This is a genomic window from Streptomyces sp. NPDC090798 (assembly GCF_044768965.1).
Classification (GTDB): domain Bacteria; phylum Actinomycetota; class Actinomycetes; order Streptomycetales; family Streptomycetaceae; genus Streptomyces.
This window is the reverse complement of record NZ_JBIVXA010000010.1, coordinates 286,184-342,521: the sequence shown is the minus strand read 5'-3', so window position 1 is coordinate 342,521 and position 56,338 is coordinate 286,184. Positions and strand designations below refer to the sequence as shown.

Genomic DNA, 56,338 nt, shown 5'->3' with positions numbered 1-56,338 from the left:
CTCCTCCGTCTTCGCCGACTTCGCCCCGGCGCTCGGCGAGTCCTTCGCACGCGCGCGTGCGGGCGGTCGGGAGCTGTACGGCTTCGCCAACCACGAGCTCGTCTCCAGCTACCTCGGTACGTCGACGGGGCTGCGCCTGCGCCACGACCAGCCGAACGGGACGCTGGAGCTCAACGCCAAGTCGCCCGACCGGACGCGCTCGGCGTGGGCGGGGCGGTCCACGCGGGACTTCAAGGACGTCGACCCGGCCGCCCTCGACGCCGAGCTGGCGACCCGTCTCGGGTGGGCCGAGCGGCGCGTCGACCTGCCCGCTGGCCGCTACGAGACGCTGCTGCCGCCGACCGCCGTCGCGGACCTGCTGATCTACCAGATGTGGTCGGCGGCGGCCCGGGACGCGGCCGAGGGCCGGACCGTCTTCAGCAAGCCCGGCGGCGGCACCCGCGTCGGCGAGAAGCTCACCGAGCTGCCGCTGACCCTGCGCAGCGACCCGAACGAGCCGGGGCTCGAGTCCGCGCCCTTCGTGCTCACGCACTCCTCGGGCGACGACGCCTCCGTGTTCGACAACGGGCTGCCGCTGTCGGCGACCGACTGGGTGCGCGAGGGCACGCTGAACCGTCTCTCCACCACCCGGCACAGCGCGGGCCTCACCGGGCTGCCCGTCGCCCCGATCATCGGCAACCTGATCCTGGACGGCGGCGAGGACCGCTCCCTGGAGGAGATGGTCGCCGCCACCGAGCGCGGTCTGCTGCTGACCTGCCTCTGGTACATCCGCGAGGTCGACCCGGCGACGCTGCTCCTCACCGGGCTGACCCGGGACGGCGTCTACCTCGTCGAGAACGGCCAGGTCGTCGGCGAGGTGAACAACTTCCGGTTCAACGAGTCGCCGGTGGACCTGCTGTCGCGGGCCACCGAGGCGGGGCGCACGGAAAAGACGCTGCCGCGTGAGTGGAGCGACTGGTTCACCAGGGCCGCGATGCCCGCGCTGAGGGTGCCCGACTTCAATATGAGCTCTGTCAGCCAGGGCGTATAACCTCGTACCTGATTCACGAGACCACCCAAGGAGATACGAGAACCGTGACGGACATCGTCGACGAGCTGAAGTGGCGCGGGCTGTTCGCCCTGTCCACCGACGAAGATGCATTGCGCAAGGCGCTCGCGGACGGTCCCGTCACGTTCTATTGCGGCTTCGACCCGACCGCGGCCAGCCTGCACGTGGGGCACCTGGTGCAGGTCCTCACCATGCGTCGCCTCCAGCAGGCGGGCCTGCGCCCGCTGGCCCTGGTCGGCGGCGCGACGGGCCAGATCGGCGACCCGCGCCCGACCGCCGAGCGCACGCTGAACGACCCGGAGACGGTCGCGAACTGGGTGACGCGCCTGCGCTCGCAGATCGAGCCGTTCCTGTCCTTCGAGGGCGAGAACGCCGCGGTCATGGTGAACAACCTGGACTGGACGGCCGGCCTGTCGGCCATCGAGTTCCTGCGGGACATCGGCAAGCACTTCCGCGTCAACAAGATGCTGACGAAGGACTCCGTGGCCCGGCGCCTGGAGTCCGAGGAAGGCATCAGCTACACGGAGTTCAGCTACCAGCTGTTGCAGGGCATGGACTTCCTGGAGCTGTACCGACGCCACGGCTGTACGTTGCAGCAGGGCGGCAGCGACCAGTGGGGCAACCTCACTGCGGGCCTGGACCTGATCCACCGCCTGGAGCCGCACGCCGACGTGCACGCGCTGGCGACACCGCTGATGACCAAGGCGGACGGCACCAAGTTCGGCAAGACCGAGGGCGGCGCCATCTGGCTCGACCCCGAGATGACGACGCCGTACGCGTTCTACCAGTTCTGGCTGAACGTGGACGACCGGGACGTCTCGACGTACCTGCGGATCCTGTCCTTCAAGTCCCGCGAGGAACTGGAAGAGCTGGAGAAGCAGACCGAGGAGCGCCCCCAGGCCCGCGCCGCACAGCGCGCGCTGGCCGAGGAGCTGACGACGCTGGTGCACGGCGCCGACCAGACGGCCGCGGTGATCGCCGCGTCCAAGGCTCTCTTCGGCCAGGGCGAGCTGACCGGGCTCGACGGGAGGACGCTGGCCGCGGCGCTCTCCGAGGTGCCGCACATCCAGGTCGCCGAGCTCGGCCCGGTGGTGGACCTCTTCGCGGAGGTCGGCCTGGTGGCCAGCAAGTCGGCCGCGCGCCGCACGGTCAAGGAGGGCGGTGCCTACGTGAACAACGTCAAGGTCACCGCCGAGGACGCGGTCCCCGCCAAGGAGGACCTGCTGCACGGGCGCTGGCTGGTGCTTCGCCGGGGCAAGAAGAACCTGGCGGCGGTGGAGGTCACGCAGGCCTAGGCACGATGAAGGGGCGGTTTCCCGTGCGGGAGACCGCCCCTTCGTCGTACCTGATCATCGGTGTTCGCGCTGGTTCGTCAGGCTCTTTGCTTGTTGCCCCGCAGCGCCATGTACGCCATGTCGCCGAGGAAGACGATGATGATCGCGGCCACGAGCTGGAAGGCGTGGCGGCTCCAGTCGATGCCCCGGGTCTCGGCGACGCCGACCGCCCGGGCGATCGCGTTGCCGACGATGGCTCCGAGGATGCCGAAGATGGTGGTCAGCCAGAGTGGGCTGTGCTGCTTGCCAGGAAGGATCGCCTTGGCCAGCAGGCCCAGCACGAAGCCCACGATGATCGCCCACAACCAGCCCATTTCTGCCTCCTAGTACGGCTCCGCGTGAGCATTACGCCCAGTCTCGGCGTGTGCGCCATACGGCGCATGTCGGGCGCGGCCGTACGCGGTACGGCGCATCAAGTCCGCCCAGGCCGGACCCGCCCCGGTCTCGAAGGCGACGGAGACGCGGCGTAACGTGGGACGTGTTCGGGCCTGCTTCCCAGACCGGGTTCGGACCGGGTACGGGCCGGGGAGAGTCCGACACAGGGCAGGTGGTGGAACGTGATGCGGAAGCAGAGCAAAAGCCAGGTCTTCCGGATCACCGGGGCCAGGCAGGGGCTCGACGAGGACGTACGCGGCAGGCAGCGCCGCTATGTCATCTCGATGTCCGTCCGCACGGTCTCCGTGATCCTCGCCGCGACCCTCTGGAACGTCGAGCGGCACGTCGCAATCGTCGCACTGGCACTCGGCATACTCCTCCCCTACATCGCGGTCGTGATCGCCAACGCCGGACGGGAGAACGCGCCGTCGCTGCCGTCGACGTTCGTCACCCTGCCCGGCCCTCCGATGATCGCGCCGCCGCGCCCGGACGCCGCCGCGGAATCCGGTCCGGAGGACGTCGTGACCGACCCCGGGGTGCGTCCGGGCGACGGACCGCACGAGCGGGTGGAGCCCGACTCGACCCTCACCTGACCACGGGGGATCCGCCGAAAACGGAATCCGATCGCGCACCAAGCTCAAGAAAAGCTCAGATCAATCATGTTGTTCCGGTGCCGGGCAGCGGGCTACCCGTGACATACTTCGTACGCGCTCCGCATCCCCCGTCGGAGCGACAGACCGACGCCGGGCAGCTCCCCCCGTGGCTGCTCGGCGTCGCCTTTTCGGGGCCGTTTAGGGTTGAGGCGTGACTTTCCCGCTCCCCGACATGTCCCCGGCCCCCAGCACTCCGCAGTGCTCCGCCAAGGGCTGCCGCACCGATGCCGTGTGGGTGCTCGCCTGGAACAACCCGAAGCTGCACACGCCCGAGCGGCGCAAGACGTGGCTCGCCTGCGAGGAGCACCGCGAGCACCTGTCCAAGTTCCTCGGCGTGCGGGGCTTCTTGAAGGACGTGGTGCGGCTGGAGGACTGGGAGGAGCCGGCGCTCTGAGCTCGCCGCGGAAAGGCGGTTCGCCGACTGCGGACCGGTTGTGGCTGGTCGCGCAGTTCCCCGCGCCCTTGACGGGGCGCCTGCCTCGACGGGAATGTGACGAGAGGACCTAGTGCCGCAACAGGCAACGGACGCCGCTCCTTGACGGGCAAACGTTGCCTGCCGCGGCACTAGCCGCCGATCGACGACATCGGTCGGGCCGGCTGGAGGAACGACGGGTCGTCCAGACCCGAGCCCGCCTTCTTGCCCCACATCGCGAGGCGCCAGATGCGGGCGATCTCCTCGTCGGGGGCGTCCGAGCGCAGCGCGGTGCGCAGGTCGGTCTCCTCGGTGGCGAACAAACAGTTGCGTATCTGGCCGTCGGCCGTGAGGCGCGTACGGTCGCAGGCCGCGCAGAACGGGCGGGTGACCGAGGCGATCACGCCGACGCGGTGCGGGCCGCCGTCCACGAGCCAGCGCTCGGCCGGGGCGGAACCGCGCTCGCCGGCGCCCTCCTCGGTGAGCGCGAAGCGCGTCCGAAGTGAGGCGAGGATGTCGCCCGCGGTGACCATGCCCTCGCGCTTCCAGCCGTGCTGGGCGTCCAGGGGCATCTGCTCGATGAAGCGCAGCTCGTAGTCGTGCTCCACCGCCCAGGCCAGGAGGTCGGGGGCCTCGTCGTCATTGAGGCCCGGCATCAGGACGCAGTTGACCTTGACGGGGGTCAGGCCGGCGTCGCGGGCGGCTTCGAGGCCCGCGATGACGTCCTGGTGGCGGTCACGGCGGGTGAGGGCCTTGAAGACATCGGGGCGCAGGGTGTCCAGCGAGACGTTCACCCGGTCCAGACCCGCGGCCTTCAGGGCGGCGGCGGTGCGCTTGAGGCCGATGCCGTTGGTCGTCAGGGACATCTGGGGGCGGGGTTCGAGCGCGGCGGCCCGCTCCACGATGCCGACGACGCCGGGGCGCAGCAGGGGTTCGCCGCCGGTGAAGCGGACCTCGGTGATGCCGAGGCGGGTGACCGCTATCCCGATGAGACGGACGATCTCGTCGTCCGTGAGCAGGTCGGGCTTGGTCAGCCACTGCAGGCCCTCTTCGGGCATGCAGTACGTACACCGGAGATTGCACCTGTCCGTCAGTGAGACGCGCAGGTCGGTGGCCACTCGGCCATAGGTGTCGATGAGCACGTGGGCCCCCTCCCTCGTTGCGGATCACTTCCACTCGACACGATCGAGCCTACGTGACGCCGCTGACATCAACCCCGGCCGGATCCCACGAGACGCGGCGCGGCCGCGTCGTAGAGATCTACGACGCGGCCGTCGGCGAGGGGGATCAGTGTGCTCCGGTGCCCGTCAGGGACCGCACCTCCAGCTCGGCGTACTTGCCGGTGTCCGGCTCCTCCTTGGACAGGAGCGTGCCGAGCCAGCCCAGCAGGAAGCCGACCGGGATCGAGATGAGGCCCGGGTTCTCCAGCGGGAACCAGTGGAAGTCGACGTCGGGGAACATCGAGGTGGGCTTGCCCGAGACCACCGGCGAGAACAGCACCAGGCCGACCGCCGTGATCAGGCCGCCGTAGATCGACCACAGCGCGCCCGGGGTGGTGAACCGCTTCCAGAAGAGGCTGTAGAGGATCGTGGGCAGGTTGGCGGAGGCGGCGACCGCGAAGGCGAGCGCGACCAGACCGGCGACGTTCAGGTCGCGGGCGAGGGCGCCCAGCAGGATGGACACGGCGCCGATGCCCACCGTCGCGTAGCGGGCGGCGGTCATCTCCTGTTTCTCCGTGGCCTGCCCCCTCTTGATGACGTTCGCGTAGATGTCGTGCGCGAACGAGGAGGACGAGGCCAGGGTCAGGCCGGCGACGACCGCGAGGATCGTGGCGAAGGCGACGGCGGAGATCGAGGCGAGCAGGATGGCGCCCCAGTTGGAGTCGACGCCTCCCAGGTGCAGTGCCAGGAGTGGCGCGGCGGTGTTGCCCGCCTTGTTGGAGGCGATGATCTCGTCGGGTTTGATCAGCGCGGCGGCGCCGAAGCCGAGGGCGAGGGTCATCAGGTAGAAGGCGCCGATGAGGCCGATCGCCCAGTTCACCGACTTCCGCGCGGTCTTCGCCGTGGGCACGGTGTAGAAGCGGATGAGGATGTGCGGCAGGCCCGCGGTGCCCAGGACCAGCGCCATGCCCAGGGAGATGAAGTCCAGCTTGGTGGTGGACGTGGCGCCGTACTTGAGGCCGGGCTCCAGGAAGGGCGCGCCCTTGCCGCTGTTGTCGGCCGCCTTGCCGAGCAGGTCGGAGATGTTGAAGTTGAACTTCAGCAGCACCAGGAAGGTGAGCAGCAGGGCGCCGATGATCAGCAGGACGGCCTTGACCATCTGGACCCAGGTGGTGCCCTTCATGCCGCCGATGGTGACGTACACGATCATCAGGACGCCGACGAGGGCGACGATGCCGATCTTGCCGCCGTCGCTGGTGATGCCGAGGAGCAGCGAGACCAGGACGCCCGCGCCGGCCATCTGCGCCAGCAGGTAGAAGATCGACACGACGATGGTGGAGGTGCCCGCGGCCGTACGGACCGGGCGCTGGCGCATCCGGTACGCCAGTACGTCGCCCATGGTGTAGCGGCCGGAGTTGCGCAGCGGCTCGGCGACAAGGAGGAGGGCCACCAGCCAGGCGACCAGGAAGCCGATGGAGTAGAGGAAACCGTCGTACCCGAAGAGGGCGATCGCGCCCGCGATGCCGAGGAACGAGGCCGCGGACATGTAGTCGCCGGAGACGGCCAGGCCGTTCTGGAAGGCGGTGAACTGTCGTCCGCCCGCGTAGAAGTCGGCGGCGTCCTTGGTCTGGCGGCCCGCCCAGACGGTGATGACGAGGGTCGCGGCGACGAACACCGCGAAGAGGGTGATGATCAGCGGCCGGTGCTGGCCGGCCTCACCGGCGGCGAGCACGGTCGTCTGTACGGGGCTCATGCGTCGCCCTCCAGCCGGGACTTGATCGCTTCACCCTTGGGGTCGAGCTTCGCGGCGGCGTACCGCGAGTACCACCAGGCGATGAGGAACGTGGTGAGGAACTGGGCGAGCCCGAGGACCAGGGCGACGTTGATGTTGCCGACCACCTGGGTGCCCATGAAGTCGCCCGCGTAGTTCGAGAGCAGGACGTACAGCAGGTACCAGGCGATGAAGGCGACGGTCAGCGGGAAGGCGAAGGAGCGGTGCGAGCGGCGCAGTTCGGCGAACTCGGCGCTCTCCTGCACCTCGAGGAACTGCTCGGTCGAGGGCAGCCGGGGATCGGCCTTCGAAGGGGGCGGTGCGTCGGTAGCCACGAAGTCTCCTCGCGTTGCGGGTGCGGTTACGACGGTGGACGGGGGCGAGTCGGGACTCGCGGACGGGGACGGCTGGGGTGCGGACATACGGTTGCGACCTCATAGTGACCTGGATCACGTGACCAGGAGTGACGGGTCTGCTCCTGTGTGTGATCCGACAGGGGGCTCGATCGTCCTCGGGCTCCCTGCTCAAGGTCACGGCGCCACGCGTGGACCGGTTCAACTCCCCCGACTTCTTTCGGAAGTCATCTCCGGAAGTCATTGCTGGCCAGCTGGGACGGGAGATAGCTTCGGCCTGCAGTACTCGTCATGCACCTGCCGAAGCGCCACCCGCACCAGCCTCAGCACCCTCACGCACCTGCCCGAGCACCACCTGTGTTCGGGCGGCTTTCGTTTCCGGATGATGTGGAGATCCCATGGCTCATCTGCGTTCCAGACGTCGCCTCGCCCTCGCGGTGCCGGTCGTCCTGTCCCTCACCGCCTCGCTCGGTTTCCTGCCGGGCGCCGCGTCGGCCGCCCCGCTGACCGCGTCCGCCACGCCGAGCGCGGACGGCCCCAGCCTCGCGTACGTGGTCAACACCGGGACGGACCACCGCACGATCGAGTCGGTGGAGAAGGCGATCACCGCGGCGGGCGGCACCGTCGTCATCGCCTACGAGAAGATCGGCGTGATCGTCGTCCATTCGGCCAACCCGGACTTCGGCAAGCGGATCCGCGCCGTGCGCGGGGTGCAGTCGGCGGGCGCGACCCGGACCGCGCCGCTGACGGCCGCGGGGACGACGGACGAGGGCGCGGCACAGATGCTGTCCGCCGCCGAGGCCGCCAAGGTCTCCAGGACCGCCGCCGCGGGCGAGGAGCCCCTGGAAGCCGACCAGTGGGACCTGCGCGCGATCGGCGCCGACAAGGCCGCGAAGACCAACCCGGGCAGCAAGAACGTGACGGTCGCCGTGATCGACGTCGGCGTCGACGACACCCACCCGGACATCGCCCCGAACTTCTCCCCCTCGCAGTCCGCGAACTGCGTGGGCGGCAAGCCGGACACCACGTACGGCGCGTGGCGCCCCGTGGACGCCGACCACTACCACGGCACCCATGTCGCGGGGGAGATCGCCGCCGCCCGCAACGGCATCGGTGTCGCGGGTGTCGCACCCGGTGTGAAGGTCTCGGGCATTACCGTGGCCGAGCCGGACGCGAGCCAGCTCTTCTACCCGGAGAGCGTCGTCTGCGCCTTCGTCTTCGCCGCCGACCACGGCGTGGAGATCACCAACAACAGCTACTACGTGGACCCGTGGCTCTACAACTGCCTCGACGACCCCGACCAGAGGGCCATCGTCGACGCCGTCAACCGAGCCCAGCTGTACGCCCAGAAGAAGGGCACCCTCAACGTCGCCGCGGCGGGCAACTCCAACGACGACCTCGACTCGAACGCCCTCGCCGACGCCTCCAGCCCCGACGACTCGACCCCCGCGACCCGCACGGTCGACCCGCACAAGTGCTTCGACGTACCGACCCAGCTGCCGGGCGTCGTCACGGTCGCCTCGACCGGCGTCACCGGCGCCAAGTCGTACTTCTCCAGCTACGGCAAGGGCGTCATCGACGTCGCCGCGCCGGGCGGCGACAAGTACCAGATCCCGGACACGCCGTCGAAGAACGGCCGCATCCTGTCGACGATGCCGAACAACCAGTACGGCTTCCTGCAGGGCACGTCGATGGCGACGCCGCACGTCGCGGGCGTGGCCGCGCTGCTGAAGTCCAAGTACCCCTGGGCCTCCCCGGCCCAGCTCCAGGCGCTCCTCAAGGCCGAGGCGGACAACCCCGGTTGCCCCACCGCCCCCTACGACGGGAACGGCGACGGCGTCGTGGACGCCACCTGCGTGGGCGGCAAGCACGTGAACGGCTTCTACGGAGCCGGGATCGTCAACGCGCTGCGCGCGGTCAAGTAAGTCCCGTCAAGCAAGTCCGGCCGAACGTCACATGAGCTTCCGCACGGCTCGTACCGCTCGTACCGCGAATGAACTGGAGACTCCATGACCGCGCCTCGCAAGCGCTCTCGTCGCGCCATAGCCCTCCCGCTCGGGATGGCCACGGCGACGGCCCTCGCCTTCCTGCCGAACGTCAGCGCCTCGGCGGCCGACACCGACAGCTCCGCGACGCGGACCGCCACGACGACGGCGGACGCGACCGCCCTCAGCTATGTCGTCAACGTCCGCCCCGGGCACGGCACTTCCGCCTCCGTGAAGAAGGCCATCGCCAAGGCGGGCGGCACGATAGTGACGTCGTACGACCAGATCGGCGTGATCGTCGTGCACTCATCGAACGCCGACTTCGCCAAGACGATCCGCGGCGTACGCGGCGTGCAGTCGGCCGGCAACACGCGCAACGCGCCACTGCCCGCGCAGTCGACCACCGACATGGGCGCGCCCCAGGTGCTCACCGCGGCGCAGGAGCGGGCCGCGAGCGCCACGGCCGCCGCCGGGCAGGACCCGCTGGAGTCCCTCCAGTGGGACCTGCCCGCCATCAAGGCGGACAAGGCGCACGAGAAGACCCTCGGCAGCAGCAAGGTGACGGTCGCCGTGATCGACACCGGTGTCGACGACACGCACCCCGACATCGCGCCGAACTTCAACCGCGACGCCTCGGTCAACTGTGTGACGGGCAAGCCGGACACCACCGACGGGGCCTGGCGGCCGACCGCCGCGGAGAGCCCGCACGGCACGCATGTCGCGGGCGAGATCGCGGGCGCCAAGAACGGCGTCGGCATCACCGGAGTCGCGCCCGGAGTGAAGGTCGCCGGCATCAAGGTGGCCACGACGGCCGGCTACTTCTACACCGAGGCCGTCGTCTGCGGTTTCGTGTGGGCCGCCGAGCACCACGTCGACGTGACCAACAACAGCTATTACACCGACCCCTGGTACTTCAACTGCAAGGACGACCCGGACCAGAAGGCCCTGGTCGACGCGATCACCCGTGCCTCGCAGTACGCGGAGCACAAGGGCACTGTCAACGTCGCCGCGGCGGGCAACGAGAACTACGACCTGGCGGCCGACTCGATCACCGACCCGGTCTCCCCGAACGACGGCACGCCCTCGGACCGGGTGATCGACCCCTCCAAGTGCTACGACATCCCGACCCAGCTGCCGGGTGTGGTCACCGTGGCCGCGACGGGCGCCAAGGGCATCAAGTCGTCCTTCTCCAACCACGGTCTGGGCGTCATCGACGTCGCCGCGCCCGGCGGCGACTCGACGCGCTACCAGACCCCGGCCCCGCCCGCCACCAGCGGCCTGATCCTCGGCCCGCTGCCCGGCGGCACGTGGGGTTACATGGCCGGTACGTCGATGGCGTCCCCGCACGTCGCCGGGGTCGCCGCCCTCATCAGGTCGACCCACCCGCACGCCTCCGCCGCCCTGGTGAAGGCGCTGCTGTACGCGGAGGCCGACGCCACGCCGTGCACCGACCCCTACGACATCGACGGCGACGGCAAGGTCGACGCGGTGTGCGAGGGCACGAAGAACCACAACGGGTTCTACGGCTGGGGCACCGTCAACGCGTTGACGGCGGTCACGAAGTAACCCTGTGAGCGGGAGGGGCCGGGCGCGCACCCCGGCCCCTTTCGCCGTGTTGATTCAGTACACCCTGCATAGTGCCGTCATGACTCATACGGACTTCGCGTGGGCGGCTCTGGGCGGCGACCCCGCACTCGTCTCACAGATCTCAACTGTCGCACGGGAGGGGGCGCTGCCCTCACGGCTGCCGGTGCGGGCGATGGCCCGGGCGTGTGTCGCGGTCTGTGCCCTCGCCGGGGCCGAGCTGACCGCAGGCCGCACCGGAGGCAAGGTGCCCGAGGTGCGCGTCGACGACGGGGCCGTCGCCACCGCCTTCCACAGTGAGCGGCACCTGCGCGTCGACGGTGGTGAGCCCGTCAACTTCGCCCCGCTGTCCCGGTTCTGGCGGACGGCGGACGGCTGGGTCCGCACCCACGCGAACTATCCGCACCACCAAAAGCGGCTGCTGGACGCGCTGGGTGTACCGGAGGACCGGGGCTCCCTCGCCGAGGTGCTCGCCGAGATGCTCGCCGAGCGATCGGCCATCGAGGTGGAGGAGACGGTGTACGCGGCCGGCGGCCTCGCGATCGCCCTGCGCACGCCCGGCCAGTGGGCGGCGCACCCACAGGGGCGGGCGATCGCCGCACATCCGCTGCTGGCCCGCGAGCGGCTGGACACGGCACCCCCGCGACCGCTCGCCCCGCTCGCCGGGGATCCGCTGCTGCCCGCCGCGGGCGTACGCGTGCTGGACCTCACCCGGGTCATCGCGGGCCCGGTGGCCACCCGCACGCTCGCCCTCCTCGGCGCGGACGTCCTGCGGATCGACAGCCCCCGGCTGCCCGAAATCGACGACCAGCACGCCGACCTGGACTTCGGGAAGCGGTCCGCCACGCTCGACCTGGCGGCGCGCGGGGATCGCTCGGCCTTCGAGGAACTGCTCGCCGAGGCCGATGTCGTCGTCACCGGGTACCGGCCCGGCGCGCTGGACCGGTTCGGGCTCTCCCCGGGGGCACTGGCCGAGCGGCGGCCCGGTCTGGTGGTGGCGCAGTTGTCGGCGTGGGGCGGGTACGGGCCGTGGTCCGGGCGGCGGGGCTTCGACAGCCTCGTGCAGGTCGCCACCGGGATCGCGGAGATCGAGGGGTCCGCGCAGGCGCCGGGTGCGCTGCCCGCGCAGGCCCTCGACCACGGCACGGGGTATCTGCTGGCCGCCGCGGTGCTCCGGTCGCTCACCGAGCAGACCCGGGAGGGCGGGACACGGCTCGTCCGGCTTGCGCTCGCGCGGACGGCCGCGTGGCTGGTGGACGGGCCGGCGCACCGGGACGAGGAGGCCGCCGGCACCTCGTACGAACCGGGTCCCTGGCTCGCCGAGACCGACAGCGACCTGGGCCGGCTCAGGTACGCACGGTCGCCCGTCTCCTTCGCCGGCGGACCTGCCGACTGGGCCCGGCCGCCGGGACGTTGGGGGACGGACCCGGCCCGGTGGGCCTGAGCCACCGGGACGGATCGAGCTCCGACCGCGCCCGGTGGGCGTGAGCGAGGCGTCGGCCGGAAACGTACCTATGGGCGGAATGCCGAACCACCGCTTGTTTCCCTGCACTTGCCCGGTTCTGTGCCGACTGGTGAAGATCTTGGGGTGACCTTGATACGACCGACAGCCGAGCCAGCGGGCGCGAGTGGTCCGGCGCGGCGCCCCGCGGCGCGCCGCGCCATCGCCCTGCTCGTCCTGGTGGCCGTGGCCGCCCTGATCCCGCTGTTCGGTCCGCGCCCCGCGCTCGACGGCACCGGCGAGGCGGCCGCCCCCGGCATCGGCGGCATCGCCCTGCTGCGCGCGGTCTTGTTCGCGGCGCTGTGCGTCCCCGCGGGCGAACTGTTCGCGGCCCGGCTGGCCCGCCGGGTGCCGGACGCGCCGCTGGAGCACGCGCCCCGCAGCTGGGCGCCCTACGCCGCGGCGGCCGGGTTCGTCGCCGCGCTGGGGCTCGCCTCGGTGGTGGCCACCGGCAATCTGCTGCCGCACCACCTCTCCGACATGGACGTCGGCGGGCTCTACCAGAGCCGGGACGGGAAGCTCGCACTGCTGGAGGTCAACGCGTTCCTGGCCGCCGGGCTCTGCGCCCTCTCACGGAGACCGGCCGCCCAGGCGTGGCCGCTGGCCGCGGTGGCCCTCGCGGAGGCGCTGCGCGCCCACCCGGCGCCGGAGCACGGCCCGCTCGTCGGCTCCGGTCTGACGCTCGTTCACGTGACCTGCGCGGCCCTGTGGACGGGCGGCCTGCCGCACGTACTGCGGATGCTGCGCACCTGGCGCGCCTCTTCGAAGGCGGAGGCGGAGGCGGAGGAAACGGCCGGGACGGCGGTTTCGGCGGACGCGGCCGGCGCGGCGCTTCTGGGCCTCTACGCGCGCGTGGCCGCCGTCCTGTTCGCGGCGCTCACCGCGACGGGCGTGTGGAGCGCGCTGCGCCGGATGCCGCCCGGCACGGTCCTGGACCAGCTGACGGCGACGTCGTACGGGCGCACCCTGCTCGCCAAGCTGGTGCTGGTGGCCGCCGTCGCCGTGCTGGCGCTGCTCGCGCGGCTGCGGCTGCGCCGGGCCGCCGACCGGCTCAGCGCCTGTGTGCCCGCTCGCGCGGAGGTGGTGGCACTGGGCCTGGTCGTGGCGGTGTCGGGGCTGCTGACGGCGCTGCCGCTGCCGATCAGGTGGTCATGAGCATCAGGTGGTCATGAGCCGTTGGTGACGAGCACCTTGAGGGCGGTGCGCTCGTCCATCGCCTTGTAGCCCTCGGGCACGCCCTCCAGACCGACAGTCATGTCGAAGACGGGCGACGGGTCGATGGTGCCGTCCAGGATGTCGGGCAGCAGCTCCGGGATGTACGCCCGCACCGGCGCCACACCGCCGCGCAGCGCGATGTTCCGGTCGAACATCACGCCCAGGTCGAGGCCCGTGCCGCTGCCGTGCGGCACGCCGACGAAGCCGATGGCGCCGCCGTCGCGGGTGATGTTCACGGCCGTCCGCATGGACTGCTCGGTGCCGACCGCCTCCACGACGGCGTGCGCGCCCTGGCCCCGGGTCAGCTCGCGGACGGCCTCGACGGCCGCCTCGCCGCGTTCGGCGACGACGTCCGTGGCACCGAAGGCGCGCGCGATGTCCGTACGTGCCTGGTGGCGTCCGAGCGCGATGATCCGCTCGGCGCCGAGCCGCTTGGCGGCCAGTACGGCGCACAGCCCGACGGCGCCGTCCCCGACGACCGCGACGGTGGCGCCCTTGCGGGCTCCCGCGCCGAGGGCCGCGTGGTGACCGGTGCCCATGACGTCGGAGAGCGTCAGCAGGGCCGACAGCAGGTGGTCGTCGGAGGCCGCCTCCTTGGGCAGCTGTACGAGGGTGCCGTCGGCGAAGGGGACGCGCACGGCCTCGCCCTGACCGCCGTCGTAGCCGACCGCGCCCCAGAAGCCGCCGTGCTCGCAGGAGGTGGTGAGGCCCTCGCGGCAGTAGTCGCAGACGCCGTCCGACCACATGAAGGGGGCGACGACCAGGTCGCCGCGGCGGACGCCGGTCACCTCGGAGCCGGCCTCCTCGACGATGCCGAGGAACTCGTGCCCGATCCGCTGCCCCGGCTGCCGCGCCGCCTCACCCCGGTAGGCCCACAGGTCGCTGCCGCAGATGCAGGAGCGCAGCACCCGCACGACCGCGTCGGTGGGCAGTTGCACCAGGGGTTCGGGGACGTCCTCCACGCGCATGTCGTACGGGGCGTGGATGGTGGTGGCGCGCATGACGAGGATCCTTCTCGGCCGATCGGCTGGGTGAGATGCGCTCAGGGGGTGGTTGAGCGCATCTCACCGTACGCCGCCCTCGCCGCGGTATGCGCGCTGAGGGTGCCCTGCACTCCGCTGACCAGCAGGAACTGGGCGGCGGCATAGGTCAGCATGATCCAGAAGTCCGGCCTCGGGAGTTGCGGCCAGTCGGCGACGCCGGTGGCGATGAGGGTGTCGGACAGCAGGAAGAGCGCCCCGCCCGCGCCCGCGACGGGCCCGAGCCGGGTGCTTGCGGCCGCCATCGCGGTCAGCAGCAGGCTGTAGCCGGCGACGGGGATACGGAGGCCGGCCGGCAGATCGGGCCACAGGAGGGTGACGGTGACGACGAGGGCGAGGACGTACGCGCCACCGAGCCAGACCGACGGCCCACGCACGTGTGGAGGGCGTTGTGGCGAATCCGGCCTTCTGAAGAGCAGGAGATAGCAGACGTGACCGGCCGCGAAGGAAGCCATTCCCACGAGGAAGGCCGGGTCGGCGTCGGACAGCAGCAGTACGTCGCCGCCCCAGCCGCAGAGCAGGGCGGCCACCAGGAGCCGCGGTCCGCCGCGTACGACCGCGTGGGCGGCGAGCAGCGGCATCAGAAGCGGCTTGGCGACCAGGTGCCCCGGGGTGAACCCGACGGCCAGGGAAACGAGGTCCACGACAGTGGCCACGCCGAAGGAGACGAGCAGCACGCGCGCGTGCCGTGGACTCACGCGACGGGCTCCGTGACCGGCTTGCTCCCCGCGGACTTCGGCGCCGGCTGCCAGCCGGGCCCGCAAAAGACCCGCCCCGCCCGCTCACGCCAGCCGGTCGCCGCCTTCAGGTCCCTGGCGATGGCGGCGTACTCGTGGGTGGCGACGCGCAGGGGGTTGTACGTGGCGATGTTCTTGGTGAGGCCGTAGACGGGCCGCTCGGTCTCGGCGACGAAGGACCCAAAGAGCCGGTCCCAGACGATGAGGATTCCGCCGAAGTTGCGGTCCAGATAGCCGCCCTGGGAGGCGTGGTGGACCCGGTGGTGGGAGGGCGTGTTGAACACGAACTCGAACCAACGGGGCATCTTGTCTATCCGCTCCGTGTGGATCCAGAACTGGTAGACGAGGTTCGCCGACGAACAGAACGCCAGCGCGGCGGGGTGCACACCGAGGGCGATCAGCGGGACGTAGAAGGGCCAGACCGTCCAGGTCGTCCAGGGCTGGCGCAGCGCGGTGGTGAGGTTGAACTTCCGGCTGGAGTGGTGGACCACGTGGCAGGCCCACAGGACGCGGATCACGTGGTGCCCGCGGTGCGACCAGTAGTAGAAGAAGTCCTGCCCCAGCAGCATCAGCGGAACGGTCCACCACAGAACGGGAACCCGCAGCGGAGTCACGTCATAGATCGCCGCATAGATCCCGACGATCGGAATCTTCCACAGAAAGTCGAAGACGAGACTCCCGAGCCCCATGCCGACGCTCGTCGCGGCGTCCTTCGTCTCGTACCCCGCGGCATCGTCGTCCGGATGGATCCTGACGCTCACCACCTCGATCACGGTGAGCAGCACAAAGGCGGGTATCGACAACAGCACGACATCGGGCAGGTTCGGCATGGGTGCACCGTAGAACCGCAGCTCGGCCACGGCTAGACGTTGTTACCCACAAGTATTACCGGGGGTACGCGCTTGCTTATTGGTGATCTCCGCCAAGGACGCCGACAGGTCCGGACCGATGCTCGTCAGATGTTCGCTCGGCGCTCGTCACACCCCCGCCGCCCCCAACAACACCCCCGCCGCGTAGGTGACCCCCATCGCCAGCGCACCCCCGCCCACGTTCCGCAGTACCGCGCGGCCCGGGTTCGCCGAGCCCAGGCGGGCGCTCAGCCAGCCGGTGAGGACGAGGGCGGCCAGTACCGAGAGCACGGTGACGCCCAGGCGCCAGGCCGCCGGGGGCAGGACGATGGCGAGGAGGGGGAGGAGGGCGCCCACGGTGAAGGAGAGGAAGCTCGCCCAGGCCGCGTGCCAGGGGTTGGTGAGGTCGTCGGGGTCGATGCCGAGCTCCACGCGCGCGTGGGCCTTCAGGGCGTCGCGTTCCGTGAGCTGCCCGGCCGCCTCGCGGGCCACCTCGCGGGTCAGGCCGCGCTGCTCCAGGAGTTCGGTCAGCTCCTCGAGTTCGGCATCGGGCTGTTCGCGCAGTTCGCGTCGTTCCAGCGCCAGGGCGGCCTTCTCGGAGTCCAGTTGGGTGGAGACCGAGACGTACTCGCCCGTCGCCATCGACATGGACCCGGCCAGCAGCCCGGCGAGGCCCGCCGTGAGCAGCGCGGAGCGGTCGTCCGTGGCGCCGGCCACGCCGACGACGAGGCCCGCGGTGGATACGATGCCGTCGTTCGCGCCCAGCACCGCGGCCCGCAGCCAGTTCAGGCGGGAGCCGAGGGTGCCTTCGTGGGCCTCGTCGTGCGTGGGTACCGTCACACGGGGAGGATGCCACCTGGCGCGTCACCAGACGCGCACTGACGCTCCTCGCGCGAACACCGGGCTCGTCGCGTCCGCCGGGGGCCGCGTCAGCGGTTCGGCCAGTTCCGCCACGGTCGGTCCCACTTTCGCCGCGAGGTGATCCAGGGCGTCGAGGTCGAAGCCGTAGACCCGGGCGGCGTTCCCGCCGACCATCGCGGCGACCTCCTCGCGCGGCACGCCCGCGTAGGCGCAGCGCAGGCCCTCCCGGGAGTAGGGGTAGGTGCCCTCGTCGTGCGGGTAGTCGCTGCCCCACATGATCTTGTCGACGCCGATCCTCGCCCGCAGCGGCACCTCGTGCGGGCGCATGAAGCTCGCGCCGACGAAGCAGTTGTCCCGCCAGATGTCCGAGGGGCCCTTGCCCATCGACTCGTCGAGTCCCGCGCCGAACTTCGACTCCGCCGTCGGCCTCTTCGCCCTCTTCGTCGCCGCCGCCGACAGCCTCCCGTGGTAGTAGTCCAGCATGTCGAGCACTCCGGGGATCCAGCCCGAGCCCTGCTCGGTCAGCACCAGTTCCAGGCCGGGGTGGCGGCGGAAGGCACCGCCGAAGACGAGGTGCCAGAGCGCGCGGTGGGAGAACCAGGTCGTCTCGACCATGAAGACCGCGCGGGCCGCCGGTTCCTCGCCCAGTGGCGGGGACGCCGAGCCCGCGTGGTGGTTCACGGGGACGCCCAGCTCCTCGCAGACCGCCCAGATCGGGTCGTACGTCGACGAGTACAGCTCGGGCAGTCCCGAGCCCGGTGGGGTGCCGGGGAGCAGCAGACCGCCCCTGAGCCCCGCCCGGGAGGCCCACCTGATCTCCTTCACCGCCTCCTCCACGTCGTTCAGGAGGATCTGGAAGACACCCGCGCGGCGGCCCGGCGCGGCCGCGCAGAAGTCCGCGAGCCAGCGGTTGTGGGCGCGCAGGCCCGCCCAGCGCCGTTCGAACTCCTCGGCGGTGGGGGCCGGCGCCATCAGCGAGGCCGACGGGAAGAAGGGCGGGATGGTGTTGGGGAACACCACCTCCGCGACGATGCCGTCCTCCTCCAGCTCCGCCAGGCGCCGTGCGGAGTTCCAGTTCCTGTCGGCGGTGTCGGCGAGCAGGTCCTCGTACGGATTGACGTAGTCGGCCGCCCACGCGTCGAACGCCTCGTGGTGTTCCTTCGCCAAGTAGGGCCGGTAGTCCAGCAGGTCCGCTCCGGCGTGGCAGTCCGCCGAGATCACGGTGTAGCGGTCGGTCGCGGGGTCGTTGGTGGGTGCGCTCACGGCGTCGCCCCCAGGACCGGGAAGTCGTGGTCGGTCAGCCAGTGGCGGCCCACCTCGCGCGAGCGTGCCCAGGACGCCGCCACGGCCGTCTGGTCGTCGCTCTGGCCGAGGTCCGTCGGGGTCGGGCCGATGCGCCGGGCGAGCGGGGTCAGCCGCTCGACGTCGAAGCCGAAGACCTCGGCGGCCGCGAGGCCGAGCATCCGGCGGGTCTCCGTGACCGGGATGTCGTGGAAGGTGCGCCGCAGCCACGCGCGTGTGTCGGGCCAGGTTCCCTCGGGGTGCGGGAAGTCGCTGCCCCAGAGGATGTTGTCGACGCCGATCTCGTAGCGCTGGGCGAGTTCGCGGCGCTTGGTGTTCGTCGCGCAGATGAAGAGCTGCCGGTCGAGGTACTCGTGCGGGGGCCGCTTGAGCTCGGCGAAGGGCGACAGCTTCTTGCCGCCGTGCGCGCCCAGGTAGAGGCGGTCCATGAACCAGAGGAGGTTCGGCAGCCACCAGCAGCCCGACTCGGCCACCCCGAACCGCAGCCCCGGGTGGCGTTCGAAGACGCCCGACCAGAGCAGGAACCACAGGGGGCGCGCGGGCCACCAGGTGACCTCGGAGACGTAGATCCCCAGGTGGTCGCCGTACTCGTGGCGCGGCGCCGCGCCGGAGTGTGTGACCACCGGCATCCCGCACTCGGCGGCGGCCGCCCACACGGGGTCGTAACGGCGGTCGTGGTACGGCTCCTTGTCGACCCACATGGCGGGGATCATCAGGGCGCCGAGTCCCGACTCCTTGGCGCGGTACACCTCGGCGACGACGGCGTCGGGGGCCGCAGTGATGGGCAACAGGGCGACCCCGCGGTGCCGTTCGGGGTTCTCCCCCACGAACTCCGCCAGCCAGCGGTTGTGGGCCTGCGCGCCCGCCATGCCGAGCTGCGGGTCGTGGTCGCCGGAGAGGCCGAGGCCCACGCCGAAGGGGGCCGCCGTGCGGCTGTCCACGGCGTCGGCGTCCGGGAAGACCACCTCCCCGGCCACGCCGTCGCCGTCCAGCTCCTTGAGGCGCTGCGCGGTGTCCCAACCGCCGTGCAGACCCTCCTCGTTGTCCTGGAACCAGCGGTCCGCGAACGCCTCGTTGCGGATGCCGAGCCGGGTCATCTCCTCGCGGCGCAGGCTCTGGCCCGCGAGGAACTCGTCGAAGTCCCGGTGGAAACGGGAGTCCAGGTAGGGCCGGTACTCCTCGGTGGGGAGCCCGGCGTGGCAGTCGGAGGAGATGATCAGATAGGGGTCCCGGTCGGTCATCGCCCGCCTCCTCAGTCCAGGATGAAGTGCTCTAGGTACGACGGGTCGGCCCGGTCGAGCATCGACTGCGACCTCGCCCGGATCTGCCGGTCGCTGTGCTCGCTCGCGGGCAGCAGCCAGAAGCGGTCCTCCCGGATGCCGTCCGCCACCAGGTCGGCGACCTCCTCCACCGGCGTGAACCGCACCTCCTGGCCCGCCTCCTTCATCGCGGCCTCCCACTGGTCGAGGCTGCGGTACGGGGTCTTCCTGGGGCGCTGTTTCGCGTAGCGCTCGGGCCGGTTGCGGTGCGACTCCCACAGGCCGGTACGGAGCATGTGGGGCCCGGGGAACAGCACGGACGCCCCCACGCGCGCGTGCTCCGCCTTGAGGTGGGCGTACAGGGACTCGGTCATCGTCACGACGGCCGCCTTGGTGACGGCGTACACGGAGGCGGTCGGCAGCGGGGCGATCCCGCCGTCGCCGGAGGAGGTGTTGACGACGTGGCCCGGCTCTCCGCCGGCGATCATCCGCGGCACGAAGGCCTGGATGCCGTGGAAGACACCCCAGACGTTGACGGCGAAGGCCCACTTCCAGTCGTTCGGATCGTGCTCCCACATGCGGCCCTCGGCGCCGGAGCCGACCCCCGCGTTGTTGCACAGGACATGCACGGCGCCGTACTTCTCGTACGTCTCGGCGGCGAGCGCGTCGAGCTGTTCGCGCTCCGAGACGTCCACCACGCGCGCGTGCGCCTCCGCCCCGTCCTCCCGCAGCGTGGCAACGGCCTTCTCCAGGGCGCCCTCCTCGACGTCCGCGAGGACCACCTTCAGACCGTCCGCCGCGAACCGGCGCGCCATCGCGAGCCCGATACCGCTCGCCGCGCCGGTGACGACGGCGACCTGCCCCGCCCGTACATCCATCAGGCGCTCCCTTCCGGCGGCCCGTCGAGGATCTGCCGCGGATCGTCGTAGCGCTGATGGATGTACGGCAACAGGGCCTGGACGCTGACGCGTTCGACCACCCTGCCCGTCTGGTCGGTGGTCTTCTCGCCGAGGGTGATCTCGACCAGTTCGCGTACGGGGAGATCGGCGACCGGGTCGTACATCGACTCGCGCAGCACGACGTCCCCGGTGACGCGCTCCAGCCTGCGCACCTTCTCGTCGCGCACGCAGTGCACGAGCACGGGGTGGCCGTCGAAGCCCGAACCGTCCACCGCGGGCAGGAACTTGAAGTAGAAGTCGGTCTTCCGGGCGGGCTCGGGCAGCGGCAGGTCACCGCTCACCGCGCCGCGTACCTCGACGAACGCGATGCCGTGCCGGGCGAGTGCGGCCCGTACGACGAGGCCGTCGCGTTCCACGGTCACCTCGCCGAGCTTCTTGGGCTCCCCGAAGACCTCGCGGCCGCCGATGAGTGCCCGCTCGTGGGTCATCGGCATGACCAGCGGGTACCAGCCCTCGACGCCGTCGTGCGCCGCGGCGACGGCGAACGAGCCCGCGCCGAGCGGATAGCCCGGCAGGTCGACCTTGCTGATGTTCACCCGGACCAGGGGTCGTCCGGTGGGTTTGAGCGGGGGTGGCAGGACCGCCGCGACCGCGTCCGGATCGCTCTCCCAGACGGCCACCACACCGGTGGACCAGATGTCGGGGAGCTTGGCGCTCGCGGTGCGCGCGGCGGCGATCTCCGCCTCGGTCCGTGCGCCGTACCTCACTCGTGCCATGTCCGTACCGCCCTTCGTAGGCGCTACCTGCTGGGGCGCGGAGCACGCTTGCAGGACACCGTCGAAAGGTCCATAGCCATGCGTCGGCCATGCGCCCGGAGGCGTGCGCCGGGCCGAACCAACCGGTGACCCGCGCCACAAAAGACACCCCCGCCACGAGCTGACCGCGTCAACTCCGGGGAACCGGACCGCCCGTCGGTTCCGGGAAGGTGGGGGCCGGACTGTCAGTCAGGGCCCGTATCCTCAATGACCATGCTCGAAGACCTGACGACCGCAGCGTCCCCAGCCCCCTGGCCGGCCGCGTATCCGCAGGGGTACGCGGTCGTCGACGTGGAGACCACCGGCCTTGCCCGCGACGACCGGATAATCTCGGCCGCCGTCTACCGGCTGGACGCGCGCGGCGAGGTCGAGGACCACTGGTACACGATGGTCAACCCGGAGCGGGACCCGGGCCCGGTCTGGATCCACGGTCTGACGACCGAGGTGCTCGAAGGCGCCCCGCTCTTCCAGGACATCGCCGAGGAGTTCGCCGACCGGCTCGCCGACCGGGTGCTCGTGGCGCACAACGCGGTCTTCGACTGGTCGATGATCGCGCGGGAGTACGCGCGTGCGGAGCGTGAGGCGCCGGTGCGTCAGCGGCTGTGCACCATCGCGCTCTCCAAGGAGCTGGGCCTGCCGCTGCCCAACCACAAGCTGGAGTCGCTGGCCGCGCACTTCGGCGTCGTACAGCAGCGGGCGCACCACGCGCTGGACGACGCGCGCGTGCTGGCCGAGGCGTTCCGGCCGAGCCTGCGGGCCGCCGCGCGGGACGGGATCCGGCTGCCGCTCCTGGAGTGCCGGCCGCTCAAGGAGTGGTCCGAGAGTACCGCGGCACCGCGGATCGGACGGCAGTCCGGTGGCTATTCGTCCGGCGGCTACCCGTCCGGGAGTTGGCGGCCCTCACGCAAACGCCCCGCATGCCCCTATCCCAACCCGGGTCGCTACGAAGCGGGCAAACCACTCAAGCAGGGTATGCGGGTCGCGTTCTCCGGGGACACGTCCGTCGACCGTGAGCTGCTGGAGGACCGTGCCGTCGAGGCCGGTCTGCATGTCGCGACGAGCCTTTCCCGGCTGACCAGCCTGCTCGTCACCAACGATCCGGACTCCAGTACGTCCAAGGTGGTCAAGGCCAAACAGTTCGGGACACCGGTGATCGACGAGGCGGCGTTCGGCCAGTTGCTGCGGGACGTGGCACCGGCCACGGAAAAGTGACCCCGGGAGGCTGAAGAGGGGCCGGGGTCACTGACGGACGTACGGGTGATTGCCGGGCGACTCGCCCGGCGCCCGCTCGCCCGCGCCGCGTCGGCCCCTCACCCTGTGGCGCATGGCGAGATGCGAAGTGTGCGGCAACGACTACGGCATGACCTTCGAGGTGCACGCGCAGGGCGCGGTGCACGTCTTCGACTGCTTCTCCTGCGCGATCCACCGGATGGCCCCCATCTGCGAGCACTGTCGCGTGCAGATCATCGGCCAGGGCGTCGAGGTCGAGGGCCACTGGTTCTGCGGCGCGCACTGCGCCCGCGCGGAGGGCAAGGTGGGCATCATCGACAAGGTCTGAGAGCCGACCGGAACGGTCCGAGAGCACACGTCGCCGTCCCGGCGACGCGCACCCCCGTGAACACACCCCACGACCGAGTTGTACGGTCGTGGGGTGTACCGCTTCCTGTTGTCCCGGCAGTGGGTGATTCTCACCCTCGTGGCCCTCCTGCTCATCCCCACGATGATCAAGCTGGGCTTCTGGCAGCTGCACCGCCATGAGCACAAGGTCGCGCTGAACAAGGTGATCTCGCAGTCGCTGACGGCCACGCCGGTGCCCGCCGAGTCGGTCACCGCGCCGGGGCAGCACGTCAAGCACGCGGACCTGTACCGCCGGGTGACCGCGAAGGGCACCTTCGACACCGCGCACGAGGTCGTCGTGCGGCGCCGCACCAACGCCGACGGCGAGGTCGGCTACCACGTCCTGACCCCCTTCGACCTGGACGACGGCCGGGTGCTCCTCGTCAACCGGGGCTGGATCGACTCGAACGGCTCACAGACCGCGTTCCCGAAGATCCCGGCGCCCGCGCAGGGCGAGATCACCGTCACCGGGCGGCTGATGCCCGACGAGACGACCGGCGACAGCGGCATCAAGAACATCCAGGGCCTGCCCGACCGCCAGGTCATGCTGATCAACAGCGAGCAGCAGGCCAAGAGCCTCGGCAAGCAGGTCCTCGGCGGGTACATCGAGCAGACGGCGCCCGCGCCCAAGGGCGACTCCCCCGAACTGATCCCCGACCCCGAGCACAACGACATCGGTCCGCACATGGCGTACGCGATCCAGTGGTGGCTCTTCTCCGCGGGCGTGCCCGTGGGCTGGCTGATCCTGGTCCGCCGGGAGCGCCGCGACCGGGCCGAGGCCGCCGCCTCCACGACCACGCCGGAAGCGGCCACGGTGGCCGCCTGACCGCTGGCCCGCCACGCCCGTACCTCCTCGACCGATGTCACCCGGTCGGCCCCCGACCCGATTGGCCCCGGCCTTCGCCGGGAACTCGCCCCACGTGCACCCACGTATCGAGGACTACGCGCTCATCGGGGACGAACAGACCGCCGCGCTGGTGGGCCGGGACGGCTCCGTCGACTGGCTCTGTCTGCCACGGTTCGACTCGGCCGCCTGCTTCGCCGCGATCCTCGGCGACGAGAACCACGGCCGCTGGCGGATTTCACCCAAGGGGACGGGCCCCTGCACCCGGCGGGCGTACCGGCGGGACACGCTGGTGCTCGACTCCGAATGGGAGACGGACGAGGGCGCGGTCCGCGTGACCGACTTCATGCCACAGCGCGAGCACGCCCCCGATCTCATCCGCGTCGTCGAAGGGCTCAGCGGCCGGGTGACGGTGCACAGCACACTGCAACTGCGCTTCGACTACGGCTCCGTCGTGCCGTGGGTGCGCAGGGTGGACGGCCAGCGGGTGGCGGTCGCGGGCCCGGACTCGGTGTGGCTGCGCAGCGAACCCGAGGTGCGCACCTGGGGCAAGGACTTCCGTACGCACTCGGAGTTCACCGTGGAGGCGGGCGAGAAGGTCGCCTTCGTCCTGACCTGGCATCCCTCGCACCGGTCGCGCCCGCCGCTCGTAGACCCGTACGAGGCACTGCGCTCCAGCGTCGAGGACTGGCAGGCGTGGGCGGCCCGCTGCCGTTACGACGGTCCGCACCGGGACGCCGTCATGCGCTCCCTGATCACCCTGAAGGCCCTCACCTTCGCCCCGACCGGCGGCATCGTCGCCGCCCCCACCACCTCGCTCCCGGAGGAACTCGGCGGCGTGCGCAACTGGGACTACCGCTACTGCTGGCTGCGCGACTCGACCCTCACCCTGGGCGCGCTCCTGTCGGCGGGGTACCACGAGGAGGCCGAGGCCTGGCGCAACTGGCTGCTGCGGGCGGTCGCGGGCGACCCCGCGGACCTGCAGATCATGTACGGCCTCTCCGGTGAGCGCCGGCTGCCCGAGTTCGAGCTGCCGTGGCTGCCCGGCTTCGCGGGCTCGTACCCGGTCCGGATCGGCAACGAGGCCGTGAAGCAGCTCCAACTGGACGTGTACGGCGAGGTCATCGACTCGCTCACGCTGGCCCAGCGCTCGGGTCTGCCGTCCAAACCGCACATGTGGCGCCTGCTGTGCGCCCTGATGGAGTTCCTGCGGACCACCTGGCGGCAGCCGGATGAGGGGATCTGGGAGGTGCGCGGCCCGCGCCGGCACTTCGTGTACTCGAAGGTGATGGCGTGGGTGGCCGCCGACCGCGCCGTCCAGGCACTGGAGAGCGACCCGGCGCTCACCGGCGACCTGGAGGGCTGGCGCATGATGCGCGAAGAGGTCCACAAGGAGGTGTGCGAGCACGGCTTCGACACCGAGCGGAACACCTTCACGCAGTCCTACGGGTCACGCGCACTGGACGCCTCACTGCTGCTCATCCCCCGCGTCGGTTTCCTGCCGCCCGACGATCCCAGGGTCGTCGGCACCATCGACGCGGTGCGCGCCGAGCTCGAACGCGACGGCTTCCTGCTGCGCCGCTACAGCGACGAGAGCGCCGGCGTCGACGTCGACGGGCTGCCGGGCGGCGAGGGCACCTTCCTCGTCTGCTCGTTCTGGCTCGCGGACGCGCTGCACATGACGGGCCGTACGAAGGAGGCCCGCGACCTGTTCGAACGGCTGATCGGCCTGGCCAACGACGTGGGGCTGCTGTCCGAGGAGTACGACCCCGTCGCGCGCCGCCAGCTCGGCAACTTCCCGCAGGCGTTCAGCCACCTCGGCCTGGTGGGGTCCGCCTTCAACCTGTTCGGTGATGCGCATCCGGCAGGAGCCGAGAAGACCGGATAGGGGAGGATGGGGGCCATGGATCTTGGACTGAAGGACCGTGTGTACGTCGTCACGGGAGCCACCCGTGGCCTGGGCAACGCCACCGCGCGCGAGCTCACCGCCGACGGCGCGAAGGTGATCGTCACAGGGCGCGACGAGAAGACCGCCGCCGACGCGGCGTCCGCGCTCGGCCCGAACGCGGTCGGGGTGGCCGCCGACAACGCCGACCCGGGGACCCCGGAACGGCTGATCGCGTCGGCCCGCGAGCACTTCGGCGCTTTCGACGGCATCCTGATCAGCGTCGGCGGCCCGCCGCCCGGCTTCGTCGCGGACAACACGGACGAACAGTGGACGGCCGCCTTCGAGTCCGTCTTCCTGGGCGCGGTCCGGCTGGCCCGCGCGGCCGCCGCGGAGCTCGGCGAGGGCGGCGTCATCGGCTTCGTGCTCTCCGGCTCGGTGTACGAGCCGATCCCGGGCCTGACCATCTCCAACGGTCTGCGCCCCGGTCTCGCGGGCTTCGCCAAGTCCCTCGCCGACGAGCTGGGCCCGCGCGGCATCCGCGTCGTGGGGCTGCTCCCGGCCCGCATCGACACGGACCGCCTGCGCGAGCTCGACGGTCTCTCCGCCGACCCGGAGGCCACCCGTGCGGCCAACGAGTCGCGGATTCCGCTGCGCCGCTACGGCACCCCGGACGAGTTCGGCCGCACGGCGGCGTTCCTGCTCTCGCCCGCCGCGTCGTATCTGACGGGCATCATGGTGCCGGTGGACGGCGGCGTGCGGAGCGGGTTCTGAGCCCGGTCGGGCGCATGGGGGACTAACTCACCCTTTCGGCCCGGTGCTTGACCCCGCGGAGGCGAACCTCCGCGGGGAGCGCGGCGAGGCCCGCGGAGTCCCGGGCGTGCGCCAGGGCCTCCGTCGTCAGCAGGTGCAGCGCGTGCCCGGGGTCGACATGCGGTTCCAGCAGGAGCTGGACCCGGGTCCCGGGAGCGCCGCGTCGCCCGGTCAGCTGGACGTGGGCCCGTTCGACACCGTCCAACCGACCCGCCTCGCCGGCCAGTACGCCCTCCAGGGCCCGCCCGCGCAGCAGCGCCCCCTCGCCGTCGCCGGTGTCGACGAGCACCTCCGCGAGCCGGCGGCGCCGCAGTACGGCCGACAGCCACCACAGGCTGAGCAGGACGACGACCGCGAGAACGGCGATGACGGTCGGCCACCACCAGCCCTGGTCCCGCCACCGGGTCCGTTCGGCGGCGCTCAGCAGCACGTCGTGCCGCCCGTCGTGAATCCACCAGGAGGGCGGCCGAAGGCCCAGTCCGACGGCGAGCACGGAGCCGCCGAGGACCAGCAGCGCGAGCCCGACGATTGCCAGCAGGACACGGTTGACGATCCTGAGCACCGCCCTCACCCCTTCCGGCCGGGGCGCGCGACATGCACCGACAGGGCGGGCGGCCGGACCAGCCCGAGTCCCCGGATGCCGTCGGCGAGTGTGGCGTCCAGGTCGGCCCGTACGTCGTCGAGTGCGCGGAAGTGCGAGACCGCCCGCACGTCGACCTTCCCGCGCCCCATCCGTACCCGGACCGACCGCACCCCGGAGACCTCCATGGCCCGGTCGCGCAGTGCCGTCGCGGCGGCGTCCCGGTCCAGCCCGGCCCGTACGTCGAAATGGGTGCGCCGCATCGGCAGGACGTCGCGCAGCCCCGGCGTCAGGGCGAGGACGATCAGGCAGAGTCCGAGGGCCGCGGCGAGGCAGGCGCCGACGAGCACCCAGGTGTCGTCGAGGGGCCGTTCGGCGAGCTGCCGGGCGAGGGACCTGCGCCAGTGCGAGGCGGGCCGGTGGGCACGTACGGCCGCGACGTCGTACAGCAGGACGCCCGCACCGACCAGGACCAGCAGCGCGACGATCCCCGCGGGGACGCGGCGCGCCGACCAGAACCGGCCCTGCCCGCCGTTCGCGTCGTCGACGGCGGGCGGCGGGTCGTAGTCGGCCGCGGAGGCGGACTGGCCGAGTTCGTCCTCGGCCGGCGGGCCCGCGTCCGTCTTCTCCAGGACGGGCATGCGTCGGGTGGTGTTCTCGGAGCCCTGAGGCTCGCTCATCGCGTCCTCCCCTGTGCCGCGGCGGCTGCCGGTACCAGGTGCAGCCGCTCGACCTGGACCGTCACCTCCGGCACTTCCATCCCCGTCAACGCGTCTACCCGCTCGGCGACATGTCGACGCACCGCGTTGCAGTGGCCGCCGATGTCGCAGGGGTAGCCGAGTTCGAGGTGGACGCGGACGCGGGCGGCTTCGTGGTGCACGACGACCGTCGCGTGCGGAGGTACGGCGTCCGGGGGCAGCGGTTCCAGGGCCTCGCGGGCGGCCTGCGCGGCGATCTTCGCCACGACCCGGTCGGCGATCCGGGTCGCGCCGCGCTCGGCCGCCTCGACGGCTGCCGGGGGCCGTCGGGTGTCACCGAGCGGGCCGGTCACGGGCGTCACCGCCGCCGGTCGTCACGCGGACGGAAGAAGTCACCGAGGTCCAGGTCCCCTTCGAGGAACCGTCCGACGACGAACCCGACGGCGCCCAGGGCGGCCACGAGCAGAAAGGCCCCGAAGCCCCCGAAGTAGCCGGCGAAGCCCAGCGCCATTCCGGCGATCATGCCGATCACGGCCAAGCTCATGTCTGCGCTCCTCAGCGGTTCGACGGCCGGGATGTCGTGGGCCGTTGCGCGGCCGGGCCGGTCACTGGAGCCGCGCCTCCGGCTCCTCATCTTCTTCCTCGGGAAGCTTCACATCACTCACCGCGATGTTGACCTCGACGACCTCGAGTCCCGTCATGCGCTCCACGGCCGCGATGACGTTCTCGCGCACGGCGCGGGCGACGTCCCCGATCGACACGCCGTACTCGACGACGATCTCCAGGTCGAGGGCGGTCTGGAGCTCACCGACCTCGGCCTTGACGCCTCGCGAGACGGATTTCGACCCCCCGGGCACCCGGTCGCGCACGGCGCCGAAGGTCCGGCTCAGCCCACTGCCCATCGCATGGACACCGAGCACGTCCCGGGCGGCGAGCCCGGCGATCTTCTCCACGACACCGTCGGCGATCGTGGTCCGCCCCCGCGTGGCGGGATCACCGCCGCCGCGCTTGGTGACCCCGGGCTTGCGGCTCTGCAGGGCTTCCTTCTCACTTCCGGGGCTGTCCGTCCGGTTCTGCTCCGTCATGTCGGTCATCGCCGTACGTCCCTTTCGGTCGTCCTCTTTGCCCACAGTAGGTCCGGTTGCGGGCTCGCGCGCCAGGGATGCGGCAGGCTGGAGCAATGACCTCGGATCGTTGGACGCAGGCCGTACAGCGGCAGCTCGGGCTCGGACGCCTGCTGCCGCTCGGACATCCGCGCGACGGCGCGTGGATCGCCGAGGAGGCGGCCGGCGCGTGCCTGCGGCGCGAGGCGGCCGGCGTGCCCGGCGTCCGCCTCGGCACGCTCCGGATCGCCCTCGCGGATCCGGACCTGGTCTACGACCCCGTCGTACCGCCGCCGCCCAGCGCGCTGCCGCCCGGTCCCCTGCGTATCGTCGCGGAGTTCACGGCCGAGGCGGACCCGGCGGCCCCCGGGGCGGAGCCGCTTCCCACGACCGCGGCCCGCCTGCGCGTGACCCTGGCCGAGGCGGCCGAACCCCTCGGCCTGACGGTCACGGAGGTCGACCTGAAGGTGATGCAACTGGGGGATGTCTCGGCGCCGCCGGCCGCGGTACGCCACACCGCCCCGCGTCCGGCCGCCGTACCGACGACCCCCGACGAGGCCCGGGCGGCCACCGCCGCCCTGTCCGTGCCGGGGGTACTTCACCTGACGGACGTCCTGGGCCATCCGGTGCACATCGAGAACGTCCCCGGCGAGGACCCCGCACTCGCCCGCCGCCACGTCCTCGTCGAACTGGCGGTCGCCGCAACGGGGCGAACGGTGGACGTGGCAAGAGCCGTCAGAACAGCGGTCGCGGACGCCCTCCCGGACACCCCGTCAGTGACGGCACTGGTGACGTCCGTCGAGTAGCCGGAAAGACGGCCTCACTCCCCCAGACCGGCAAGGTCCCGCAGCCGCCGAGCCTGGGCCGCCCGCTCGGCAACCCGCTGCTCCTCGTACGTCCGCTCCTGCGCCCCCCGCAGCAACGCCTTGGTCTCGACGACCGCGTCCCGAGGCGCGGCCAACACCGCACCGGCGAGGTCCCGCACGGCATCCTCGAGCTGGCCGACGGGCACCGCGAGATTGGCGAGCCCCGTGCGCTCGGCCTCGTCGGCCGACACAAAGCGACCCGTGGCGCAGATCTCCAGCGCACGGGCGTAGCCGACCAGGCTCACCAGCGGATGCGTTCCCGTGAGATCGGGAACGAGTCCGAGGCTGGTCTCGCGCATGGCGAACTGCACGTCGTCCGCGACGACGCGCAGGTCACAGGCGAGCGCCAGCTGGAAACCCGCACCGATGGCGTGCCCCTGCACAGCGGCGATGGACACGACGTCGCTGCGCCGCCACCAGGTGAACGCCTCCTGGTACTCGGCGATGGTCGCGTCGAGCTCGGCGTCGGCCCCGCGCGCGAGGTCGATGAACGACGGCTCTCCGTCGAACCCCTCGGGCGTGAACGCCTGCCGGTCGAGCCCAGCCGAGAACGACTGGCCCTCGGCTCGCAACACGACCACACGGACAGTGCCCGGCAGCGACCGGCCGGCCTCCGTCAACGCCCGCCACAGAGCGGGACTTTGGGCGTTGCGCTTGGCCGGATTGGTCAGCGTCACCGTGGCGATCGCGTCGTCGACGCTGAGCCGTACGCCGTCCTTGTCGAGTACGGGGTCAAGATCGTTGTCGAGCGAAGCCATGGGCTGCCTCCGATGGGTGCGGTCGGATCAGACGCGTACCTCGTGAGGACACGAGGAACACACCTAAGTGACTGCACAGTAACCACCCGGTCGATCACCCGACCGACCGGGTGGTCACCACCGAAGCCGATGGGGACGCCCGGCCTCAGGCCGAGGCGGCCTTCTTGCCCCGCGTCGCTCCGCCACGCCCTCGCAGCGTGACACCCGACTCGCTGAGCATCCGGTGCACGAAGCCATACGAACGGCCGGTTTCTTCGGCCAGCGCTCGAATGCTCGCACCGGAGTCGTACTTCTTCTTCAGGTCTGCCGCGAGCTTGTCGCGCGCGGCGCCGGTTACCCGGCTGCCCTTCTTCAGAGTCTCGGCCACCCGTGCCTCCTCATGGGAAGTGCGCTCTGGACTTCTCATGATCACCCCTCAAGGGCTTCATGGCCACCCATTCGGCAAGGTCCGTAAGACACGGTTTTGACGACAGGAGCCCGTCCTCACAAGTGGAATCCCAGGGTCCGCACTGCTCCGTCCGTACGACCGAACGGGTTCTTCCGTGAAGTGCCAGGTCAGCGACGCAAGACGGCCGAGCCCTTGGGAACGAAGGACTCGGCCGCGAAATGAATGTAGGACACACCTCGGTACGAGGAGATCTCACACAGATGATGGATCACGGATCGGCCGAATGATCCATACGCAGTGGATCAGTCATTCGATCACGTCGTGCTGACGGCAGCCCCGGGGCTGCCCTGGAGGCCGTACGAGGGCTCAGGCGAGGGCCACCAGGTCCGCGTAGTCGGAGCCCCACAGGTCCTCGACACCGTCCGGCAGCAGAATGATCCGCTCGGGCTGGAGCGCCTCGACGGCGCCCTCGTCGTGGGTGACGAGGACGACGGCGCCCTTGTAGGTGCGCAGCGCGCCGAGGATCTCCTCGCGGCTGGCCGGGTCCAGGTTGTTCGTCGGCTCGTCGAGGAGGAGGACGTTCGCGGAGGAGACCACGAGGGTCGCCAGCGCGAGACGGGTCTTCTCACCGCCGGAGAGAACCCCGGCCGGCTTGTCGACGTCGTCGCCGGAGAACAGGAACGAGCCGAGCGTCTTGCGGACCTCGACCAGGTCCAGGTCGGGGTTGGCGGAGCGCATGTTCTCCAGGACCGTGCGCTCGGGGTCCAGGGTCTCGTGCTCCTGCGCGTAGTAGCCGAGCTTGAGGCCGTGGCCCTCCACAACCCCGCCGGTGTCGGGCGTCTCGACGCCACCGAGCAGCCTGAGGAGGGTCGTCTTTCCCGCACCGTTCAGTCCGAGGATGACGACGCGCGAGCCCTTGTCGATGGCCAGGTCGACGTCGGTGAAGATCTCCAGGGAGCCGTACGACTTCGACAGGCCCTCGGCCATGAGCGGGGTCTTGCCGCAGGGCGCGGGCTCCGGGAAGCGCAGCTTGGCGACCTTGTCGGAGACCCGTACCGCGTCGAGCCCGGCGAGCAGCCGGTCGGCACGCTTGGCCATGTTCTGCGCGGCGACGGTCTTGGTGGCCTTGGCACGCATCTTGTCGGCCTGCGAATGCAGGGCGGCGGCCTTCTTCTCGGCGTTCTGCCGCTCGCGCTTGCGGCGCTTCTCGTCGGCCTCGCGCTGCTGCTGGTAGAGCTTCCAGCCCATGTTGTAGACATCGATCTGGGCGCGGTTGGCGTCCAGGTAGAAGACCTTGTTGACGACCGTCTCGACGAGGTCGACGTCGTGGGAGATCACGATGAAGCCGCCGCGGTAGGTCTTCAGGTAGTCGCGCAGCCAGACGATCGAGTCGGCGTCGAGGTGGTTGGTCGGCTCGTCGAGCAGGAGCGTGTCCGCGTCCGAGAAGAGGATGCGGGCCAGCTCGATTCGGCGGCGCTGACCGCCGGAAAGGGTGTGCAGGGGCTGGCCGAGCACACGGTCGGGCAGGTTGAGCGCGGCGGCGATGGTGGCGGCCTCGGCCTCGGCGGCGTATCCGCCCTTGGTGAGGAACTCCGTCTCCTGGCGCTCGTACTGCCGCATCGCCTTCTCACGCGTCGCGCCCGAGCCGTTGGCGATGCGCTGTTCGTTCTCCCGCATCTTGCGGATCAGGGTGTCCAGGCCGCGCGCGGAGAGGATGCGGTCGCTGGCGAGGACGTCGAGGTCACCGGTGCGGGGGTCCTGGGGCAGATAGCCGACCTCGCCGGAGCGGGCGACGGTGCCGGAGGCGGGGATGCCCTCGCCGGCCAGGACCTTGGTCAGGGTCGTCTTGCCCGCGCCGTTGCGGCCGACCAGGCCGATGCGGTCGCCCTTGGTGATGCGGAAGGTGGCGGACTCGATGAGGATGCGGGCGCCGGCGCGCAGCTCGATACCGGAGGCGGAGATCACGGACAGACTCCAGGGCAGGGTCGTTGGCGGGGTGGACGGCTGAGGACGTTCCCGCCGTCTAATGCGCGAGGAGAATGGCCATGGGCCAAGTCTAACGGGGCCGTGCAACCACTTTCCCTGGGTGAGTGTGTTCGGCACTGTGACGCTCGCCCTGCCACGCGTTGCCCAGCGGCGTGCGGTGCGGGGTGATTCTGCCCAGGTCGTCGACGGCGACGAGCTCGGTGGTCCAGCTGTCGCCGGTGGCGCAGGGCTGGGCGATCAGGAGCGCCTCGGCGTGACGCAGCGCACGTTCGGGGGCGAAGGAGCAGCCGTACCGGGCGGGCAGGGTCCAGCGCAGGTCGCCGTCGGCGATGCGGTAGGCGGCGACGCGCCGCGGGGTGATGACGGCGAGCATGCGGGCGCCCAGGGGCCGCAGCACTCCACTCGCCCCGTGGTCCGCGAGCCACCCGGCGGCTCCGGGAAGGGCCCGGTGCCAGCGCACGGCGCTGCCGTCGCCGCGCGCGGTGTCGGTGACCAGTCCGTCGTCCCACAGCGCGATCGCGTGCCCGCGCGCGGGGAGCACCGCCACCGGACGGCGGCCCTCGCGCGCGTAGGTCCACCGGGGGTGGCCGGTCGTCCCGTCGTAGGCCTCGACGGCGGCCTTCGTGGTGCGCAACGGGGGCTGTCGTGTGCCGTGCCCGTGCGCCAGGCGCGTGTGGGCGGTGAGGCGGTCTCCGTAGGGCGCGGGACGCGCCTCGTGGGCCGCGGTGAGCAGCAGGGCGACGGCGACGGGGAGCAGGGCGCGGGCGGCGCGGCGGCGGGCGGCGGCGGGAAGGAGCCGGGGGGCCGGGAGGTCCGTGGTCGCCGGGGCGGGCCGCTGTGCCTCCGCCGCCTCGACCGGCACAGCGATCACCTCGCTCCCCCCTCGGCCCCGCTCGCCGCTCCTAGGATCTGTCCGGCCGTTCAGGCGCATGGATCAGGCGCATGGATCAGGCGCATGGATCAGGCGCATGGATCAGGCGCATGGATCAGGCGGAGAGCGTAGGCGCGGGCGGCGGGAACGCCCGTCGGGACACGGCGGGCGGCGGGGCGTGTCGCCCGTTCGGCCCTCCGCCCGGCGCCGGACCCGTGCGGGCGTACGAGGATGGCGCCACGGAGCGACGTACGCCGAGGTGCGAAGCCGTACGCAGAGGGTGGTGTGCCCATGCAGTTCGACGACGACGCCGACCTGGACACCTCCGACGTGCAGGATGTGCGCGGCAGTCGGATCCCTGGTGGCAGGGCGACCGTCGGGGGTGGCATCGCCGGTCTGATCGCTCTGATCCTCGGGCTGTTCTTCGGAGTCGGGCCCGATCAGCTCGGGCTGTCCTCCGGCAACGACCAGCCCGCGGTGACCACTTCCTCGCTCGACCAGATCAAGCAGACCTGCCGCACGGGGCGGGACGCGAACGCCAAGGAGGACTGCCGGATGGTGGCGGTGGTCAACAGCGTTCAGGACTTCTGGGCGCAGGAGTTCGCACGGCGCGGCGGTACGTACACGCGCTCGCCGACCGTCTTCTTCAGCGGGCGGGTGAACACCGCTTGCGGCACCGCGACCTCGGCGGTCGGGCCCTTCTACTGTCCCGGTGACCGCAAGGTGTATCTGGACCTGGGCTTCTTCGACGACCTGCGGACCAAGTTCGGCTCCAGCGGCGGGCCGTTCGCGCAGGCCTACGTGGTGGCGCACGAGTACGGGCACCATGTGCAGGACCTGATGGGGACGCTGGGCAGGGCGCAGAGCGGTGTCGCGGGCGCGAACAGCAATTCGGTGAAGGTGGAGTTGCAGGCGGACTGCTATGCCGGGGTGTGGGCTCACCACGCGACGACGACGAAGGACCCGTCGACGGGCAGGCCGTTGATCACGAACCTCACTCCCGCCGACATCCGGGACGGACTGGACGCGGCGGCCGCCGTCGGCGACGACCGGATCCAGCAGGAGTTCCAGGGCCGGGTGACCCCGGAGACGTGGACGCACGGCTCGTCCGCGCAGCGGCAGCAGTGGTTCTACCAGGGCTATCGCACCGGCGACATGGCGCAGTGCAACACCTTCCGCTGAGACCCCGGACGCGGCGGAGGGCAGAGCGCGGACGCGGCGCGTTGCGGGCGGCTTCCGCTCTCCGGGGCGTTGTCAGTGGCCGGTGCAAGACTGGGCAGCGGGTGACATTCCGGCCCAGCAGGACGAGTTCCGGTGGGAGTGATCGGCATGACAGGTACGGACGGCGGGCGCCCGAGCATCTACCCCACACTGCTGTACGCGGACGCGAAAGCGGCGATCAGGCAGCTGACGGAGGCCTTCGGTTTCTCGGAGGCCTCGGTGTACGAGAGTGAGGACGGCACGGTGATGCACGCCGAGCTGGTCCAGGGCAACGGCGCGGTGATGCTCGGCTCCAAGGGCCGCGGTGGCGTCTTCGACGGCGCGATGAAGGACGCGGGCCCCGCGGGGGTGTACGTGGTCGTGGACGACGTCGACGCGCACCACCAGCGCGCCGTGGACCACGGCGCGGAGATCGTCATGCCCCCGACCGACCAGGACTACGGCTCGCGGGACTACATGGCCCGCGACACCGAGGGCAACATCTGGAGCTTCGGCACGTACGCCCCGGAGATACGGGACTGACCCGGGAGCGCGGGGCCGATCCGAAGGACAGCTTCTAGTGCCGCGGCAGGCAACGTTTACGGGGCGAACGTTGCCTGTTGCGGCACTAGCTGCCTCCGGTGTGGACCTGGAAGGCGGCGCGGCGTACGGCCTTGGCGAGGGCCGGGTCCGGGTGGGCGGCGGCGAGCGCGACCAGGACCTGGACGGTGCGGGGATGGCCGACGGCGCGCACCTCGTCGAGCAGCGCGGGCACGGTGGGCTGCACCGCCGACTCCAGATGGCGCACGAGGAGCGGCGCCTCACCGTGGTCGGCGACGGCGGCGGCGGTGTCGACCCAGAGCCAGGTGGACTCTTCGCGGGTGAGGACCTCGTGGGCGTCCTCCGGGTCGTGGCCGTCGTGCTCGGCGAGCCACAGCAGGGCGTAGGGGCGCAGCCAGGACTCGTCGGCCACGGCGCGTACGTCGGGCTCGGCGGGGGCGCCGACCACGCGCAGCGCCTCGAAGGCGAGGCCGCGGGTGAGGGCGTCCTCGCCGCGGGCGGCTTCGAGGAGTTCGGTGACGGCGCTGCCGACGGGGCGCGCGGCGAGCCAGGCGCGGTACTCGGCGCGGGCCGCGTTCGGGCGCAGCTGGGCGCAGCCGCGGAGCATGTCCGAGGCGGGCTGTTCGATGTTCCCGGCGGGGCTCTGCGCGGCGACGCAGATCTGCTCCAGCTTGACCCAGACCGCCCAGCTGCCGAGCGGGGTGAGCGTGGCCTGCCCGGCGGCGCAGGTGAGCGCGCCGACGGAGGCGAGCGCGTGCAGGGCCCAGTCGAGGAGGGGCGCGAGGGGGGCGTCCGCGATCTCGGCGGCCTCCGGGGCGGGCTCCGGCTGGGGGCCGTAGGGGATTTCGCAGCGCTCGGTGCGCAGTTCGGTGACGCGCTGTTCGAGGAGGTCGAGGAGCTGCTCCATGGGGACGGGCCCGGCGGAGAGCTGGAGGAAGGAGAGCACCTGGGGCATCGCGGAGACGACCTCGGCGACGGCGGACGCCTCGCGGTCGGCCGGCTCGGGGTGGGCGAGCGACCAGGCGTCGAAGAGGGCGACCCAGCCGCGCAGGACGGCGCTGTCGTCGCGGTTCCAGGCGCGCAGTCGCCAGCCGGGGCGGGCGATGTCGCCGTGCACCTCGACGAGGCCGGCGAGGCGTGCGGTGTCCCAGTCCGCGCGGACCTGAGCCGGGGTCAGGCCCAACTCCTCGGCGGCCCGTTCGGCGGTCGCGTCGGCGAGGGTGCCCTTGCCGTCGGGGGTCGCGCCGTCGCTCCCCGGGCCGAGCGAGGCGTCGGCCCAGCGGGCGACACGGGCCGCCGCGGCGAGGCGGGTGCGGGCCATGCGGGCCAGTTCCGCGGGCGGCGGGGTGCCCTCGGGGGGCCGGGGTGCGGGTCGGCGCGAGCTGCGCTGGGTCACCGCTCGGGGGGCGGAAGCCAGGGGGCGCGAGCGGACGAGTCGGAGCCTGGAGTCGCGCGGGTTACGGGACGTCACGGGTGCAGTCTTCCGGTTGACGGTCCGAAAACCCAAACGGAATGTCACAGCAGGCGACAGGGGTGGCCAATGGACGGGGTTCCGAGAGGGCTCGACACGTGTGCGCGAAGCCTCGCACGAGTTGACCGGGGCCCAACCGGAAGGCTTGGGAGACGGCTCCGCCGGAGGGGCGTGCGGAATGGTTGTGCGGTCTCCGTGGGGTCTCTGCCCGGAGGCCCCTGCCCCGAGGTCTCTGCCCTGAGGGCATTGAGGTCGGGGTGGCTACATCAGGGGGGTGAGGAAGCGGCGCAGGGCCTCTTCGTAGTTGGGGGCGGCGTTCCACATGGCGCCGTGGGAGGCGTTCGGGACCGTGTGCAGGGTGACCAGGTCCGGGCGGCGCTCGGCGAGGCGGCGCGAGGGGCCCCAGGGGGCGATGGTGTCGTCCGGGCCGTGCACGATCAGGGTCGGGACCTTGAGCTGGTCGGGGTCGGCGGCCTCCCGGATCCGGTCGCCGTGCAGACCGGTGCGGCCCTGCGCGGCACGGACCGCGAGGGGCAGCAGGACGCTGGGCGTGTGGCGGGCCGAGGCGAGGGCGCGCAGCGTGGCTCCCCAGTCGAGGACGGGGGAGTCCAGGATCAGCCCGGAGATCCGCTCGCGCAGGGCGGAGTGCGCGGCGGTGCGCAGGGCCATGGTGGCGCCGATGGACCAGCCGTACAGGACGACCTGGTCGGCGCCGTAGCGGACGGCGTAGCGCACGGCGGCGTCCAGGTCGCGCCACTCGGTCTCGCCGAGGTGGCTGAGGCCGTCCGGGGAGCGGGGTGCGCCGAGGTCGCCGCGGTAGGCGAGGTCGAGCACGGGGAGCCGGTTGCGGTGCAGGAACTCCATCACGTTCATGGGGTGCTCGCGGGTGGTGCCGAGCCCGTGCACCGTGATCACCCAGGTGTTGCGGGTGCCGGGCACGAACCAGGCGGGCAGGGGGCCGAGCTCGCCGGGGACGTCCACGTCGGCGTGGTCGAGGCCGAGGGCGCTGCTGGGGTTGCCGATGTGCAGGTTGGGGGTGAGCCATGCCTTGTCACCGGGCTCCAGGGTGCCGTGGGTGACGCGTTCGAGGCGGCGTACGACCGTGTCGGCGGTGTGGGGTACGGAGTCCAGGACGGGACCGACGACCGCGTGGGAGCCGTCGCCCGTGAGGCCGTACCTTCCCGGGCGCAGGGAGGCCAGGTCGCGGGTGAGCGTGATCCGGTCCGCGGCCGTGGAGTGCACGGTGAGCCGGGGTTCGGTGGGCAGTGGCCTGCCGGGCGGCGCCTTCAGTGCGGCGTCGCTGGCGAACCGGCCCGCCGCCACGGAGGCTGCGCCCGCGGCCAGGGCTACGGAGACGGCCGCGGCCGTCGCTTTGACAGTACGCACGGGTTCAGTCTCCCGGCGCGGCCCCCGGTCGGCCAGCGGGAGCGGGCGGTGGACTCCCGCCCAGGGCCTGTCCGGCGGATCAGGGCGCAGGAAGCGACGGCGCCTCATGAGCACCGGTGAGCGGGGCTTGGCGTGCGGGCTCGTTCTCCGTGCGGGGCGCTCGCCGGCACCACCGGGTCGGTGCACCGCGCCGGCACCGGCGGGTCGGTGCACCGCGCCGGATCAGCGGGGACCGGCCGCGCCGCCCTGCCCGTACCGCCCCAGCCGCTCCCCCGCCTCGTCCACCTGTTCCGGCGAGAGCAGCGTCGGGGACAGGCCGGGAACGGACGACGCCAGAAGCCAGACGCGGGACATCCATTCCAGTTGTGCGGTGCGGTCGAACGCCTGGGACAGCGAGGCTCCGTAGGCGATGGTGCCGTGGTTCTGGAGGAGGCAGGCCGTGCGGTCGGTGAGGGCCTGAAGCATGTTCTCGGCCAACTCCGCAGTGCCGTAGGTCGCATAGGGGGCAACTCGGACCGGTCCGCCGAGAGCGCCCGCCATGTAGTGGATCAGGGGGAGCTGGGGGACGAGGGTCGAGACGGCCGTCGCGTGCGCGGCATGGGTGTGGACGACGGCCCGCGCGTCGGTGGCGCGGTAAATCGCGAGGTGCATCGGCAGTTCGCTGGTCGCGGCGAGCGAACCGAGGACCTGCCGGCCCTCGAGGTCCACACCGACGGCGTCTTCGGGCCTCAGCCGGTCGTAGGGCACTCCCGTCGGTGTGACCAGGACCGTGTCGCCGACCCGGACGGAGACGTTGCCCGACGTACCGACGACCAGACCGTCGGCCACCGTCCGGCGGGCCGTCACGACGAGCTCGTCCCACGCGGCCGCCACCTCCGGCTCGCGCGCGCCCGGCGCCCTCTCCCCCGCATCCCGCACTTCCCGTGCCTCCCGTGCGTCCCGCCGCTGCTCAGCCATGCGGCGATCCTGCCAGGCAGGGACGTCAACCCGCTGTCGGCGAGGGCACTTTAGGGCGGAAGACAAGCATCCGTAAGTGCACATAGCAGTACATATCACCCTCCTGGAGTGATTGGCTGGCGATCGACGGGCTTTCAACGATCTTCCAATAACCTCTGGGGGATTTGTCACGTACGTCGCCATTCCGGGGGGAAACATGGCTCGTGACCACAAACCACTCCTTCGTCGTGCCCGCGTCCTCGCGGCCGCGGCCGCCGTAACGGCGCTCACCGCCGCGGGGACCGCCTTCGCCGGGGCCCCGGTCGCCGCGGCGGCCAAACCCAAGGGCCACGACGTCTCCTCGCACCAGAAGAACGTCGACTGGCAGAGCGCGAAAGCGAAGGGCGCCCGGTTCGTCTACGTGAAGGCGACCGAGTCCCACACGTACCGCAATCCGTACTTCGGCCGGCAGTACGACGGGGCGCGCGACGCGGGGATCCTCCGCGGCGCCTACCACTTCGCGGTGCCGGACAAGTCGTCCGGCGCCACCCAGGCCGCGTACTTCGTGCGCAACGGCGGTGCCTGGCGTGCGGACGGCTGGACGCTGCCGCCAGCGCTCGACATGGAGTACAACCCGTACGACAAGAAGCACAAGTGCTACGGCCTGAGCAAGGCCAGGATCGTGAGCTGGATCCAGGCGTTCAGCGACGAACTCGAACGGGAGACCGGCCGCCGTCCGGTCATCTACACGACCACCCACTGGTGGAACACCTGCACCGGCGGCAGCGACGCCTTCGCCGCGACCCACGCCCTGTGGCTCGCCCGCTACGACTCCGCGGACACGGGCGCGTTGCCGGCCGGCTGGTCGACGTGGACGTTCTGGCAGTACGACAACAGCGGCACGCTCCCGGGTGACCAGAATCTCTTCAACGGATCCATGACCCGGCTCAAGCGGTTCGCCACGGGCTAGAAGCCCTCGAAGAACCCCCGGCGAAACCCGGGATTCCGCCTCCGTTCGAACATCGCGTCAGCGATCGGGCCGCCCCTCCCGCACACTGGTCAACACAAGCGGAGGGGCGGTCCACCGTTTGAGACACCCCAACGCCTGCCCCAGTTCATCTTCCGTTCACTCAGGTTGCCTACGGTCCACCTGCCACTGACGCCAAACAGAAGCCTGGGTAAATGGAACACATCACGCTCCTCCTCGGAATCGTGATCGTCACCGCTCTCGTGTTCGATTTCACGAACGGTTTCCACGACACTGCCAACGCGATGGCGACCACCATCTCGACCGGCGCTCTGAAGCCCAAGACGGCGGTGGCCATGTCCGCCGTGCTGAACCTCGTCGGCGCGTTCCTCTCCGTGGAGGTCGCCAAGACGATCTCCGGCGGGATCATCAACGAAGAGGGCATACGCGTCCAAGTGATCTTCGCGGCGCTCGTCGGCGCCATCCTCTGGAATCTGCTGACCTGGCTTCTGGGTCTGCCCTCCAGCTCCTCCCACGCACTGTTCGGCGGCCTGATCGGCGCCGCGGTCATGTCGGCCGGCTGGTCGTCGGTGAACGGCTCGACCGTCGTCACCAAGGTGCTGATCCCCGCGGTCGCCGCGCCCATCGTGGCCGGACTCGCCGCGATGCTGGCCACCCGGCTGACGTACCGGATCGGCAACCGCGCCGACGAGAAGGCGACCGCCAAGGGCTACCGCGCCGGCCAGATCGCCTCCGCCGGCCTGGTCTCCCTGGCGCACGGCACGAACGACGCCCAGAAGACGATGGGCATCATCACCCTGGCGCTGGTCACCGGCGGCGTCATCGCCCCGGGCTCGAACCCCCCGCTGTGGGTCATCGTCTCGGCCGGTACGGCCATCGCGCTCGGCACCTACCTGGGCGGCTGGCGCATCATCCGCACCCTGGGCAAGGGCCTCACGGACCTCGCGCCGCCACAGGGCTTCGCCGCCCAGACCAGCGCCGCGACGGCCATCCTGGCGTCCTCGCACATCGGCTTCTCCCTCTCCACCACCCAGGTCTGCTCCGGCGCCGTGATGGGCTCGGGCCTCGGCCGCAAGGGCGGCGTGGTCCGCTGGTCGACCGCGACCCGGATGTTCGTCGCCTGGGGCCTGACGCTGCCGGCCGCCGGTCTGGCCGGCGCCTCCGCCGAGTTCCTGACCAAGCAGGGCACGTGGGGCATCGTCCTCACCGGCGCGTTGCTTGTCGCCGGCGCCGGCACCATCTGGAAGCTCTCCCGCCGCCAGCCGGTCACCGTCGACAACGTCAACGACGTCGACGCCGAGCCCGCGGGCGTCATCACCACCGCGATCGCCGCCGTCGCCCCGCCGCCCGCGGGCCCCGTCACCGGCGACGTGCCCGGCGACCTGAAGACCACCATCCCGTCCCCGGACGCGGAGCCCACCCGCCCGGCCACGGTGTAAGGACAGAAACAGCATGCACATCGACTGGGCAGCCCTCGGCTCCGTCTTCGGAGTCAGCCTCGTGACCACCGTCGGCCTCGTCGGCCTCTTCACCCTCGGCATCGTCGGCCTCTCCAAGCGCGAGTCCGCGTCCGCCCAAGGCGGCTCCGCGACCCTCGCGGTCACCGGCGCGTACGTCTGCTTCGCGGCGTGCGCCGCGGCGGTGGCGTACGGCATCTTCCTGATCGTCGGCAAGTAACCCAAAACGGGCACCACTTCAGGTGGGGTGCGGGACGGATCACCGTCCCGCACCCCACCTGTATGTGGGCCTTCGCACACTCTCCCCGCGCAGGTCAACGGCAAGTTGACGGGTCTTCCAACCCGTGGTGGACTGCCGGAGCCAAGTACGGCGACAGAAGAGGAAGCCGGTGTGAATCCGGCGCGGTCCCGCCACTGTGACCGGGGAAGGAACTCCCCGGGAGCCAGGAACTCTCACCGCCGGTCTCGTCGAACCAGGGCGTGGACACCCTGAGTGAGGACATAACGCCATGCGCGGCTGCCCAAGTGCCCTGCGAGCGACGGTTCCACCCGACCTGACGGTCGGCTGACCCCGTGCGTGCCGATCGCGTCTTCGCGTACGGCGCCGCCGCCGGCCTCCTCGGTGACCTGCTGCTCGGCGATCCTCGCCGGGGGCATCCGGTCGCCGCGTTCGGGCGGAGCGCGGCAGCCGTGGAGCGGGTGCTGTGGCGGGACCACCGCGGGTGGGGCGCGCTGCACACCGCCGTGTGTGTGGGAGGTGCCGCCGGACTCGCCGCCGTCGCCTCCCGTGCCGTACGCCCCTCACGTGCCGCGTCCGTCGCGCTGACGGCCGCCGCCACCTGGGCCGTCGTCGGGGGCACCACGCTCGGGCGGGAGGCCCGGGCGATCGGTGACGCCCTCGCGGACGGGGAGATCGAGACGGCCCGGGAGCGGCTGCCGCATCTGTGCGGGCGCGATCCCCAGGCCCTCGGCGCCGACGGCGTCGCGCGCGCCGTCGTCGAGTCCGTCGCCGAGAACACCTCCGACGCCGTGGTGGGCGCCCTGGTGTGGGGGGCCGTGGGCGGAGTCCCGGGGCTCGTGGGCTTTCGGGCCGTCAACACCCTTGACGCCATGGTCGGTCACAGGTCGCCCAGGTACCGGCGGTACGGGTGGGCCTCGGCTCGGCTCGACGACATCGCCGGGTGGCCGGGGGCTCGTCTCACCGCCGTGCTCGCCGCCCTCGCGGGTGACAGTCCGCGCGGGGCCGTACGGGCCTGGCGCGCCGACGCCGTCAAGCATCCGAGCCCCAACGCCGGGCCCGTGGAGGCCTCGTTCGCGGGGGCCCTCGGGGTGCGCCTGGGCGGCACCCTCTCCTACGCCGGGCGCGTCGAGCACCGGCCCGAACTCAACGGCGCCGGGCGCGCCGTGCACGTCGACGACATCGAACGGGCCGTACGGCTGTCACGGCGTGTCGGCTGGCTCGCCCTCGGCGTGAGTGCCGGCGGCCGGCTGCTCGTACAGAGGCTTCTCAGGAAGGGGCGTACGTCATGAGCGGCGGGCTGCTCGTCGCCGGAACCACCTCCGACGCGGGCAAGAGCGTCGTGACCGCCGGGATCTGCCGGTGGCTGGTGCGCCACGGTGTGAAGGTCGCGCCCTTCAAGGCGCAGAACATGTCCCTGAACTCGTTCGTGACGCGCGAGGGCGCCGAGATCGGGCGCGCGCAGGCCATGCAGGCGCAGGCCGCCCGGGTGGAGCCGACCGCGCTCATGAACCCCGTGCTGCTCAAGCCGGGCAGCGACCGAAGCAGTCAGGTCGTCCTCATGGGCAGGCCCGTGGGCGAGATGACCGCACGCGGCTATCACGGCGGGCGGCAGCAGGCCCTCCTCACCACCGTGCTGGACTGCCTCGCCGAGTTGCGGGGCACGTATGACGCGGTGATCTGTGAGGGGGCCGGCAGTCCTGCCGAGATCAATCTGCGGCGGACCGACATCGTGAACATGGGGATCGCGCGCAATGCGCGGCTTCCCGTGCTCGTCGTCGGCGACATCGACCGCGGGGGTGTGTTCGCCTCGTTCTTCGGGACGGTCGCGCTGCTGTCGCGGGAGGACCAGGAGTTCGTCGCCGGGTTCCTCGTCAACAAGTTCAGGGGGGACGTCTCCCTGCTGGAGCCGGGGCTCGACATGCTCCACGGCCTGACCGGGCGGCGCACGTACGGCGTGCTGCCCTTCCAGCACGGCCTCGGCATCGACGAGGAGGACGGGCTGCGGGTGTCGTTGCGGGGAGCGGTCCGGGAGTCCCAGGTGACCTCCCCCGTCGGCGAGGACGTGCTGCGCGTCGCCGTCTGCGCGATCCCGCTGATGTCCAACTTCACGGACGTGGACGCGCTGGCCGCCGAGCCGGGTGTCGTCGTGCGGTTCGTGGACCGGGCCGAGGAGCTGGCCGACGCCGACCTCGTCGTCGTCCCCGGGACCCGGGGGACGGTGAAGGCGCTGGAGTGGCTGCGCGAGCGCGGAGTCGCGGACGCCATCCGGCGCAGGGCCGCCGAGGGGCGGCCCGTGCTGGGCATCTGCGGCGGTTTCCAGGTCCTCGGCGAGCACATCGAGGACGAGGTCGAGTCGCGCGCAGGTCAGGTCGACGGGCTCGGACTCCTGCCCGTCCGGGTGCGGTTCGCACGCGAGAAGACCCTGACCCGGCCCGTCGGGGAGGCGCTCGGCGAGCATGTCGAGGGCTACGAGATCCATCACGGTGTCGCCGATGTGACGGGCGGTGAGCCGTTCTTGGACGGCTGCCGGGTCGGCGCCGTCTGGGGCACGCACTGGCACGGCTCGCTGGAGTCGGACGGCTTCCGGCGCGCCTTCCTGCGCGAGGTGGCGGCCGCCGCGGGCCGTCGTTTCGTGCCGGCCGCCGACACGTCGTTCGCGGCGCTGCGCGAGCAGCAGCTCGACCGGCTCGGCGATCTGATCGAGGAACACGCGGACACGGACGCGCTGTGGCGGCTCATCGAGTCGGGCGCGCCGCAAGGACTGCCTTTCATTCCACCGGGAGCGCCCGCATGAGCACAGTGTTGTTGTTGTCGACCGCCGACACCGATCTGCTGGCGGCACGTGCCTCCGGCGCCCCGTACCGGATCGGCAACCCGACCCGGGTGGATGTCGAGGGCGAACTGCCGTCCCTCGTCGAGGGCGCGGACATCGCCGTCGTACGACTCCTGGGCGGCAAGCGCGCCTGGGAGGAGGGCCTGCGCAAGCTGAAGGCCTCGGGCATCCCCACCGTGCTGCTCGGCGGGGAGTCCGTGCCCGACGCGGAGCTGATGGCGGAGTCGTCGGTGCCCGCCGGTGTCGTCGCCGAGGCGCTGCGCTACCTGGTCGAGGGCGGCCCGGACAACCTCACCGAACTGGCCAGGTTCCTCTCCGACACCGTGCTGCTGACGGGTGAGGGCTTCGAGGAGCCGCGGAAGATGCCGGAGTACGGCGTCCACGGCGAGCGCGCGTTCGTCGAGGGCCGCCCGACCGTCGGCGTGCTCTTCTACCGGGCCCACCAGCTGTCCGGCAACACCGCGTTCGTGGACACGCTGTGCGACGCGATCGAGGCGCGCGGCGCCAACGCGCTGGCCGTGTACTGCGGTTCGCTGCGCGGCGCGGACGCGGGCCTGTACGAGATCCTCGGCAAGGCGGACACGCTGGTCGCCACCGTGCTCGCGGCGGGCGGCACGCACGCCTCTGAAGCGTCCGCGGGCGGCGACGAGGAGGCCTGGGACATCGGCGCGCTCGCCGATCTGAACGTCCCCGTGCTGCAAGGGCTCTGCCTGACCTCGTCCCGGAGTGCCTGGGACGCGTCGGACGCCGCCCTCTCCCCCATGGACGCGGCGATGCAGGTCGCGATCCCCGAGTTCGACGGCCGCCTGATCACCGTCCCCTTCTCCTTCAAGGAGCAGGGGCCCGACGAGGTGCCGGTCTATGTCGCCGACCCCGAGCGGGCCGCGCGCGTCGCCGGAATCGCCGTACGGCACGCCCGGCTGAAGCACAAACCGAACGCGGACAAGAAGCTGGCGCTCGTCTTCACCGCCTACCCGACCAAGCACTCGCGGGTCGGCAACGCGGTCGGCCTGGACACGCCCGCCTCGGCGGTACGCGTGCTCGACGCGCTGCGGGACGCCGGGTACGTCGTCGAAGGGCACCCCGACAACGGCGACGAGTTGATCCACCGGCTCATCAACGCCGGTGGCCACGACGTCGAGTGGCTCACGGAGGAGCAGCTGGCCGCCGCGCCCGCGCGGGTGCCGCTGGCCGACTACCGGGCCTGGTTCGACAAGCTGGACCCTGATCTCAAGCGAGGCATGCTGGACGCGTGGGGCGAGCCGCCCGGTTCCCTCTACGTCGACGGCGACGACATCGTCCTGGCGTCCCTCCAGTTCGGGAACGTCGTCGTGATGATCCAGCCGCCGCGCGGCTTCGGCGAGAACCCGATCGCGATCTACCACGACCCGGACATGCCGCCGTCGCACCACTACATGGCGGCCTACCGGTGGTTGGAGAACTCGTTCGGCGCGGACGCGATCGTGCACATGGGCAAGCACGGCACGATGGAGTGGCTGCCGGGCAAGGGCCTCGGGCTCAGCGGCGGCTGCGCGCCGGACGCCGTCCTCGGTGAACTCCCGCTCATCTACCCCTTCATCGTCAACGACCCCGGCGAGGGCACCCAGGCCAAGCGGCGCGGCCACGCCACGGTCGTCGACCACCTCGTACCGCCGATGGCCCGCGCGGACACCTACGGCGACCTCGCGAAGCTGGAGCAGCTGCTCGACGAGTACGCGCTGGTGTCCGACCTGGACCCGACGAAGGCCCCGGCCGTCCGCGCGCAGATCTGGACGCTGGTCAAGGCGGCCGAACTCCACCACGACCTGCATGTGGAGGACCAGCCGGACGACGCGGCGTTCGACGAGTTCGTGATGCACATCGACGGCTATCTGTGCGAGATCAAGGACGTGCAGATCCGCGACGGACTGCATATCCTCGGCGGCGGTCCGGAGGCCGAGCCGCGCGTCAACCTCGTACTGGCCGTGCTGCGCGCCTCCCAGGTGTGGGGCGGCGCCGCGAACGCGCTGCCGGGTCTGCGGGCCTGCCTCGCGGAGTACTTCGGCCTGGTCGAGAAGGAACTGCTCGCCGAGCCGGGCGCGCCGGTGAAGGTGCCGGTGGAGCTGACGGACCTCGTCGAGGGTCCCGCGCGGACCGGGGCCGACGCCATCGACCTGCTGGAGCAGCTGTGCCGCCGGATCGCGGAGGGCATGGAGGAGCGCGGCTGGGTGACGTCGCAGAGCACCGCTCTCGTACGGGAGGTGCTGGGCGTCGAACTCCCCGACGCCGTCGCGGTGCTGGAGTTCGCCTGCCGTGAGGTCGTGCCGCGCCTGGCCCGGACGACGGACGAGATCACCCACATCCTGCGCGCCCTGGACGGCGGTTACGTCCCCGCGGGCCCGTCGGGTTCACCGACCCGCGGGCTGGTGAACGTCCTGCCGACCGGCCGCAACTTCTACTCCGTCGACCCCAAGGCGATCCCCTCCAGGCTGAGTTGGGAGGTCGGGCAGTCGCTCGCCGACTCCCTGGTGCAGCGGTATCTGCAGGACACGGGCGAGTACCCGAAGTCCGTCGGTCTGACGGTCTGGGGCACGTCCGCGATGCGCACCCAGGGCGACGACATCGCCGAGATCCTCGCGCTGCTCGGCTGCCGCCCGGTCTGGGACGACGCCTCGCGCCGCGTGACCGGTTTCGACGTGGTGGCCCTGGAGGAGCTGGGCCGGCCGCGCATCGACGTCACGGTCCGCATCTCCGGCTTCTTCCGGGACGCGTTCCCGCACGTCGTGGGCCTGATCGACGACGCGGTGCGCGCGGTGGCCGAGCTGGACGAGCCCGCCGACCGCAACTACGTCCGCGCGCACGCCGACGAGGACACCGCCGAGCACGGCGACCGGCGCCGCGCCACCTCCCGTATCTTCGGCTCCAAGCCGGGCGCGTACGGCGCCGGTCTCCTCCCCCTGATCGACGCCCGCAACTGGCGCTCCGACGCCGACCTCGCCGAGGTGTACGCGGTGTGGGGCGGCTACGCCTACGGGCGCGGGCTCGACGGGCGGGCGGCGCGCGGGGACATGGAGATCGCCTTCCGGCGCATCGCCGTCGCCGCGAAGAACGTCGACACCCGTGAGCACGACCTCGTCGACGCCGACGACTACTTCCAGTACCACGGCGGCATGGTCGCGATGGTCCGGCACCTGACGGGCGCGAGCCCGGAGGCGTACGTCGGCGACTCGGCCGTACCCGACCAGGTGAAGACCCGCACGCTGGGCGAGGAGACCCATCGCGTCTTCCGCGCCCGGGTCGTCAACCCGCGCTGGATGGCGGCCATGCGACGGCACGGCTACAAGGGCGCCTTCGAGATGGCGGCGACCGTCGACTACCTCTTCGGCTACGACGCCACGGCCGGGGTCGTGGACGACTGGATGTACGAGAAGCTCAGCGCGGAGTACGTCTTCGACGCGGAGAACCGGGACTTCATGAAGAAGTCCAACCCGTGGGCGCTGCGCGGCATCACGGAACGGCTGCTCGAGGCCGCCGACCGGGGGCTGTGGGCCGAGCCGGACGCGGACACGCTGGAGCGGCTGCGCGCCACCTATCTGGAGCTCGAAGGCGACTTGGAGGGCGACGACCAGTGAGTACCCCGTTCCCGTTCACGGCCGTGGTCGGCCAGGACGACCTGCGGCTCGCGCTGCTGCTGAACGCCGTGTCGCCCGCCGTGGGCGGTGTGCTCGTCCGCGGTGAGAAGGGCACGGCCAAGTCCACGGCCGTACGCGCCCTCTCGGCGCTCATGCCGGGGGTGGACGTCGTCTCCGGGTGCCGGTTCTCGTGCGATCCGGCCGGCCCCGATCCGGCCTGTCCCGACGGTCCGCACGAGCCGGGCGCCTTCGAGACCCGGCCGGCCCGCATGGTCGAGCTGCCCGTCGGCGCCTCCGAGGACCGGCTCGTGGGCGCGCTCGACATCGAGCGGGCGCTCGCGGAGGGCGTGAAGGCCTTCGAGCCGGGACTGCTGGCCGACGCGCACCGCGGGATCCTGTACGTCGACGAGGTCAACCTCCTCCACGACCACCTGGTCGACCTGCTGCTGGACGCCGCCGCCATGGGCGCCTCGTACGTCGAGCGCGAGGGCGTCTCCGTACGGCATGCGGCCCGCTTCCTGCTCGTGGGGACCATGAACCCCGAAGAGGGCGAGCTGCGGCCGCAGCTGCTCGACCGGTTCGGGCTCACCGTCGAGGTGGCCGCCTCACGGGAGCCCGATCAGCGGGTGGAGGTCGTGCGGCGCAGGCTCGCCTACGACGACGATCCGACGGGCTTCGCGGCGCGCTGGGCCGACGAGGAGTCCGCCGTACGGGCCCGGATCGTGGCGGCGCGGCAGCTGTTGCCGTCCGTGCGGCTCGGGGACCCGGCGCTGCGGCAGATCGCGGCGACCTGCGCGGCCTTCGAGGTGGACGGCATGCGGGCCGACATCGTCATGGCACGGACCGCGACCGCGCTCGCCGCGTGGGCGGGACGGACCGAGGTGCTGGCGGAGGACGTACGCCAGGCCGCGCTGCTCGCGCTGCCGCACCGGCGGCGGCGCAATCCCTTCGACGCGCCGGGGCTCGACGAGGACAAGCTCGACGAGACGCTGGAGGAGTTCGGGGGATCGGACGAGGGTACTTCCGACGAAGGTCCTTCCGACGACGATCCGGATCCGGATCCGGACGGGCCCGGTGGGGGCGGGCAGCCGCCCCAGGACGGGCCGGACGACGGCTCCCCCGCCGGTGACGTCCCGGCGCAGGGCGAGCCCTCGGACGACGGGCAGGCGCCGGCCGCACAGGGCGCCGGCGAGCAGTCCCCCGTACGCGCCGCCGAACCCTTTCGCACGAAGGTGCTGAGCGTGCCGGGGCTCGGCGAGGGCGCGGCCGGGCGGCGTTCGCGGGCGCGGACCGAGCACGGGCGGACCACCGGGTCGCGGCGGCCCCAGGGGGCGCTCACCAAGCTGCACCTGGCGGCGACCGTGCAGGCGGCGGCGCCCCATCAGCGGGCGCGGGGGCGGTCGGGGCGCGGTCTCGTCGTACGGCGGGACGATCTGCGCCAGGCCACCCGGGAGGGGCGTGAGGGCAACCTCGTGCTGTTCGTGGTGGACGCCTCCGGGTCGATGGCGGCACGGCAGCGGATGAGCGCCGTCAAGGGCGCGGTGATGTCGCTGCTGCTCGACGCGTACCAGCGGCGGGACAAGGTGGGGCTCGTGACCTTCCGGGGGTCCTCGGCCGATGTGGCGCTGCCGCCCACCTCCTCCGTGGACGCGGCCGCCGCCCGTCTTGAGTCGCTGCCCACGGGCGGGCGGACGCCGCTCGCGGCGGGGCTGCTGCGCGCGCACGACGTGCTGCGGGTCGAGCGGCTGCGGGACGCCGCCCGACGGCCGCTGGTCGTCGTGGTGACCGACGGGCGGGCCACCGGCGGCCTCGAGCCCGTCGCGCTCGCCGAACGTGCGGCGCGGCTGTTCGCGGCCGACTCGGTCGCCTCCGTGGTCGTCGACTGCGAGACGGGGCCCGTGCGGCTCGGGCTCGCGGGGCGGCTCGCGGGTGAACTGGGCGGCACGGCGGTGACGTTGGACGAGTTGCGGGCCGACGCGATCGCCGGACTCGTGCGCGATGTGCAGGGGACTTCGAGGAGGGCCGCGTAATGCCGCAGGGGCAGCCGAGTGTCGTACCGGAGGACGGACTGACGACGCGTCAGCGCCGCAACCGGCCGCTGGTCGTGGTGCACACGGGGATCGGGAAGGGCAAGTCCACCGCCGCCTTCGGGCTGGCGCTGCGCGCCTGGAACCAGGGGTGGCCCATCGGGGTGTTCCAGTTCGTCAAGTCGGCGAAGTGGAAGGTCGGGGAGGAGAACGCGCTGCGCGTGCTCGGCGCCTGTGGCGAGGGCGGGTCCGTCGACTGGCACAAGATGGGCGAAGGGTGGTCGTGGGTGCAGCGCGACTCCCAGATGGACAACGAGGAGAAGGCCCGCGAGGGCTGGGAGCAGGTCAAGCGGGACCTCGCCGCCGAGACGTACAAGCTGTATGTGCTGGACGAGTTCGCCTACCCCATGCACTGGGGATGGGTGGACGTCGACGAGGTCGTCGCCGTGCTGCGGGACCGGCCCGGGACCCAGCATGTCGTGATCACCGGGCGCAACGCTCCCGAGAAGCTCGTCGAGTTCGCGGATCTCGTGACGGACATGTCCAAGGTCAAGCATCCGATGGACGCCGGCCAGAAGGGCCAGAGGGGCATCGAGTGGTGATTTCCGTCCCTCGGCTGGTCATCGCCGCGCCCTCTTCCGGGAGCGGCAAGACCACCGTTGCCACGGGGTTGATGGCGGCCTTCGCCGCACGGGGGCTCGCCGTGTCCCCGCACAAGGTGGGGCCCGACTACATCGACCCCGGGTACCACGCGCTCGCCACCGGGCGCGTGGGGCGGAATCTCGACGCGTATCTGTGCGGTACGGAGTTGATCGCGCCGTTGTTCGCGCACGGGGCGCGCGGGTGCGGTCTCGCGATCGTCGAAGGTGTGATGGGGCTGTACGACGGGGCCGCCGGGGAGGGTGAGCTCGCGTCCACGGCGCAGGTGGCGAAGTTGCTGCGGGCGCCGGTGGTGCTGGTCGTCGACGCGTCGTCGCAGTCCCGGTCCGTGGCCGCGCTCGTGCACGGGTTCGCTTCCTGGGATCCCGAGGTGCGGGTTTCCGGGGTGATTCTCAACAAGGTGGGGTCCGAGCGGCACGAGTCGATGCTGCGGGAGGCTCTCGACGCGTCCGGGGTGCCGGTGCTCGGCGCCTTGCGGCGCGCTCCGCAGGTGGACACGCCTTCTCGGCATCTGGGGTTGGTGCCGGTTGCCGAGCGGCGCGCGGATGCCTTGGATGCCGTGGGGGCGATGGCCGAGCAGGTGCGGCGCGGGTGTGATCTGGATGCGTTGTTCGCATTGGCGCGTGGTGCGGGTGAGTTGGCGGGTGCGGCTTGGGATGCGGCTGAGGCTGTTGGTTCCTCGCCCCCGCCGCCCCTTCCCGTCCCGACCCTGGGGGCTGCGCCCCCAGACCCCCCTCATCGGCCTGAACGGCCTCGTCCTCAAACGCCGGACGGGCTGAAAGATCAGACCCCGGCCGGGATGAAGGAACGCGGTACCGGGCTGCGTGTGGCGCCCCGAATCGCTGTCGCCGGAGGGGCCGCCTTCACCTTCTCCTACGCCGAGCATGCCGAGTTGCTGACCGCCGCGGGAGCCGAAGTCGTCACCTTTGACCCTCTTCGGAACGAGCAACTTCCGGACGGGACCAGCGGGTTGGTCATCGGTGGTGGGTTCCCGGAGGTGTACGCGCCCGAGCTGTCCGCCAACGAGCCGTTGCGCAAGGCCGTGGCCGAGCTGGCGTTGAGCGGGGCGCCCGTCGCCGCCGAGTGTGCCGGGCTGCTGTATCTCTCGCGCGAGCTCGACGGGCAGCCCATGTGCGGGGTGCTCGACGTCTCGGCCCGGATGAGTGAGCGGCTCACCCTGGGCTATCGGGACGCCGTGGCCGTGAGCGACAGCGTGCTCGCCGTCGCCGGGACGCGGCTGCGGGGGCACGAGTTCCACCGGACCGTCGTCGAGCCGGGCGCCGGGGCGGCTCCCGCCTGGGGGGTGCGCGCCCCTCAGCGGCGCGTCGAAGGTTTCGTACAACAAGGTGTGCACGCGAGTTATCTGCACACGCACTGGGCGTCGCAGCCCGGTGTCGCCCGTCGGTTCGTGGAGAGGTGCCGGACGTCATGAGCAGCAAGCTGATCGGAATCGGGGTCGGCCCCGGTGACCCGGAGCTGGTGACCGTCAAGGGCGTCAACGCGCTGCGTGCCGCCGAGGTCGTGGTCGTGCCGGTGATGGCCGCGCCTGATGGAAGGGACGGAGGGGAGCGGGGGCGCGCGGAGGCCACCGTCCTGCACTACGTGCCCGAGGAGAAGGTCGTCCGCGTCGTGTTCGCGCTGAACGAGCGGACCGACCGGGGGCGGCGCGAGGCCGCCTGGGACGCCGCCGGCGCGCGGGTCGCGGAGCTGCTCCGGCGGCACGCGTCCGTCGCCTTCGCGACCATCGGTGATCCGAACGTGTACTCGACCTTCACCTATCTCGCGCAGACCATCGAGGAGCTGGTGCCCGGCACGGTCGTCGAAACCGTGCCCGGCATCACCGCCATGCAGGATCTGGCGGCTCGGTCCGGGGCCGTGCTCACGGAAGGGACCGAGCCGCTCACCCTCGTGCCGGTGACCGCCGGGGCCGCCGTGCTCAAGGACGCCCTCAACGGGCCCGGGACCGTCGTCGCGTACAAGTTCGGGCGGCAGGCGCACGAGGTCGTGGAGGCGCTGCGGGTGACGGGGCGGCTCGACGACGCCGTGTGGGGGTCCGCGCTCGGTCTTGAGGGCGAGTCCATCCGGCCCGCCGCCGACCTCGACGGCGAGCCGCTGCCGTACCTCTCCACCCTCATCGCGCCCGCCCGGCGGGACGGCAAACGCGGCGGGAAACTGTGAGCCCCACAACGTCACCCGCTTCCGGCGAGACCCACCACCAGCCAGATGAACCCCGCTCCCGCGATCGTGCACAGCAGGGTCGAGCGGGCCGGGTGCTCGTGGTGCGCCTCGGGGAGGATCTCGGCGGCGGCCAGGTACAGGAGTACGCCGCCGAAGAGGCCGAGATAACAGCCGAGCGCTTTCTCCGGGATGGTGAAGAACAGGGTCGACGCGGCGCCGATCACCGGGGCCACCGCGTCCGCGCACAGCATCGTGATCGCCTTGCGGCGCGCGTTCCCGTACAGGCTCGTGATCGTGTACGTGTTGAAGCCGTCCGCGAAGTCGTGGGCGATCACCGCGAGCGCGACCGCCAGGCCCATACCGCCGCCGACCTGGAAGGCGGCGCCGATCGCGACGCCGTCCATGGCGCTGTGCCCGACCATCGCCGCGGCGGCCGTCAGGCCCACCTCGGGCGCGCGTCCGTCGTGCTCCTCGCCGCCGTGCGCGGCCTGCCGGGCGGCCAGCAGACGTTCCACCAAATGGGCCAACAGGAACCCGGCGACGAACAGCAGCAGGGCGGCCGGTACGCCGAACACCTCCTCGCCCGCCGCGTTCAGCGCCTCCGGGAGCAGATCCAGGCCGACCACGCCGAGCATCAGCCCGCCCGCCAGGCCCAGCACCAGGTGGCGGCGGTCGGTGACCCGCTGTGCCGTCCAGCCGCCGGCCAGCGTCATCAGGAACGCGCCGAGCGCGACGAAAACCGCCATGAGCCCTTCGTATCCGATCGCACCCCGTTCGCGCACATCCGGCGACGACCTCGCGCCCACTGACGCGCCGACCGACTTCTCGCAGCACCCGATTCATCCGTAGGAGAGGACCGATTCCCATGGCCGATGCCCCCACCGGCAAGGTGACCATCGTCGGGGCAGGGCCCGGCGCCGCCGACCTGCTGACGTTCCGCGCCGCGCGCGCCATCGCCGAGGCCGACGTCGTGATCTGGGCGGCCAGCCTGGTGCAGGCCGAGGTCCTCGGGCACGCGCGCGAGGGGGCGGAGATCCTGGACTCGGCGACGATGTCCCTGGAGGACGTCGTGGCCGTGTACGAGCGGGCGGCGGCGGAAGGGCTGAAGGTGGCCCGCATCCACTCCGGCGACCCGGCCCTGTGGGGCGGTACGCAGGAGCAGCTGGACCGGTGTGCGGACATCGGCGTCGAGACCGAGATCATTCCCGGCGTCTCCTCCTTCTCCGCCGTGGCCGCGCTCGCCCAGCGCGAGCTGACGATCCCCGAGGTCGCGCAGTCCGTGATCCTCACCCGGCTCGGCGGCGGCAAGACGCCCATGCCGCCCGGCGAGGAGGTCCGGGAGTTCGCGCGGCACGGCACGACCATGGCGCTGTTCCTGTCGGCCGCCCGCAGCGGACAGCTCGTACGGGAGCTGCTGGAGGGCGGCTATCCGACGGCCACGCCGGTCGTGGTCGCCTACCAGGCGACCTGGCCGGAGGAACTCATCGTGAAGTGCACGATCGAGACGCTGGAGGAGACCGTCAAGGAGCACAAGCTCTGGAAGCACACCCTCTTCCTGGTCGGCCCCGCCCTCGACGCGACCGGCACCCGCTCGCACCTCTACCACCCCGGTCACTTCCACGGGTTCCGCAGGGCCGATCCGCAGGCACGCGCGGAGCTGCGCGCGGCCCGCAAGGGCAGTCCGTCGTGATCACCGTCTTCGGTACGGGGACGGGGGCACCGCTTTCCACGGACGCCTCGGACGCGCTGGCCGACGCCGGGCTCGTGGTGGGCGCCCGGCGGCACCTCGCGGCAGCGCGGCTGCCGGACGCGGTGGAGCGGATCGTCCTCGGGCCGCTCGCGCCCGCCCTTGACGCGATCGAGGGATGCCTGGAGAAGGAGCGGCGCGTCGTCGTGCTCGCCTCCGGTGACCCCGGGTTCTTCGGGATCGTGCGGGCGCTGGCCGAGCGGTTCGGAGCGGAGCGGCTGGACGTGCGCCCCGGTGTCTCGTCCGTCGCGACCGCCTTCGCGCGGCTCGGGCTGCCCTGGGACGACGCGGTCGTGGTGAGCGCCCACGGGCGCGCGCTGCGCACGGCCGTCCAGGTCTGCCGCTCCCACCCCAAGGTGGCGGTGCTGACCGGGCCCGGCTCCGGGCCCGCCGAGCTGGGCGCCGCCCTCGCCCACCGCTCCACCGGGCGCGTCCTCGTCGTGGCGAGCGCCCTCGGCGACCCCGAACACGAGCACGTGGAGCGGGTCACCCCGGCTCAGGCCGCGGCCCGCGACTGGGGTACGGCGGTGAGTGTCGTCCTGTGCCTCGACGAGTCCCGGGCCCTCGCCCCCGTGCGGACGGTCGCCGGTCCCCCGGCCGGACCCGACCGGTGGGCCCTGGACGAGCGCGAGTTCGCCCACCGCGACTCGATGATCAGCAAGTTCGAGGTGCGGGCGCTGGCGCTGGCCCGGCTCGGGCCGCGCCTTGGCGAGCTGGTCTGGGACGTCGGCGCGGGCTCCGGGTCCGTCGCCGTCGAGTGCGCGCGGTTCGGGGCCGCCGTCACCGCGGTCGAGAAGACACGGGACGGCTGCGACCGGATCCTCGCCAACGCCGAGGCGCACGGCGTCGACGTCCGGGTGGTGCACGGGGCCGCGCCGACCGTGCTGTCCGACCTCGACGATCCGGATGCCGTGTTCATCGGCGGCGGGGGGCGCGAGCTGCCCGCGATCGTGACCGTCTGCGCGCGGCGGGCCCGGCGGTCCGTCGTCATCGCCATGGCCGCGCTCGACCGGGTGCCGGCGGCCCGGGAGGCGCTCATCGCCGCCGGGTTCGACTGCGACGGCGTACTGCTGCAGTCCTCCAGGCTCGCGCCGCTGCCGGGGAACGTCACCCGGCTCGCGGCCACCAACCCCGTTTTTCTGCTGTGGGGCGTCCGGCCTCCGGCGCGTACCGAAGGAGTCCTCCAGTGATCGGCCTGATTTCCGCCACGGCGGCGGGCGCGGCGGCCCGTGACCGGCTGGCCGCGGCCTGGCCCACCCGTACGCGGGTGTACGACTGGTCCGTCGGGGCCGCCGGGTCCGCGTCCGGTGAGTCCGCCGGGGCCGCGTCCGCCGGGTCCGTCGGGGACGCCGTGCGGCGGGCCTTCGCGGAGTGCGACCAGTTGGTGTGCTTCCTCGCCACGGGGGCGGTGGTGCGGCTGATCGCGCCGCTGCTGGGCGACAAGACGTCCGACCCGGGGGTCGTGTGCGTGGACGAGGGCG

At 71.8% G+C, this 56,338-nt stretch carries 54 protein-coding genes and 1 riboswitch (2 of these 55 cut by a window edge); of the genes, 29 read left to right on the top strand and 25 right to left on the bottom strand.

All coding sequences use genetic code 11. The features are described from left to right. Together ACIQTP_RS23670 and tyrS are read left to right on the top strand one after the other, a co-directional pair. Positions 1-1,030, top strand: the 3' portion of a protein-coding gene (locus tag ACIQTP_RS23670; protein WP_403402671.1) for a metallopeptidase TldD-related protein. 365 nt of this gene lie to the left of the window's left edge; 1,030 of the gene's 1,395 nt are visible here — the last part of the coding sequence; its start codon lies beyond the left edge, outside the window; it ends in the stop codon at positions 1,028-1,030. 44 nt (positions 1,031-1,074) lie between these two features. Continuing rightward, positions 1,075-2,343, top strand: coding sequence for a tyrosine--tRNA ligase (tyrS, locus tag ACIQTP_RS23665; RefSeq protein ID WP_403402668.1), 1,269 nt, complete (start codon positions 1,075-1,077; stop codon positions 2,341-2,343). Between the two features lie 77 nt (positions 2,344-2,420). Here the strand turns inward: tyrS and ACIQTP_RS23660 are convergent, their stop codons facing one another. Continuing rightward, the gene (locus ACIQTP_RS23660; protein WP_067364569.1) at positions 2,421-2,696 is read right to left on the bottom strand and encodes a GlsB/YeaQ/YmgE family stress response membrane protein; all 276 of its coding nucleotides are present in this window, start codon (positions 2,694-2,696) and stop codon (positions 2,421-2,423) included. A gap of 246 nt (positions 2,697-2,942) precedes the next feature. Between ACIQTP_RS23660 and ACIQTP_RS23655 the strand changes: the two genes are divergently transcribed. Both ACIQTP_RS23655 and ACIQTP_RS23650 read left to right on the top strand, forming a co-directional pair. Beyond that, entirely contained in the window at positions 2,943-3,350 is a 408-nt protein-coding gene (locus ACIQTP_RS23655) for a DUF3099 domain-containing protein (RefSeq protein ID WP_403402665.1), read from the top strand. A gap of 232 nt (positions 3,351-3,582) precedes the next feature. After that, positions 3,583-3,804: a hypothetical protein gene (locus ACIQTP_RS23650; RefSeq protein WP_403402762.1), complete on the top strand. Its 222-nt coding sequence runs from the start codon at positions 3,583-3,585 to the stop codon at positions 3,802-3,804. 170 nt (positions 3,805-3,974) lie between these two features. Here the strand turns inward: ACIQTP_RS23650 and moaA are convergent, their stop codons facing one another. The 3 genes from moaA to ACIQTP_RS23635 form a co-directional block, all read right to left on the bottom strand. Further along, on the bottom strand, positions 3,975-4,964 hold the full coding sequence (moaA, locus tag ACIQTP_RS23645) for a GTP 3',8-cyclase MoaA (protein ID WP_403402662.1): 990 nt from the start codon (positions 4,962-4,964) through the stop codon (positions 3,975-3,977). Between the two features lie 145 nt (positions 4,965-5,109). Continuing rightward, positions 5,110-6,735, bottom strand: a complete 1,626-nt coding sequence (locus ACIQTP_RS23640; RefSeq protein ID WP_403402660.1) for a cation acetate symporter — start codon at positions 6,733-6,735, stop codon at positions 5,110-5,112. Then, complete coding sequence (locus tag ACIQTP_RS23635) at positions 6,732-7,088, bottom strand: DUF485 domain-containing protein (RefSeq protein WP_403402657.1); 357 nt, start codon at positions 7,086-7,088, stop codon at positions 6,732-6,734. Before ACIQTP_RS23635 ends, ACIQTP_RS23640 begins: the two co-directional genes overlap by 4 nt. Before the next feature lie 416 nt (positions 7,089-7,504). Between ACIQTP_RS23635 and ACIQTP_RS23630 the strand changes: the two genes are divergently transcribed. The 4 genes from ACIQTP_RS23630 (at position 7,505) to ACIQTP_RS23615 (ending at position 13,331) form a co-directional block, all read left to right on the top strand. Next, a complete protein-coding gene (locus ACIQTP_RS23630) occupies positions 7,505-9,031 on the top strand; it encodes a S8 family serine peptidase (RefSeq protein ID WP_403402654.1) in 1,527 nt (508 codons plus the stop codon). An 84-nt stretch (positions 9,032-9,115) separates the two neighbouring features. After that, positions 9,116-10,657 (top strand): S8 family peptidase, encoded by a 1,542-nt coding sequence (locus ACIQTP_RS23625; protein WP_403402652.1) that lies wholly within the window; start codon positions 9,116-9,118, stop codon positions 10,655-10,657. A 79-nt stretch (positions 10,658-10,736) separates the two neighbouring features. Continuing rightward, complete coding sequence (locus ACIQTP_RS23620; protein WP_403402649.1) at positions 10,737-12,119, top strand: CoA transferase; 1,383 nt, start codon at positions 10,737-10,739, stop codon at positions 12,117-12,119. A gap of 144 nt (positions 12,120-12,263) precedes the next feature. Next, a complete protein-coding gene (locus ACIQTP_RS23615; RefSeq protein WP_403402646.1) occupies positions 12,264-13,331 on the top strand; it encodes a CopD family protein in 1,068 nt (355 codons plus the stop codon). Positions 13,332-13,342: 11 nt separating this feature from the next. Here the strand turns inward: ACIQTP_RS23615 and ACIQTP_RS23610 are convergent, their stop codons facing one another. The 8 genes from ACIQTP_RS23610 to ACIQTP_RS23575 form a co-directional block, all read right to left on the bottom strand. Beyond that, positions 13,343-14,392, bottom strand: coding sequence for a zinc-dependent alcohol dehydrogenase family protein (locus ACIQTP_RS23610; RefSeq protein WP_403402643.1), 1,050 nt, complete (start codon positions 14,390-14,392; stop codon positions 13,343-13,345). Between the two features lie 41 nt (positions 14,393-14,433). Then, positions 14,434-15,129: a lysoplasmalogenase gene (locus ACIQTP_RS23605; RefSeq protein WP_403402641.1), complete on the bottom strand. Its 696-nt coding sequence runs from the start codon at positions 15,127-15,129 to the stop codon at positions 14,434-14,436. Further along, entirely contained in the window at positions 15,126-15,998 is an 873-nt protein-coding gene (locus ACIQTP_RS23600; protein WP_403402638.1) for a sterol desaturase family protein, read from the bottom strand. The genes ACIQTP_RS23605 and ACIQTP_RS23600 overlap by 4 nt, the downstream gene beginning before the upstream one ends. A 147-nt stretch (positions 15,999-16,145) precedes the next feature. Beyond that, positions 16,146-16,856, bottom strand: a complete 711-nt coding sequence (locus ACIQTP_RS23595; RefSeq protein ID WP_403402635.1) for a VIT family protein — start codon at positions 16,854-16,856, stop codon at positions 16,146-16,148. A gap of 24 nt (positions 16,857-16,880) precedes the next feature. Continuing rightward, entirely contained in the window at positions 16,881-18,140 is a 1,260-nt protein-coding gene (locus ACIQTP_RS23590) for an amidohydrolase family protein (RefSeq protein ID WP_403402632.1), read from the bottom strand. Then, positions 18,137-19,420, bottom strand: a complete 1,284-nt coding sequence (locus tag ACIQTP_RS23585; protein WP_403402629.1) for an amidohydrolase family protein — start codon at positions 19,418-19,420, stop codon at positions 18,137-18,139. The genes ACIQTP_RS23590 and ACIQTP_RS23585 overlap by 4 nt, the downstream gene beginning before the upstream one ends. 11 nt (positions 19,421-19,431) lie before the next feature. Further along, positions 19,432-20,316, bottom strand: a complete 885-nt coding sequence (locus tag ACIQTP_RS23580) for an SDR family NAD(P)-dependent oxidoreductase (protein WP_403402626.1) — start codon at positions 20,314-20,316, stop codon at positions 19,432-19,434. Next, positions 20,316-21,113, bottom strand: a complete 798-nt coding sequence (locus ACIQTP_RS23575; protein ID WP_403402623.1) for an acetoacetate decarboxylase family protein — start codon at positions 21,111-21,113, stop codon at positions 20,316-20,318. Before ACIQTP_RS23575 ends, ACIQTP_RS23580 begins: the two co-directional genes overlap by 1 nt. A 252-nt stretch (positions 21,114-21,365) precedes the next feature. On the opposite strand from ACIQTP_RS23575, the gene ACIQTP_RS23570 reads away from it, so the two are divergent. From ACIQTP_RS23570 to ACIQTP_RS23550, 5 genes are all read left to right on the top strand, one after another. Beyond that, positions 21,366-22,364: a DEDDh family exonuclease gene (locus tag ACIQTP_RS23570; RefSeq protein WP_403402620.1), complete on the top strand. Its 999-nt coding sequence runs from the start codon at positions 21,366-21,368 to the stop codon at positions 22,362-22,364. Between the two features lie 112 nt (positions 22,365-22,476). Next, positions 22,477-22,710: a hypothetical protein gene (locus ACIQTP_RS23565; RefSeq protein WP_054232337.1), complete on the top strand. Its 234-nt coding sequence runs from the start codon at positions 22,477-22,479 to the stop codon at positions 22,708-22,710. A 93-nt stretch (positions 22,711-22,803) separates the two neighbouring features. After that, on the top strand, positions 22,804-23,595 hold the full coding sequence (locus ACIQTP_RS23560) for an SURF1 family protein (protein ID WP_403402617.1): 792 nt from the start codon (positions 22,804-22,806) through the stop codon (positions 23,593-23,595). A 94-nt stretch (positions 23,596-23,689) separates the two neighbouring features. After that, the gene (locus ACIQTP_RS23555; RefSeq protein ID WP_403402614.1) at positions 23,690-25,501 is read left to right on the top strand and encodes a glycoside hydrolase family 15 protein; all 1,812 of its coding nucleotides are present in this window, start codon (positions 23,690-23,692) and stop codon (positions 25,499-25,501) included. A 15-nt stretch (positions 25,502-25,516) separates the two neighbouring features. Then, entirely contained in the window at positions 25,517-26,272 is a 756-nt protein-coding gene (locus tag ACIQTP_RS23550; RefSeq protein WP_403402611.1) for an SDR family oxidoreductase, read from the top strand. 22 nt (positions 26,273-26,294) lie between these two features. Here the strand turns inward: ACIQTP_RS23550 and amaP are convergent, their stop codons facing one another. From amaP to ACIQTP_RS23525, 5 genes are all read right to left on the bottom strand, one after another. Beyond that, positions 26,295-26,882 (bottom strand): alkaline shock response membrane anchor protein AmaP, encoded by a 588-nt coding sequence (gene amaP, locus ACIQTP_RS23545; RefSeq protein ID WP_403402608.1) that lies wholly within the window; start codon positions 26,880-26,882, stop codon positions 26,295-26,297. After that, positions 26,879-27,571, bottom strand: a complete 693-nt coding sequence (locus ACIQTP_RS23540) for a DUF6286 domain-containing protein (protein ID WP_403402605.1) — start codon at positions 27,569-27,571, stop codon at positions 26,879-26,881. The genes amaP and ACIQTP_RS23540 overlap by 4 nt, the downstream gene beginning before the upstream one ends. Further along, on the bottom strand, positions 27,568-27,951 hold the full coding sequence (locus ACIQTP_RS23535) for an Asp23/Gls24 family envelope stress response protein (RefSeq protein WP_403402603.1): 384 nt from the start codon (positions 27,949-27,951) through the stop codon (positions 27,568-27,570). The genes ACIQTP_RS23540 and ACIQTP_RS23535 overlap by 4 nt, the downstream gene beginning before the upstream one ends. After that, positions 27,948-28,133: a hypothetical protein gene (locus tag ACIQTP_RS23530; RefSeq protein WP_054232254.1), complete on the bottom strand. Its 186-nt coding sequence runs from the start codon at positions 28,131-28,133 to the stop codon at positions 27,948-27,950. Before ACIQTP_RS23530 ends, ACIQTP_RS23535 begins: the two co-directional genes overlap by 4 nt. Positions 28,134-28,194: 61 nt before the next feature. Continuing rightward, positions 28,195-28,683 (bottom strand): Asp23/Gls24 family envelope stress response protein, encoded by a 489-nt coding sequence (locus tag ACIQTP_RS23525; protein ID WP_403402599.1) that lies wholly within the window; start codon positions 28,681-28,683, stop codon positions 28,195-28,197. Positions 28,684-28,769: 86 nt separating this feature from the next. Between ACIQTP_RS23525 and ACIQTP_RS23520 the strand changes: the two genes are divergently transcribed. Further along, positions 28,770-29,498, top strand: a complete 729-nt coding sequence (locus tag ACIQTP_RS23520) for a nucleopolyhedrovirus P10 family protein (RefSeq protein ID WP_403402597.1) — start codon at positions 28,770-28,772, stop codon at positions 29,496-29,498. A 14-nt stretch (positions 29,499-29,512) separates the two neighbouring features. Here the strand turns inward: ACIQTP_RS23520 and ACIQTP_RS23515 are convergent, their stop codons facing one another. The 4 genes from ACIQTP_RS23515 to ACIQTP_RS23500 form a co-directional block, all read right to left on the bottom strand. Further along, positions 29,513-30,316: an enoyl-CoA hydratase/isomerase family protein gene (locus tag ACIQTP_RS23515; RefSeq protein WP_403402595.1), complete on the bottom strand. Its 804-nt coding sequence runs from the start codon at positions 30,314-30,316 to the stop codon at positions 29,513-29,515. A gap of 145 nt (positions 30,317-30,461) precedes the next feature. After that, the gene (locus ACIQTP_RS23510; RefSeq protein WP_006123601.1) at positions 30,462-30,683 is read right to left on the bottom strand and encodes a helix-turn-helix domain-containing protein; all 222 of its coding nucleotides are present in this window, start codon (positions 30,681-30,683) and stop codon (positions 30,462-30,464) included. Between the two features lie 387 nt (positions 30,684-31,070). Further along, positions 31,071-32,669: an ABC-F family ATP-binding cassette domain-containing protein gene (locus ACIQTP_RS23505; protein ID WP_402042962.1), complete on the bottom strand. Its 1,599-nt coding sequence runs from the start codon at positions 32,667-32,669 to the stop codon at positions 31,071-31,073. 91 nt (positions 32,670-32,760) lie between these two features. Next, positions 32,761-33,561 carry a hypothetical protein gene (locus ACIQTP_RS23500; RefSeq protein ID WP_403402592.1) on the bottom strand — a complete coding sequence of 267 codons (801 nt, stop codon included), beginning with the start codon at positions 33,559-33,561 and terminating at the stop codon, positions 32,761-32,763. Positions 33,562-33,852: 291 nt separating this feature from the next. On the opposite strand from ACIQTP_RS23500, the gene ACIQTP_RS23495 reads away from it, so the two are divergent. Continuing rightward, positions 33,853-34,743, top strand: coding sequence for a neutral zinc metallopeptidase (locus ACIQTP_RS23495; RefSeq protein ID WP_402042968.1), 891 nt, complete (start codon positions 33,853-33,855; stop codon positions 34,741-34,743). A 147-nt stretch (positions 34,744-34,890) separates the two neighbouring features. Continuing rightward, on the top strand, positions 34,891-35,304 hold the full coding sequence (locus ACIQTP_RS23490) for a VOC family protein (RefSeq protein ID WP_403402589.1): 414 nt from the start codon (positions 34,891-34,893) through the stop codon (positions 35,302-35,304). 85 nt (positions 35,305-35,389) lie between these two features. Here the strand turns inward: ACIQTP_RS23490 and ACIQTP_RS23485 are convergent, their stop codons facing one another. The 3 genes from ACIQTP_RS23485 to ACIQTP_RS23475 all read right to left on the bottom strand — a co-directional run bounded on the left by ACIQTP_RS23485 (position 35,390) and on the right by ACIQTP_RS23475 (position 39,136). Further along, positions 35,390-36,793: a hypothetical protein gene (locus tag ACIQTP_RS23485; protein ID WP_403402586.1), complete on the bottom strand. Its 1,404-nt coding sequence runs from the start codon at positions 36,791-36,793 to the stop codon at positions 35,390-35,392. A gap of 261 nt (positions 36,794-37,054) precedes the next feature. Next, positions 37,055-38,179, bottom strand: a complete 1,125-nt coding sequence (locus tag ACIQTP_RS23480; protein WP_403402583.1) for an alpha/beta hydrolase family protein — start codon at positions 38,177-38,179, stop codon at positions 37,055-37,057. Positions 38,180-38,401: 222 nt separating this feature from the next. Further along, positions 38,402-39,136: a class II aldolase/adducin family protein gene (locus ACIQTP_RS23475; protein ID WP_403402580.1), complete on the bottom strand. Its 735-nt coding sequence runs from the start codon at positions 39,134-39,136 to the stop codon at positions 38,402-38,404. A 196-nt stretch (positions 39,137-39,332) separates the two neighbouring features. Between ACIQTP_RS23475 and ACIQTP_RS23470 the strand changes: the two genes are divergently transcribed. The 10 genes from ACIQTP_RS23470 (at position 39,333) to cobI (ending at position 53,110) form a co-directional block, all read left to right on the top strand. Further along, positions 39,333-40,085, top strand: a complete 753-nt coding sequence (locus ACIQTP_RS23470; RefSeq protein ID WP_403402577.1) for a lysozyme — start codon at positions 39,333-39,335, stop codon at positions 40,083-40,085. Between the two features lie 212 nt (positions 40,086-40,297). After that, complete coding sequence (locus ACIQTP_RS23465; RefSeq protein WP_403402574.1) at positions 40,298-41,542, top strand: anion permease; 1,245 nt, start codon at positions 40,298-40,300, stop codon at positions 41,540-41,542. A gap of 13 nt (positions 41,543-41,555) precedes the next feature. Then, positions 41,556-41,780 (top strand): hypothetical protein, encoded by a 225-nt coding sequence (locus ACIQTP_RS23460; RefSeq protein WP_054232266.1) that lies wholly within the window; start codon positions 41,556-41,558, stop codon positions 41,778-41,780. A gap of 110 nt (positions 41,781-41,890) precedes the next feature. After that, a riboswitch (cobalamin riboswitch) is annotated at positions 41,891-42,034 on the top strand. A gap of 99 nt (positions 42,035-42,133) precedes the next feature. After that, a complete protein-coding gene (locus ACIQTP_RS23455) occupies positions 42,134-43,090 on the top strand; it encodes a cobalamin biosynthesis protein (protein WP_403402571.1) in 957 nt (318 codons plus the stop codon). Further along, positions 43,087-44,595, top strand: coding sequence for a cobyric acid synthase (locus ACIQTP_RS23450; protein ID WP_403402568.1), 1,509 nt, complete (start codon positions 43,087-43,089; stop codon positions 44,593-44,595). Before ACIQTP_RS23455 ends, ACIQTP_RS23450 begins: the two co-directional genes overlap by 4 nt. Further along, the gene (gene cobN / locus ACIQTP_RS23445) at positions 44,592-48,245 is read left to right on the top strand and encodes a cobaltochelatase subunit CobN (protein WP_403402565.1); all 3,654 of its coding nucleotides are present in this window, start codon (positions 44,592-44,594) and stop codon (positions 48,243-48,245) included. Before ACIQTP_RS23450 ends, cobN begins: the two co-directional genes overlap by 4 nt. Continuing rightward, a complete protein-coding gene (locus ACIQTP_RS23440; RefSeq protein WP_403402563.1) occupies positions 48,242-50,275 on the top strand; it encodes a putative cobaltochelatase in 2,034 nt (677 codons plus the stop codon). The genes cobN and ACIQTP_RS23440 overlap by 4 nt, the downstream gene beginning before the upstream one ends. Then, positions 50,275-50,874: a cob(I)yrinic acid a,c-diamide adenosyltransferase gene (cobO, locus tag ACIQTP_RS23435; protein ID WP_099940688.1), complete on the top strand. Its 600-nt coding sequence runs from the start codon at positions 50,275-50,277 to the stop codon at positions 50,872-50,874. The genes ACIQTP_RS23440 and cobO overlap by 1 nt, the downstream gene beginning before the upstream one ends. After that, positions 50,868-52,364, top strand: coding sequence for a cobyrinate a,c-diamide synthase (locus tag ACIQTP_RS23430; RefSeq protein WP_403402559.1), 1,497 nt, complete (start codon positions 50,868-50,870; stop codon positions 52,362-52,364). Before cobO ends, ACIQTP_RS23430 begins: the two co-directional genes overlap by 7 nt. Then, positions 52,361-53,110 carry a precorrin-2 C(20)-methyltransferase gene (gene cobI, locus ACIQTP_RS23425; RefSeq protein WP_403402556.1) on the top strand — a complete coding sequence of 250 codons (750 nt, stop codon included), beginning with the start codon at positions 52,361-52,363 and terminating at the stop codon, positions 53,108-53,110. Before ACIQTP_RS23430 ends, cobI begins: the two co-directional genes overlap by 4 nt. Positions 53,111-53,121: 11 nt before the next feature. Here the strand turns inward: cobI and ACIQTP_RS23420 are convergent, their stop codons facing one another. After that, positions 53,122-53,856: a ZIP family metal transporter gene (locus ACIQTP_RS23420; RefSeq protein ID WP_403402554.1), complete on the bottom strand. Its 735-nt coding sequence runs from the start codon at positions 53,854-53,856 to the stop codon at positions 53,122-53,124. A 119-nt stretch (positions 53,857-53,975) separates the two neighbouring features. Between ACIQTP_RS23420 and cobM the strand changes: the two genes are divergently transcribed. The 3 genes in view from cobM to cobJ are tightly spaced (each overlapping or abutting the next) and all read left to right on the top strand, a layout consistent with a single transcriptional unit that may run on beyond the window. Next, positions 53,976-54,800: a precorrin-4 C(11)-methyltransferase gene (cobM, locus tag ACIQTP_RS23415; protein WP_403402551.1), complete on the top strand. Its 825-nt coding sequence runs from the start codon at positions 53,976-53,978 to the stop codon at positions 54,798-54,800. Then, positions 54,797-56,047 (top strand): precorrin-6y C5,15-methyltransferase (decarboxylating) subunit CbiE, encoded by a 1,251-nt coding sequence (cbiE, locus tag ACIQTP_RS23410; protein ID WP_403402548.1) that lies wholly within the window; start codon positions 54,797-54,799, stop codon positions 56,045-56,047. The genes cobM and cbiE overlap by 4 nt, the downstream gene beginning before the upstream one ends. Beyond that, on the top strand, positions 56,044-56,338 hold the beginning of the coding sequence (gene cobJ / locus ACIQTP_RS23405; protein WP_403402545.1) for a precorrin-3B C(17)-methyltransferase. It continues 1,454 nt past the right edge of the window; only the first 295 of its 1,749 coding nucleotides appear in the window; it begins with the start codon at positions 56,044-56,046; its stop codon lies off the right edge, out of view. The genes cbiE and cobJ overlap by 4 nt, the downstream gene beginning before the upstream one ends.

Coding starts and splice junctions, on each gene's coding strand:
- ACIQTP_RS23660 (WP_067364569.1), bottom strand. CDS start 2,696: ATGGGCTGGTTGTGGGCGATCATCGTGGGCTTCGTGCTGGGCCTGCTG.
- ACIQTP_RS23655 (WP_403402665.1), top strand. CDS start 2,943: ATGCGGAAGCAGAGCAAAAGCCAGGTCTTCCGGATCACCGGGGCCAGG.
- ACIQTP_RS23650 (WP_403402762.1), top strand. CDS start 3,583: ATGTCCCCGGCCCCCAGCACTCCGCAGTGCTCCGCCAAGGGCTGCCGC.
- ACIQTP_RS23640 (WP_403402660.1), bottom strand. CDS start 6,735: ATGAGCCCCGTACAGACGACCGTGCTCGCCGCCGGTGAGGCCGGCCAG.
- ACIQTP_RS23630 (WP_403402654.1), top strand. CDS start 7,505: ATGGCTCATCTGCGTTCCAGACGTCGCCTCGCCCTCGCGGTGCCGGTC.
- ACIQTP_RS23625 (WP_403402652.1), top strand. CDS start 9,116: ATGACCGCGCCTCGCAAGCGCTCTCGTCGCGCCATAGCCCTCCCGCTC.
- ACIQTP_RS23620 (WP_403402649.1), top strand. CDS start 10,737: ATGACTCATACGGACTTCGCGTGGGCGGCTCTGGGCGGCGACCCCGCA.
- ACIQTP_RS23610 (WP_403402643.1), bottom strand. CDS start 14,392: ATGCGCGCCACCACCATCCACGCCCCGTACGACATGCGCGTGGAGGAC.
- ACIQTP_RS23600 (WP_403402638.1), bottom strand. CDS start 15,998: ATGCCGAACCTGCCCGATGTCGTGCTGTTGTCGATACCCGCCTTTGTG.
- ACIQTP_RS23585 (WP_403402629.1), bottom strand. CDS start 19,420: ATGACCGACCGGGACCCCTATCTGATCATCTCCTCCGACTGCCACGCC.
- ACIQTP_RS23580 (WP_403402626.1), bottom strand. CDS start 20,316: ATGGATGTACGGGCGGGGCAGGTCGCCGTCGTCACCGGCGCGGCGAGC.
- ACIQTP_RS23575 (WP_403402623.1), bottom strand. CDS start 21,113: ATGGCACGAGTGAGGTACGGCGCACGGACCGAGGCGGAGATCGCCGCC.
- ACIQTP_RS23570 (WP_403402620.1), top strand. CDS start 21,366: ATGCTCGAAGACCTGACGACCGCAGCGTCCCCAGCCCCCTGGCCGGCC.
- ACIQTP_RS23565 (WP_054232337.1), top strand. CDS start 22,477: ATGGCGAGATGCGAAGTGTGCGGCAACGACTACGGCATGACCTTCGAG.
- ACIQTP_RS23550 (WP_403402611.1), top strand. CDS start 25,517: ATGGATCTTGGACTGAAGGACCGTGTGTACGTCGTCACGGGAGCCACC.
- ACIQTP_RS23540 (WP_403402605.1), bottom strand. CDS start 27,571: ATGAGCGAGCCTCAGGGCTCCGAGAACACCACCCGACGCATGCCCGTC.
- ACIQTP_RS23530 (WP_054232254.1), bottom strand. CDS start 28,133: ATGAGCTTGGCCGTGATCGGCATGATCGCCGGAATGGCGCTGGGCTTC.
- ACIQTP_RS23525 (WP_403402599.1), bottom strand. CDS start 28,683: ATGACCGACATGACGGAGCAGAACCGGACGGACAGCCCCGGAAGTGAG.
- ACIQTP_RS23520 (WP_403402597.1), top strand. CDS start 28,770: ATGACCTCGGATCGTTGGACGCAGGCCGTACAGCGGCAGCTCGGGCTC.
- ACIQTP_RS23515 (WP_403402595.1), bottom strand. CDS start 30,316: ATGGCTTCGCTCGACAACGATCTTGACCCCGTACTCGACAAGGACGGC.
- ACIQTP_RS23495 (WP_402042968.1), top strand. CDS start 33,853: ATGCAGTTCGACGACGACGCCGACCTGGACACCTCCGACGTGCAGGAT.
- ACIQTP_RS23490 (WP_403402589.1), top strand. CDS start 34,891: ATGACAGGTACGGACGGCGGGCGCCCGAGCATCTACCCCACACTGCTG.
- ACIQTP_RS23475 (WP_403402580.1), bottom strand. CDS start 39,136: ATGGCTGAGCAGCGGCGGGACGCACGGGAGGCACGGGAAGTGCGGGAT.
- ACIQTP_RS23470 (WP_403402577.1), top strand. CDS start 39,333: ATGGCTCGTGACCACAAACCACTCCTTCGTCGTGCCCGCGTCCTCGCG.
- ACIQTP_RS23465 (WP_403402574.1), top strand. CDS start 40,298: ATGGAACACATCACGCTCCTCCTCGGAATCGTGATCGTCACCGCTCTC.
- ACIQTP_RS23460 (WP_054232266.1), top strand. CDS start 41,556: ATGCACATCGACTGGGCAGCCCTCGGCTCCGTCTTCGGAGTCAGCCTC.
- ACIQTP_RS23450 (WP_403402568.1), top strand. CDS start 43,087: ATGAGCGGCGGGCTGCTCGTCGCCGGAACCACCTCCGACGCGGGCAAG.
- cobN (WP_403402565.1), top strand. CDS start 44,592: ATGAGCACAGTGTTGTTGTTGTCGACCGCCGACACCGATCTGCTGGCG.
- cobO (WP_099940688.1), top strand. CDS start 50,275: ATGCCGCAGGGGCAGCCGAGTGTCGTACCGGAGGACGGACTGACGACG.
- cobI (WP_403402556.1), top strand. CDS start 52,361: ATGAGCAGCAAGCTGATCGGAATCGGGGTCGGCCCCGGTGACCCGGAG.
- ACIQTP_RS23420 (WP_403402554.1), bottom strand. CDS start 53,856: ATGGCGGTTTTCGTCGCGCTCGGCGCGTTCCTGATGACGCTGGCCGGC.
- cobM (WP_403402551.1), top strand. CDS start 53,976: ATGGCCGATGCCCCCACCGGCAAGGTGACCATCGTCGGGGCAGGGCCC.